Annotated in this window: 38 protein-coding genes (1 of these 38 running past the window's edge); 23 read left to right on the forward strand and 15 right to left on the reverse strand. The window is 65.1% G+C overall.

Going from position 1 to position 57,671, the window contains the following annotated elements:
- Positions 1 to 44 precede the first annotated feature (44 nt).
- Entirely contained in the window at positions 45 to 1,037 is a 993-nt protein-coding gene (locus ACWF9G_RS28755; protein ID WP_452519120.1) for an SDR family NAD(P)-dependent oxidoreductase, read from the reverse strand.
- 72 nt (positions 1,038 to 1,109) lie between these two features.
- Between ACWF9G_RS28755 and ACWF9G_RS28760 the strand changes: the two genes are divergently transcribed.
- A complete protein-coding gene (locus ACWF9G_RS28760; protein WP_452519122.1) occupies positions 1,110 to 2,444 on the forward strand; it encodes a TIGR01777 family oxidoreductase in 1,335 nt (444 codons plus the stop codon).
- A 7-nt stretch (positions 2,445 to 2,451) separates the two neighbouring features.
- Here ACWF9G_RS28760 and ACWF9G_RS28765 read toward each other — a convergent pair whose 3' ends face one another.
- From ACWF9G_RS28765 to ACWF9G_RS28785, 5 genes are all read right to left on the reverse strand, one after another.
- Positions 2,452 to 3,693, reverse strand: coding sequence for a class I SAM-dependent methyltransferase (locus ACWF9G_RS28765; RefSeq protein WP_452519124.1), 1,242 nt, complete (start codon positions 3,691 to 3,693; stop codon positions 2,452 to 2,454).
- On the reverse strand, positions 3,690 to 4,412 hold the full coding sequence (locus ACWF9G_RS28770) for a DUF1365 domain-containing protein (protein WP_452519126.1): 723 nt from the start codon (positions 4,410 to 4,412) through the stop codon (positions 3,690 to 3,692). Before ACWF9G_RS28770 ends, ACWF9G_RS28765 begins: the two co-directional genes overlap by 4 nt.
- Positions 4,409 to 5,722: an NAD(P)/FAD-dependent oxidoreductase gene (locus ACWF9G_RS28775; protein ID WP_452519127.1), complete on the reverse strand. Its 1,314-nt coding sequence runs from the start codon at positions 5,720 to 5,722 to the stop codon at positions 4,409 to 4,411. Before ACWF9G_RS28775 ends, ACWF9G_RS28770 begins: the two co-directional genes overlap by 4 nt.
- Positions 5,723 to 5,811: 89 nt before the next feature.
- Positions 5,812 to 6,654 carry a MerR family transcriptional regulator gene (locus ACWF9G_RS28780; RefSeq protein WP_452519129.1) on the reverse strand — a complete coding sequence of 281 codons (843 nt, stop codon included), beginning with the start codon at positions 6,652 to 6,654 and terminating at the stop codon, positions 5,812 to 5,814.
- Positions 6,655 to 6,689: 35 nt separating this feature from the next.
- Complete coding sequence (locus tag ACWF9G_RS28785; RefSeq protein ID WP_452519131.1) at positions 6,690 to 7,070, reverse strand: hypothetical protein; 381 nt, start codon at positions 7,068 to 7,070, stop codon at positions 6,690 to 6,692.
- A 137-nt stretch (positions 7,071 to 7,207) separates the two neighbouring features.
- Here ACWF9G_RS28785 and ACWF9G_RS28790 point away from each other — a divergent pair, with 137 nt between their 5' ends.
- On the forward strand, positions 7,208 to 7,756 hold the full coding sequence (locus ACWF9G_RS28790; protein ID WP_452519199.1) for a lipocalin family protein: 549 nt from the start codon (positions 7,208 to 7,210) through the stop codon (positions 7,754 to 7,756).
- On the forward strand, positions 7,753 to 9,075 hold the full coding sequence (locus ACWF9G_RS28795; RefSeq protein ID WP_452519133.1) for a cryptochrome/photolyase family protein: 1,323 nt from the start codon (positions 7,753 to 7,755) through the stop codon (positions 9,073 to 9,075). The genes ACWF9G_RS28790 and ACWF9G_RS28795 overlap by 4 nt, the downstream gene beginning before the upstream one ends.
- A 16-nt stretch (positions 9,076 to 9,091) precedes the next feature.
- Here the strand turns inward: ACWF9G_RS28795 and ACWF9G_RS28800 are convergent, their stop codons facing one another.
- Positions 9,092 to 9,535 (reverse strand): hypothetical protein, encoded by a 444-nt coding sequence (locus ACWF9G_RS28800; protein WP_452519135.1) that lies wholly within the window; start codon positions 9,533 to 9,535, stop codon positions 9,092 to 9,094.
- A gap of 457 nt (positions 9,536 to 9,992) precedes the next feature.
- Here ACWF9G_RS28800 and ACWF9G_RS28805 point away from each other — a divergent pair, with 457 nt between their 5' ends.
- Together ACWF9G_RS28805 and ACWF9G_RS28810 are read left to right on the forward strand one after the other, a co-directional pair.
- Positions 9,993 to 11,027, forward strand: a complete 1,035-nt coding sequence (locus ACWF9G_RS28805; protein ID WP_452519136.1) for a hypothetical protein — start codon at positions 9,993 to 9,995, stop codon at positions 11,025 to 11,027.
- Between the two features lie 129 nt (positions 11,028 to 11,156).
- Complete coding sequence (locus ACWF9G_RS28810) at positions 11,157 to 12,578, forward strand: WGR domain-containing protein (protein ID WP_452519137.1); 1,422 nt, start codon at positions 11,157 to 11,159, stop codon at positions 12,576 to 12,578.
- Between the two features lie 75 nt (positions 12,579 to 12,653).
- On the opposite strand, the gene ACWF9G_RS28815 is transcribed toward ACWF9G_RS28810, so the two are convergent.
- Positions 12,654 to 13,388 (reverse strand): glucose 1-dehydrogenase, encoded by a 735-nt coding sequence (locus tag ACWF9G_RS28815; protein WP_379307233.1) that lies wholly within the window; start codon positions 13,386 to 13,388, stop codon positions 12,654 to 12,656.
- Positions 13,389 to 13,566: 178 nt separating this feature from the next.
- Between ACWF9G_RS28815 and ACWF9G_RS28820 the strand changes: the two genes are divergently transcribed.
- Together ACWF9G_RS28820 and ACWF9G_RS28825 are read left to right on the forward strand one after the other, a co-directional pair.
- Positions 13,567 to 14,190, forward strand: a complete 624-nt coding sequence (locus tag ACWF9G_RS28820) for a TetR/AcrR family transcriptional regulator (protein WP_452519139.1) — start codon at positions 13,567 to 13,569, stop codon at positions 14,188 to 14,190.
- Positions 14,191 to 14,372: 182 nt separating this feature from the next.
- Positions 14,373 to 15,722, forward strand: coding sequence for a lipase family protein (locus ACWF9G_RS28825; protein WP_452519201.1), 1,350 nt, complete (start codon positions 14,373 to 14,375; stop codon positions 15,720 to 15,722).
- Positions 15,723 to 15,764: 42 nt separating this feature from the next.
- Here ACWF9G_RS28825 and ACWF9G_RS28830 read toward each other — a convergent pair whose 3' ends face one another.
- Positions 15,765 to 16,301, reverse strand: a complete 537-nt coding sequence (locus tag ACWF9G_RS28830) for a hypothetical protein (protein WP_379307229.1) — start codon at positions 16,299 to 16,301, stop codon at positions 15,765 to 15,767.
- Between the two features lie 289 nt (positions 16,302 to 16,590).
- On the opposite strand from ACWF9G_RS28830, the gene ACWF9G_RS28835 reads away from it, so the two are divergent.
- Both ACWF9G_RS28835 and ACWF9G_RS28840 read left to right on the forward strand, forming a co-directional pair.
- The gene (locus tag ACWF9G_RS28835) at positions 16,591 to 17,688 is read left to right on the forward strand and encodes an exo-alpha-sialidase (protein WP_452519141.1); all 1,098 of its coding nucleotides are present in this window, start codon (positions 16,591 to 16,593) and stop codon (positions 17,686 to 17,688) included.
- 3 nt (positions 17,689 to 17,691) lie between these two features.
- Positions 17,692 to 17,964: a MoaD/ThiS family protein gene (locus ACWF9G_RS28840; RefSeq protein WP_452519143.1), complete on the forward strand. Its 273-nt coding sequence runs from the start codon at positions 17,692 to 17,694 to the stop codon at positions 17,962 to 17,964.
- A gap of 471 nt (positions 17,965 to 18,435) precedes the next feature.
- Here ACWF9G_RS28840 and ACWF9G_RS28845 read toward each other — a convergent pair whose 3' ends face one another.
- On the reverse strand, positions 18,436 to 18,600 hold the full coding sequence (locus tag ACWF9G_RS28845; RefSeq protein ID WP_452519144.1) for a hypothetical protein: 165 nt from the start codon (positions 18,598 to 18,600) through the stop codon (positions 18,436 to 18,438).
- Positions 18,601 to 18,848: 248 nt separating this feature from the next.
- On the opposite strand from ACWF9G_RS28845, the gene ACWF9G_RS28850 reads away from it, so the two are divergent.
- Both ACWF9G_RS28850 and ACWF9G_RS28855 read left to right on the forward strand, forming a co-directional pair.
- Positions 18,849 to 19,064: a hypothetical protein gene (locus ACWF9G_RS28850; protein ID WP_452519146.1), complete on the forward strand. Its 216-nt coding sequence runs from the start codon at positions 18,849 to 18,851 to the stop codon at positions 19,062 to 19,064.
- Positions 19,061 to 20,311, forward strand: a complete 1,251-nt coding sequence (locus tag ACWF9G_RS28855) for a hypothetical protein (RefSeq protein ID WP_452519148.1) — start codon at positions 19,061 to 19,063, stop codon at positions 20,309 to 20,311. The genes ACWF9G_RS28850 and ACWF9G_RS28855 overlap by 4 nt, the downstream gene beginning before the upstream one ends.
- 100 nt (positions 20,312 to 20,411) lie before the next feature.
- On the opposite strand, the gene ACWF9G_RS28860 is transcribed toward ACWF9G_RS28855, so the two are convergent.
- Entirely contained in the window at positions 20,412 to 21,083 is a 672-nt protein-coding gene (locus ACWF9G_RS28860; RefSeq protein ID WP_452519150.1) for a TetR/AcrR family transcriptional regulator, read from the reverse strand.
- Between the two features lie 141 nt (positions 21,084 to 21,224).
- Between ACWF9G_RS28860 and ACWF9G_RS28865 the strand changes: the two genes are divergently transcribed.
- Entirely contained in the window at positions 21,225 to 21,440 is a 216-nt protein-coding gene (locus ACWF9G_RS28865; protein ID WP_452519152.1) for a hypothetical protein, read from the forward strand.
- Positions 21,437 to 22,687, forward strand: coding sequence for a hypothetical protein (locus tag ACWF9G_RS28870; protein WP_452519153.1), 1,251 nt, complete (start codon positions 21,437 to 21,439; stop codon positions 22,685 to 22,687). The genes ACWF9G_RS28865 and ACWF9G_RS28870 overlap by 4 nt, the downstream gene beginning before the upstream one ends.
- Positions 22,688 to 22,717: 30 nt before the next feature.
- Here the strand turns inward: ACWF9G_RS28870 and ACWF9G_RS28875 are convergent, their stop codons facing one another.
- The gene (locus ACWF9G_RS28875) at positions 22,718 to 27,877 is read right to left on the reverse strand and encodes an AAA domain-containing protein (RefSeq protein ID WP_452519155.1); all 5,160 of its coding nucleotides are present in this window, start codon (positions 27,875 to 27,877) and stop codon (positions 22,718 to 22,720) included.
- Positions 27,878 to 27,915: 38 nt separating this feature from the next.
- Positions 27,916 to 29,211 (reverse strand): protein kinase domain-containing protein, encoded by a 1,296-nt coding sequence (locus ACWF9G_RS28880; RefSeq protein ID WP_452519157.1) that lies wholly within the window; start codon positions 29,209 to 29,211, stop codon positions 27,916 to 27,918.
- A gap of 225 nt (positions 29,212 to 29,436) precedes the next feature.
- Here ACWF9G_RS28880 and ACWF9G_RS28885 point away from each other — a divergent pair, with 225 nt between their 5' ends.
- Genes ACWF9G_RS28885 through ACWF9G_RS28895 form a run of 3 tightly spaced genes read left to right on the forward strand, consistent with a single transcriptional unit; the run spans position 29,437 to position 33,921 of the window.
- Positions 29,437 to 31,440: a hypothetical protein gene (locus ACWF9G_RS28885; RefSeq protein ID WP_452519159.1), complete on the forward strand. Its 2,004-nt coding sequence runs from the start codon at positions 29,437 to 29,439 to the stop codon at positions 31,438 to 31,440.
- A gap of 47 nt (positions 31,441 to 31,487) precedes the next feature.
- Entirely contained in the window at positions 31,488 to 33,194 is a 1,707-nt protein-coding gene (locus tag ACWF9G_RS28890; RefSeq protein ID WP_452519160.1) for a DUF262 domain-containing protein, read from the forward strand.
- A 43-nt stretch (positions 33,195 to 33,237) separates the two neighbouring features.
- Positions 33,238 to 33,921, forward strand: a complete 684-nt coding sequence (locus tag ACWF9G_RS28895) for a hypothetical protein (protein ID WP_452519161.1) — start codon at positions 33,238 to 33,240, stop codon at positions 33,919 to 33,921.
- A gap of 338 nt (positions 33,922 to 34,259) precedes the next feature.
- Here ACWF9G_RS28895 and ACWF9G_RS28900 read toward each other — a convergent pair whose 3' ends face one another.
- Positions 34,260 to 35,876, reverse strand: coding sequence for a TIGR04141 family sporadically distributed protein (locus ACWF9G_RS28900; protein ID WP_452519162.1), 1,617 nt, complete (start codon positions 35,874 to 35,876; stop codon positions 34,260 to 34,262).
- Between the two features lie 838 nt (positions 35,877 to 36,714).
- Between ACWF9G_RS28900 and ACWF9G_RS28905 the strand changes: the two genes are divergently transcribed.
- The 7 genes from ACWF9G_RS28905 to ACWF9G_RS28935 are packed head-to-tail and all read left to right on the forward strand — an operon-like array spanning position 36,715 to position 56,957.
- Positions 36,715 to 38,709 (forward strand): N-6 DNA methylase, encoded by a 1,995-nt coding sequence (locus tag ACWF9G_RS28905; protein ID WP_452519163.1) that lies wholly within the window; start codon positions 36,715 to 36,717, stop codon positions 38,707 to 38,709.
- Positions 38,697 to 39,707, forward strand: coding sequence for a serine/threonine-protein kinase (locus ACWF9G_RS28910; protein ID WP_452519165.1), 1,011 nt, complete (start codon positions 38,697 to 38,699; stop codon positions 39,705 to 39,707). The genes ACWF9G_RS28905 and ACWF9G_RS28910 overlap by 13 nt, the downstream gene beginning before the upstream one ends.
- Before the next feature lie 16 nt (positions 39,708 to 39,723).
- On the forward strand, positions 39,724 to 42,501 hold the full coding sequence (locus ACWF9G_RS28915) for a helicase-related protein (RefSeq protein WP_452519167.1): 2,778 nt from the start codon (positions 39,724 to 39,726) through the stop codon (positions 42,499 to 42,501).
- A complete protein-coding gene (locus tag ACWF9G_RS28920; RefSeq protein ID WP_452519168.1) occupies positions 42,498 to 47,552 on the forward strand; it encodes an Eco57I restriction-modification methylase domain-containing protein in 5,055 nt (1,684 codons plus the stop codon). Before ACWF9G_RS28915 ends, ACWF9G_RS28920 begins: the two co-directional genes overlap by 4 nt.
- Entirely contained in the window at positions 47,549 to 53,974 is a 6,426-nt protein-coding gene (locus ACWF9G_RS28925) for a DEAD/DEAH box helicase (RefSeq protein WP_452519170.1), read from the forward strand. Before ACWF9G_RS28920 ends, ACWF9G_RS28925 begins: the two co-directional genes overlap by 4 nt.
- Entirely contained in the window at positions 53,971 to 56,076 is a 2,106-nt protein-coding gene (locus tag ACWF9G_RS28930; protein ID WP_452519172.1) for a UvrD-helicase domain-containing protein, read from the forward strand. Before ACWF9G_RS28925 ends, ACWF9G_RS28930 begins: the two co-directional genes overlap by 4 nt.
- On the forward strand, positions 56,073 to 56,957 hold the full coding sequence (locus tag ACWF9G_RS28935; protein ID WP_452519174.1) for a serine/threonine-protein kinase: 885 nt from the start codon (positions 56,073 to 56,075) through the stop codon (positions 56,955 to 56,957). Before ACWF9G_RS28930 ends, ACWF9G_RS28935 begins: the two co-directional genes overlap by 4 nt.
- A gap of 532 nt (positions 56,958 to 57,489) precedes the next feature.
- On the opposite strand, the gene ACWF9G_RS28940 is transcribed toward ACWF9G_RS28935, so the two are convergent.
- On the reverse strand, positions 57,490 to 57,671 hold the 3' end of the coding sequence (locus ACWF9G_RS28940) for an NUDIX domain-containing protein (protein ID WP_452519176.1). The gene runs 292 nt beyond the window's last position; the window shows 182 of its 474 coding nt (coding positions 293–474); the start codon falls outside the window, past its right edge; its stop codon occupies positions 57,490 to 57,492.

Here is a 57,671-nt window from a genome sequence, read left to right on the forward strand (position 1 = left end):
GGGCGGCGGCTTCCCGGAGCCGCCGCCCTTCGCCGTCGGCGCGATCAGATCGAGTCGGGAGCCCCGATCAGCGCACGGCACGCACGCCAGAGCGTGACGGCGTCGGCATCGGTGTAGCGGGTGCCGGACCGCAGGTGCAACGGGCGGATCCGGCGATCGTGCCAGAACTGGCCGGACGGCAGCGTGGTGCGGGTGGCGGCGAGCCAGACCGCCGTGTCGGCGCCTTCGGCCGGGGTCCGCAGCAAGGGCCGGGTCATCCGGCGGAACCGGGGCAGCGCGTCGGCGATACCGGGGGTGTCGACCCACCCGGGGTGCACAGCGTGCGCGCCGATCCGGTCCTCGGCCAGCTCGACGGCCAGCAGCGGGGTCAACGCGACCTGCATCCTTTTCGTGCGCGCGTACGCGGCAGCGCCCCGGTATTCGCCGCGCCGGCATTCCGGATCCTCGACCGCCAAGGGCTGGGCATACATCCCGCCCGACGACATGAGCACGACCCTGGCACCTCGTGCCGCGGCCAGCAACGGGCGGACCAGCTCGGTCAGCAGCAACGGACCCAGCACATGGGTAGCGAAGGTGAGTTCGTGTCCGGTGCTGGTCTCCCGGCGTTCCGGTGACAGCACCCCCGCGTTGTGCACGAGGACATCGATCGGCGCCTCGCCGAGCGCGGCGGCACAGCGCCGCACCGAATCGGGTTCGGCGACATCGCATTCGACCACCGTCACCGTGGCCTCGGGATGCCGTTCGCGCAGTCCGTCCGCCGCGTCCGCTCCCCGCCGCGGGTTCCGGACCGCGAGCACGACCGAGGCGCCGAGCTCGGCCAGTCCGTCGGCGATGGCCAGCCCGATCCCACTGTTGGCGCCGGTGATCACCACCCGCCGCCCCCGCATCACGTCCGCCGGTGGATCGTCGTCCGGCCAGGCACGCCGGCGCAGGGCGATACCGAGGCGGCTGTATCCGGGCAGCACTGTGCGGTCTAGGAGCGCATCGACGCGCGATGGCTCGAACTTCGCATCGTTGCTCACGTCATTAGCGGTCATTCCTCCATAGTACCGCCAGAAACGATGCATAAACGATTCATTTCGTTCGGGAGGACGGGTTACAGTCGAACTATGGGCATCGACTGTTCGACGGTTGTCTCCGCACCCCGCGACGAGGTCTTCGCCTGGTTCGCCCGGCCCGGCGCGTTCACCCGCCTGGCGCCGCCCTGGCAACCGGTCCGGCTGCTCAGCGAGTCCGACGACCTCGCCCGCGGCGCCGCCGTACTCGGCCTGCCCGGCGGCCTGCGCTGGGTCGCGCGGCACGACCCGGCCGCCTACGACCCGCCCCACCGTTTCGCCGACGCCGTCGCGATCGACGGTCTCGCCTCCACACCGGTCGGGCGCCTGCTGCCGTGGCGGCACACCCACGACTTCACCGCCGTCGACGACGCCCACACCCGCGTGGCCGACCACGTCGACACCCCGCTCCCCGCCCGCCTGCTGCGCCCGATGTTCGACTACCGCTACCGCCAGCTCGCCGACGACCTCGCCGCCCACCGGCGCGCCGCCGAGCGTGGCTTCACCTCGCGCACCATCGCGGTCAGCGGCGCGACCGGAATGGTCGGCACGGCGCTGTGCGCGTTCCTGTCGACCGGCGGTCACCACGTCGTCCGGCTCGTGCGCCACGCGCCGTCCGATCCCGCCGAACGCCGGTGGGACCCGGCCGATCCCGCACCGGACCTGCTCGACGGCATCGACGCGGTGGTGCATCTGGCCGGCGCGCCCATCGCGGGCCGGTTCACCGAGGAGCACCGCCGCGCGATCGCCGACAGCCGGATCGGCCCGACCAGGGCACTGGCCGAGACCGCGGCCCGCTGCGGCGTCGCCACCTTCGTCAGCGCCTCCGCCATCGGCTACTACGGCTACGACCGCGGCGACGAGACCCTCACCGAGACAGCCGCTCCCGGCGACGGTTTCCTCGCCGAGGTGGTCACCGGCTGGGAGGCGGCGAGCGCAGCCGCCGGTGGCCGGGTGGTGCAGATACGCACCGGCATCGTCCAATCACCCGCAGGCGGCACATTGCGCCTGCTGCGTCCCCTGTTCGCGGCGGGTCTGGGCGGCCGGATCGGCGACGGCACCCAGTGGCTGTCCTGGATCGGCCTGGACGATCTGCTCGACGTCTATCACCGTGCGCTCTGGGATGATTCGCTCGCGGGCCCGGTCAACGCGGTCGCCCCCGATCCGGTCCGCAACAGCGAATACACCGAGGTGCTTGCCCGTGTCCTGCACCGGCCCGCCCTGCTCCCGGTCCCCTCGTTCGGCCCGGCGCTGCTGCTCGGCAAGCAGGGCGCGCGGGAGCTGGCCGAGGCGAGCCAGCGGGTGTCCCCGGCCCGGCTGTCCGAGGCGGGGCACGTCTTCCGTGCCCCCGACCTCGAACAGACCCTGCGTCATCTGCTCGGCCGCTGAACCGAACTCACGCGAGGACGAACTGCCCGACATCGAGATACCCGGACCGGAAACCCGCCTCCGAGTACGCCAGATACAGCCGCCACATCCGCACGAACGTCTCGTCGAACCCCAGTGCCCCGACCTCCGCCCGCGCGCCCTCGAACCGTTCCCGCCACGCTCGCAGGGTGCGCTCGTACTGCGCGCCCATCGAGAACTCCTCGCGCACAAGCAGATCCGTCCCGCGCGCGACGGATTCCTCGATGGCTCGCACCGACGGCAGGAATCCGCCGGGGAAGATGTACTTCTGGATCCAGGTGTAGGTGTGCCGGGTGGCGAGCATGCGCTCGTGCGGCATGGTGATGGCCTGGATCGCGGCCCGGCCGCCCGGCGCGAGCACCCGGCCGATGGTTGCGAAATACGTGTCGAGGTACTCGTAGCCGACCGCCTCGATCATCTCCACCGAGACGACGGCGTCGTACGTGCCGCGCACCCTTCGGTAGTCGAGCAGGTCCACCCGCACCCGCTCCGCCAGTCCGGCCGCCGCCACCCGGGTCCGGGCCGCCGTCTGCTGTTCGGTGGACAGCGTCACGGTGTGCACCCGCGCGCCGCGCTCGGCCGCCCGGACCGCGAGTTCGCCCCAGCCGGTGCCGATTTCGAGCAGCCGGGTGCCGGATCGCACGTGCGCGCGGTCGAGCAGGCGGTCGATCTTGGCGCGCTGGGCGGTGGCGAGATCGTCGGCCGGATCGGTGAACAACGCGGCAGAGTAGGTCATGGTCTCGTCGAGGAACAGCCCGAAGAAGTCGTTGGACAGGTCGTAGTGCCGGGCGATGTTGCCGCGCGTGTTGTCCTCGGAATTGCGCTCGGCGGCTGGATGTCCGGCGACGTAGAGACGGCGCAGCCGGGCCATCGGGCGCGGTACCAGCTCGTCGATGTGGGCCGCGAGCACGGTCAGCACGCCGACGAGATCGGGCGCGTCCCAGTCACCGGCCATGTACGACTCACCGAAACCGATGAGCCCGGCGGCACCGACCCGGGCGGCGAAATCGCCGGGCCGGTGCAGTACCAGGCACGGCACCCCGGTGGGCGCGCCGACGACGGTGCCGTCGGGATAGCGCACGGCCAGCGGCAGCCGCCGGGTCAGGCGGCGGATCAGCAGGTCGACGGCCAGCGCCGACACACCCGCCCACAGGCCGAGCGGCACCGCAAGGTCCGGCCACCGGTCCCGCTCCGGCACAGCGGGATTCGCGGTGGTATCCACGGTCGTCATCGGAGCGCCTCCTCGGGCACGGCCACCGGACGCGGCACGACCGGCAGTCCCCGCGCCCAGAGCAGCACGCCCTGCCAGCGGATACGCGCGGCCACGAGCAGCGGCGGAATCGGATCGGTCAGCACGGCGCGCACGATCGCGCCGGTGGTGGCGGGCACGCACCGGCCCGCGACGGTGGCGACGAAGATCGGCCGGTCGGTCACCAGCGTGATCGATACCCGCAGCGCGGAATCCGGCTCGGGTACGCGCAGCCGGTACTCGCCCGCCACCGGGTTGAACGGCGAGACGTAGAACTCCTTGCCGACCCGGGCGTGGCCGTTCTCGTCGGGCCGCAGCAGGTAGCGGTGCGCGCCGCCATAGGTGTTGCGCACCTCGGCGATCACGCACACCGGCGCGCCGGTGCGGTCGCGGCACCAGTACAGCGTGAGCGGATCGAAGGCGTACCCGACGGATCGCGCGCCGGTCAGCATGAGCACCCGCCCGCCCCGCAGGTCGATGCCCTGGGTCGCCAGGTATCCGTCGACGGCGGCCCGCAGCGAGCCGCCGCGTTCGCCCAGGTGGTCACCCGCGTCGAAGCCCGCGAACGGGCGCAGCCACCACGGCAACCGGGGCAGCCGGTCCAGATCGACGAGCCAGCTGTGCCCGCGATAGCGGAAGGCGTGCCGGATCGGCGCCAGCCGGGTGTGCCGGATGTCGGTGCGGATCAGGCGCGCGGTCACGAGGCCGCCACCAGCTCGGGCACCGGTCCCGTCCAGCGCCCGCCCAGCCGCTCGGCGGCGCGCAGTCCCGACAGCGCGCCGTCCTCGTGGAAACCCCACCCGTGGTAGGCGCCCGCGAAAGCTGTTCGCGCGCAGCCGAGTTCCCCGGCGCGGGCGCGGGCGGCCACCGATTCCGGGGTGTAGAGCGGATGTTCGTAGGTCATCGTGTCCAGCACCGCGCCGGGATCGATCCGGTCGCCGTCGCCCAGGGTGACCAGGAAGCGCCGGTCGCCGGTGTCGTCGAGACGCTGGAGCCTGGTGAGGTCGTAGGTGACCAGGACGCGGTCGGGTTCGGCGGCGCAGGCGGGCAGGCGGTAGTTCCAGGACGCGCGAGCACCGGCGGCGCGCGGCAGCAGGCGGGAATCGGTGTGCAGGACGGTGTGATTCACCGAGTAGGGCATCGCCGAGAGGATGTCGCGTTCGGCGGCGGTCGGCTCGGCGAGCAGAGCCAGCGCCTCGTGCGGATGGGTCGCGACCACCGCGGCGTCGAACTCGTCGACGCCGTCGTCGGCGGTACGGACGGTGACCCCGTCCGGATGCCGGTGCAGCGCCCGCACCGGGGTGGCGACCTTGACCCGGTGCAGGCGTTCGGCGACCGCCGCGACGTAGGTCGCCGATCCCCCGGTGACCGTGCGCCAGGTGGGTGAGCCGAACACCGTCAGCATGCCGTGGTGGTCGAGGAAGGTGAACAGGTAGCGGGCCGGATAGCGCAGCGCGGTGCGTGGATCGCAGGACCAGACCGCCGCGATGAGCGGCGCCAGGAAGTGGGTGCGGAAGTAGGCGGAGAATCCGGCGTCCGCCAGGAACTCGGCCACCGTGCGTTCGGTCGCCGCGGCCGTGGCGAGTTCGGCGCGGGCCAGGCGGTGGAATCGCGGCACCTCGGCGAGCAGCCGCAGATATCGCCCCCGGACCAGCTGCCCGGGACGCGGGAACAGTCCCGGCAGCCCGCGCGCTCCGGCGTATTCGAGCCCGCAGCCGTCGCAGCGCACCGACAGGCTCATGTCGGTCTCTCCGGTGGCGATGCCGAGTTCGCCGAACAGCCGCCGCAGCGTCGGGTAGGTGCGGTCGTTGTGCACGATGAATCCGGTGTCAACGCCGAGGGTTTCACCGTTGCCCGCGACCACGCGGTGCGTGTCGGCGTGCCCGCCGAGGCGGCCCTGTGCCTCGTAGAGCGTGACCTCGGCCGAGCGGGCGAGCACCCAGGCGGCGGTCAGCCCGGCGACTCCGCTGCCGATCACCGCGACCCGTCGATGCCCGTTCGATGCGTTCATGCGATTCCTCCGGTCGTCCCCGGACTACGGGTGGTCTATCCACCCGAATTGAATCAATTATGCATCGTTTGGTGCGCGGCGGCCAGCCGTCAGCGCAATGCCTCGACGGCACCGTCGAGCGAGGCGATCCGCGCGACCGCGGGCGGCAGCAGCGCCGCGTCCCAGCCGGGGCCGCCGACGCAGACCCGCGCGCCCGCGTCGAGACCGGCCAGCACGGCCGAGGTCAGCGCGGTCGATTCCCGCTGCGACCACAGCAGCAGCGAGGTCGGGCCCGCGGGCCGGGCCAGCGCGCCGACCAGCGCGACGGTCGGCACATCGGCGCCCAGCATCCGGGCGCCCACCCCCTGCTCGGCCAGCGCCGCGCGCAGCACTTCCAGCGGAAGCGAGTGGGTCTCACCGCCGGTACAGGCGAGGACGACGGTCCGATCGGCGACCACCGGCGCGGTCAGCACCCGCTGCATCACCGCCGCGATCGACCACGACAGCAGGTGCTCGACATCGATGCAGTTCTCCCCCACGCCCTGGCGCGCCACGATGTCGGCGAAGGCGGGACGGCACAGCTCGTCCCAGGTCCGGATCACACCGTAGGCGCGCACGTGCGCCTCGACCAGGCCGACCGAAGTCGAGGAGTCCAGTGCGAAGGCGGCGTCGAGCAGCTCGGCGCGGTTGCCCGCCAGCACCGCGGGCCCCCGCGCGGCCGCCGCGGCGCCCGCCGGGCTCGCGCCGTCGCGGATCAGCGTCAGCATGCGTTCGAGCAGGGCGATATCGGCTTCGGTGTAGAGCCGATGCCGACCGGGACGGTCTTGCGCGGGCCCGATGGCGTAGCGGCGATTCCAGCTGCGCAGGGTGGCCGTCGGGATGCCGAGACGGTCCGCGACCGCGCGCACCGTGTACCCGGCCGCGTCGGAGACAGGGGCGGAACCGGCGGACATCGCTCCATTCTGACCGACGCCGCCCCGCCCGCGTGTCACGGCCGGGTGGCGGCGGGTCGCCACGGCCACGCCAGTGCCGTGCTCCCCACCCCGATCAGGCCCCAGACCAGCGGCACCGCGATCGCGGTGCGGCGCAGACGTGGATCGACCGCCGTGCCGAGGACCACCGCGTCGGTGAGGTCGGCGGCGATGCGCACCCCCGCCGCGGCCCGCGCGACGCGGGCATCCGGCGCGAGCACCATGGCCGCGCCGGAGATCGCGTCCCGGCAACCGACCATGCGGGCCAGCGCCCTGCTGCCCGGCCGGTCGACCTCCCAACCGCACGGCCGCAGCAGCACCTCGGGGCGGGCGGCCACACTCACGCCATAGGCGGCGGTCGCCAGACCGAGCAGACGGAACGGCCACTCCCGTTTCATCGAGAACTCCTCTCACCTGATGAATCGATTATGCATCGTTTATTGGTAGTCTGTCAGTACCAACGATCCGAGGAGTTCTCGTGCGTATCGCCCGTTCCTCCGTTCCGCTCCGCCTGCCGCTGCTCGCCTGCGCGGCGATGGCCGCCGTGGCGCTGGTCCCGGCCGCCGCCTCCGCCGCGCCCCCAGCGCCCGTCCCGTCGCTCGACGTCGAGCGATATCTGGGCGTCTGGCATCAACTGGCCGCGATCCCGGCCCCGTTCAACCTCGACTGCGCCGGCGACACCACCGCCACCTACACCCTCGACGACGCCGGTGACGTCGGCGTCTACAACCGCTGCCGCACCTGGTCGGGCGGCACCAACGAGATCCGGGGCACCGCGACGGTGACCGATCCCGTCACCAGCGCCCAGCTGCACGTCTCCTTCCCCGGCGTGCCCGGCCAGGATCAGCGCACCGGCGCCCCCAACTACATCGTCACCGCCCTCGGTCCTGACTACTCGTGGGCGGTCGTCACCGACCCCAGCCGCCTGTCCGGCTTCGTCCTGTCCCGCGCCCCCGCCGTCGACGCCGCCACCTGGAACGACATCGACGCCGCGATCGTGGCCACAGGCCAGAACACCTGCGTCTACCTGACGACCCCGACCGCGGGCGGCCGCTCCGACATCACCCCGGTGTGCGCCCGATGAGCGTCTCGATCGCGCTGTTCACCCGCGACCTGCGCACCGCCGACAACCCGGTCCTCACCGCCGCCCACCGCGAGAGCGACGCCGTGATCCCGGTCTTCGTCGTCGACGACCGCATCGTCCCTGACCGCTGTCCGCCCAATCGCGCCGTCTTCCTCGCCGCCGCGCTGGCCGAACTCGACGAGCGCCTGCGCGGCATCGGCGGCCGGCTCGTGGTGCGCCGCGGCGAGGTGACCGACGAAGTCGCCCGGCTCGTCGACGAAACAGGCGCGTGCGCGGTGCATCTCGCCGAGGACGTCAGCGCCTTCGCCACCCGCCGCGAACAGGCCCTGCGCGACCGCCTCGCCGGAACAGGCTGCGCGGTGCGCACCCACAGCGCGGTCGTCACCGCGGCCGACCCCGCCGTCCTGACCCCCGCCACCGGCCGCGACCACTACGCCGTGTTCACTCCCTACTTCCGCCGCTGGGTCGACGCCCACCAGCGCCACCCACTCGGCACTCCGCGCAGCCTGTCGGTTCCCGACGTGGCGAGCGAACCCCTGCCGGCACCCGGGGACCTGTCGACCGGCGAGCCGTCCCCGAACTGCCCGCGAGGCGGCGAGATCAGCGGCCGGGCCCTGCTGCGCAAGTGGCTCGCGGGCCCGATCGAGGACTACGCCGACCGCAACGACGACCTCGCCGCCGACGCCACCTCCCATCTCTCGCCGCACCTGCACTTCGGCTGCCTGTCCCCCGTCGAGATCGTGCATCGCACCGACCTGTCCGACGCGGGCGGCCACGCCTTCGCCCGCCAGCTCGCCTGGCGCGACTTCCACCACCAGCTGCTGTCGGCCCGCCCCGACACCGCCTGGACCAGCTACCGTCCCGGCCCGTTCGCCGTGCGCACCGACCCCGACGCCGTCACCGCTTGGAAGGAAGGCCGCACCGGCTACCCGCTCATCGACGCCGCCATGCGCCAGCTCGTCACCGACGGCTGGCTCCCCGGCCGCGCCCGCCTGATCACCGCCTCCTTCTTCGCCAAATCCCTACGCCTGGACTGGCGCATCGGCGCGGCCCACTTCCTGCACTGGCTCGTCGACGCCGACCTCGCCAACAACCAGCTCAACTGGCAATGGGCCGCGGGCACAGGCACCGACACCCGCCCCAACCGCGTCCTCAACCCCCTCCGCCAAGCCGACCGCTACGACCCCGACGGCACCTACACCCGCACCTGGCTCCCCGAACTGGCCCACCTCGACGGCCCCACCATCCACCGCCCCTGGCGCGCCGCCATTCCCCACTCCACCTATCCCCCACCACTTCTCGACGTCCCGGGCATGTGACACCCAGGCGGGCACCTCAATCGCTCACCGAATCCGGGTCGGCCGCCACGAACTGAGCGGCGGTGGGCGACAGCTTCATCCCGAACGGATCGTATTTGTCGAGCACATCCTCGGGGACCCCACTTTCTTCCCGCGTCGCGTTCTCGTACGCCCGCACCGCCTTGCTCCAGCGTTCGAATGCCGCCTGACGCGACGATCCGACCGCGTCCCCGATCTGCGCCCAGGTGGCACCGGAAATCCGGGCAGCCGCTACCGCCGCACTGAGATCCGCGACGTTGGCGCGGTGCCGAATTCGAAGCTTGGTCAGTTCCAGCAACTCCGCAGCTCTTCGGGTCGAGGCGAGATCGACCGCCGCCGTCTCGGCGATCAGCGCACGAGCCAATCGATCGCATTGGGCGATGAGAAGAAGATTCAACTCGGATGCCGCCTTTGCAATCCTCTCGTCGGAGGGCTCCACCACGACAAACCTCCCGTCGCATGACAGATCTGCAGCGCGTCAAGAAATCCTTGACGCAGCTAACCCTACCGCGATTGATGGGAGCGCGATTTACATTCCCCACACCCTTGACAGGTCATCCGCTGAGGAAGGCCCCCGCAGTCACCGGCCACAAGCCGAGGCGAGAATGTGACATTGATTACAGACCGCAGGGGAACTTTGATCTTGAACTAGATGATCTTCGCAACCTTCGCCGCGCGCGACCTGCGCTTCGGGCACCCAGCGAGGATGCTCGCATCGAACCCGATCTGGAACACACTAGTTATTGACTCGTGATCTTGTCGGGATGGCGCGCTACAGTTCTGGACTGCGGCGTTGCGACCAGCACACGGTTCTTCCCCGAGAGAATTCGGCACGAAGACGATGACCGTGTTCCGCCCCGGCCAGGGGGCGGAACACGGGTAGGGCAGTTCGCGGCGGCGTGCTCGGTGTTCAGCTATCCACGACGAAGTACTGCCGTGTCGACGATATCGGTTGGGCTGTGTTCGATCAATCGAACACGTGTGGTATCGGCTCCGCGGTAGTGCCTCGTGGTGATCTCTCGACAGAAAGGTCTACCCCGGTGCATCACGACGATGCAGGCCGTACCACCACCGAATCCGCCATCTGCTCGGAACCCTTTCGCGCGGAATTGCTTTCGCTCGTTCTCGACGCCGTCACCGGTCCCGCCGAACTCGTTTTCGCGGTGCGGCTGCTCCACGACAGCTCGCCCACCACCCCTGCCGAGATCGCCGCGGCTTCGGGGATACCCTTCGCGTCGATCCAGCTGCTGCTCGGCGGCGGAGAGATGTCGCTGTCGAAACGCGAGTTGCTCCAACTGGTCCGCGCCATGGGTGTCTCGGACGACGAGCCATGGGAGCGGGCATGGCGTCAGGCAGCCAGACGTCGTGCGACTCCGACGGTGTTCGTTCCGGCGTCTCCGCTGACCGTCGCGCATGTCGTACGGGATACCGGGGCGGAGTCCGCCGCCTACGCTCCCAGCGAGAGCGGGAGGTTCTTGGAGCAGTTCCGATACCAAGCGTTGTCCCAGTCCAGCAAAACGTTCCACGTGGCTTTGTATTTCACCATCGCCACGGCCGTGATGATGCTGGCCAGCGCCGCTGTCACGCTGTATGGCGTGCAGTCGGGTGCACCCGATGCCACCACCTCAGCGGCGATATCGGCCATCAGCCTGCTGCTGACGACATTCGGCGGAGTCGTGACCGCATGGGCGAGTCAGGCCCGCACACACCTGACTCGACAGGCCGAGCGGGTCGAGCAGTCCATCCGGGCCGACCGTGCCTTCCTGCACGCCCGGACCCTGCTGACCAGAGTCGAGGATCCCGAGCTTCGGGATGAACTGAGCAAAGCCGCGATCGTCTTCGCATTGGGGCAGTCCGCGACGGCAACGTCGAGCGGAACACCGATGGATCCGCTGGAACCCGCTCGACACCCCGCGCCTGGCCAGCGCCGCTGATTTCCGCCAGTCGGTGCGGACCCCCGCGACCTGCGTGAATGCGCGGGCTATCGCGGGGTTCTCCGCAATGTCGGTGTGCCTTGCTACTTTTCGCTCGTTCGACACACCGCACGAGCTCAGCGAGGATCCATGACGACCGCCGAAACCACCTACCTGGAACTGTCCGACGACACCGGTTCCTCGCACAAGTTCTACGAGGTGATCGTCACCGGCACCCAGGTGAACATCCGCTTCGGCCGGATCGGCGAACAGGGTCAGTCCAAGGCGAGCTCGTTCGCCACGGCGGAGAAGGCGAAGTCGGCCGCGCAGAAGAAGATCGGTGAGAAGGTCCGCAAGGGCTACGCGCCCGCCGTGATGGGTGCGCGCCAGCGCCGCGCGGTGACCCGCCGCGTGATCACCAGCCAGCGCTCGACCGCCAAGAGCGCACCGGTCCTGTGGCGCTTCGACTCCGGCGCCGCCGCGTTCGGCATCTTCGTCGACGAGCAGCGCTGCTGGGTCGGCAACGAGAACGGCGAGGTCTACACCCTCACCCCCGAGGGCGTGGTGACCAACCGCTACCAGCTGCCCGACGGCGTGAAATGCCTGGTGGCCGACGACTTCTGGATCTACGCGGGCTGCGACGACGGCCGCGTCTACGACCTGTCGGGCAAAGTCCCGCGTGCCGCCTACGACGTCTCGGCCACCGACGTCTACTGGCTCGACATCCACGACGGCATCCTCGCCGCCTCCGACGCCGCGGGCGGCCTGACCGTCATCGACCACGAGGAGGAATCCCTGTGGTCGGCCCGCAGCACCGGCTCATCCGGCTGGATGGTGCGCCTCGACCCCACCGGCGTCTACCACGGCCATAGCAACGGCGTCACCAAGTACCACCTGGAAACCGGTGCCACCCAATGGCATTCGCCCACCCACGGCTCGGTCCTGTTCGGCTGGCAGGAGACCTCCGACGTCTACGCGGGCACCGGAGCCAACCGCGTCGAGGAGATCACCAAGCAGGGCGTCACCACCCGCGCCTACCAGTGCGACGCCGCCGTCTTCTCCTGCGCCGCCTCCCCCGACGGCCGCTACGTCTTCGCCGGCGACTCGCACTCCTCGGTCTACTGCTTCGACGCCACCGGCACCCGCCTGTGGAAACTGGCCACCGGCTGCGGCTCGGCCTACTCCATGCAGTACCACGACGAGAAGCTGTACCTGGTCACCACCTCCGGCGCGCTGGCCTGCCTCGATGTGAGCGAATCCGCCGTCCGCGACGCCGACCAGGGCGTGCTCCCCAGCACCGTCTCGGTCAAGGCGCCCGAGATCTCCGCCGTCACCGCCTCCAGCACCGTCGAGGTCACCACCGACGCGGGCAGCGGCATCGTCGTCGAATGCGTCGAACACGGCGGCTCCCTGCGCGTGCACGTCGTCAGCCCCGGCTACGAGCGTGGCTGGAACGTCCAGTTCCCCCGCGACATCCGCCAGGCGGGCACCCGCTATGTCGTCGACGCCGTCACCGAATCGGCCCGCGGCGGCTTCTACCGTGTCCGCGGCGACATCCGCCGCCTGACCTGACCGAGCCTTCCCGCACGAGGGCGGTAAACGTCGCGGAGGATGGGAGCGAGCCGTCCCATCCTCACGCCCGACCGCTCAGAAACTCTTGTGCGGCACCCCGACGGTGAGCCCGCCGTCGACGACGAATTCAGCGCCCGTCGAATACGACGACTCGTCCGAGGCCAGGTAGGCGACCAGCGCCGACACCTCGTCGGGTTCGGCCGCCCGCTTCACCGGAATCTGCAGGAAGTCCGCCGGAATCCCCTCGGTCATCGGCGTACTGATCAGGCCGGGATGCACCGAGTTCACCCGGATCCCCTGCGCGGCGAGCTCCAGCGCCGCCGACTTGGTGAGACCACGCACCGCGAATTTCGTTGCGGTGTAACCATGCAACCCCGGGCTGCCGCGCATGCCCTCGACCGAGGAGATGTTCACGATCGAGCCACCGTCGGTCATCGCGGGCACCGCGGCCTGCATGCCGAGGAACGTTCCGGTCAGGTTGATGTCGATGATCCGCTGCCACTCCTCCAGCGCGAAGTCGACCAGCAGATTCCCGTTGACGATCCCCGCGTTGTTCACCAGCACGTGCAGCCCACCGAACGTCTCGACCGCCGCCGCGACGACCGCGGCCCACTGCTCGGGCTCGCGCACATCCAGATGCTGGTAGATCGCGGCGTCCCCGAGTTCCTTGGCGACGACAGCCCCTTCGTCGTCGAGCACGTCACCCAGCACCACCGACGCGCCCTCGGCGACGAACCGGCGCGCGTGCGCAGCCCCCATCCCCCGCGCTCCACCGCTGATCACCGCGACCTTGCCCGCCAACCGTCCCATGTTCACATTCCTCTCACCAGAACTGAGCCACTCTCACCGTAGGAGCGTGGCCCCGTTCCGCGTGGGGATATGCCTAAATGAACGGTCGACTCTCACGAAAGCCGACGAATCCACCCGATCTGGCCTGGTGATCACCCGCCCAGGATGCGTCGCCCGCCGGTTTACTATCCTGACGGCGGTGACGGTCCCCAGTTCTTCCCGCTCGAGCAGCCGCGTCGACGACCGGCGAGCCCAGCGGCGCGACCGATTCCTGCTCGCCGGACTCGCCGTCTTCGGCGAAGCCGGCTACCGCAACAGCTCCATCACCAGCATCTGCAAGGCCGCCGGACTCGCCCGCGCCCAGTTCTACGAGCACTTCGCGAACCGCGAAGAACTGCTGCTCGCGGTATACGACGCGGTGCAGATCGACGCGCGCCAGGCCGTCGCCGCCGCGGTCGCCGACACCGCCGCCGACGATTTCGTCACCCGCGCGCGGGCCGCGATGCGCGCCTACGCGGAGTCGGTCGGCTCCGATGTCCATCGCGCGCGCGTCTCCTTCGTCGAATGTGTCGGCGTGAGTGACGATTTCGAGCGTCACCGGATCGAGCAGCGCGAGGTCTGGGCCGATTTCTTCGCCACGGAACTGCGGCTCGCGCTCGGCAAGGACTTCACCCCCGTCGGCGGGTATCGCACGGCGGCAACAGGATTCATCGGCGCGCTGATGGCGCTGGTGCACCAGTGGAGCAGCACCGAGCCCCGCACCGGTTTCGACGATCTCGTCGAAGTCCTCACCCGCTTCCTGGTCGCCCTTACCCTGCCCTGACTCCCACCGGGCTATTTGCCGAACCGCCCCGGCGCGCTGTAACGTGCGGCACAATTTAGACGATGGCGTCTAAATCTTGATCGAAGGGGTGCCGCGTGCTCCGTACGCGAAACAGATCCGACTACAGAGGACGGGCAAGCTTGCTCCGCCGCCTCACCACAGCGGGCGGAGCCACGCTCGGCATGCTGCTGATCCTCAGCGGCACACCGGCATTCGCCGATCCTTACGACGGCCCGGTGCAGCCCGCACCACCGTTCCTCAGCTCACCGGCGATCCCGGAGTTCGACGGGTTCTACCGCCCGCCCGCCGAACTCGTCGCGGCCAAGCAGCCCGGCGAGATCATCGCCGCGCGCGAAGTGCGGGTCGCGAACTTCTCCCTACTGCCGGTCAACGTCGACGCCTGGCAGGTGTCCTTCCGCTCCAACAACAGCTACGACCAGTCGATCCCGGCCGTCGCGACCGTGTTGAAGCCACGCGGTGAGGTCGCCCCGGGCACCCGGAATCTGCTCTCGTACCACATGGCCGAGGATTCGACCGGCCAGTACTGCGCGTCGTCCTACGCGGTGCAGCAGTGGTCGATTCCCGGCCAGATCACCGGCCAGGCGGTGGCGCCGATCTCCTTCCTGGAGGTGCAGGTCGCGCTCCAGCAGGGCTGGGCGGTCGTCATCCCCGATCATCAGGGACCGAACTCCGCGTTCGCGCACGGACCGCTCGCCGGGCGCATCGCCCTCGACGGCATCCGCGCGGCGGAGAACTTCACCCCGCTCGGACTCGACGGCGCGGCGACGCGGGTCGGCATGATGGGCTACTCGGGCGGGTCCGTCCCGACCATGCACGCCGCGGAACTCGCCGCCAGCTACGCACCCGAACTGAACCTCGTGGGAGCGGCCTCCGGCGGCACCGATGCCGACCTCGGCGCCCTGGTCGACCTCGCCAACAACAACGCGGGCTCGGGCGTCGTGTTCGGCGGCATCATCGGACTCGCCCACGAGGAACCCGAATTCAACGCCTTCCTCCGCCGCACCGGCACCCCACTCGCCCAGACGCTGCTCGACGCGAAAGACCGCATGTGCGTCACCTACCAGGCACTCTCATTGCCGTTCATGAACATCAAGGGCCTGCTCAATACCCCCGGCGACCCACTCGACGCCCCCGAGGCGAAGAAGGTTCTCGACCGCACCCGCATGGGCAAGACCACCCCCACCATGCCCGTCTACCTCTACCAAGCCAACATGGACTGGCTGGTTCCGGTCGGCCCGGTCAACACGTTGTACGGCACCTACTGCCAGGACCCCGCCGCCCGGATCACCTACACCCGCGACCATCTCAGCGAGCACCTCTCGCTGGAACCGATCGCCGTGCCCAGCGTGATGATGTGGATGCGCGACCGCTTCGCCGGCGTTCCCGTCCCCTCCGGGTGCACGCTCAACGATGTCGGCTCGATGACCCTCGATCAGCGAACCTGGCCCGAATGGGTATCGATCGTCGGCGAGACCCTCGCCGGGCTGTTCGGAGCGCCGATCGGCAACTGAGGCGACCGCTGCCGCGCCGCAGGCCGTTCGGGCCCGCGGCGATCAGCAGGTGAGGTTCGCCGCGCCGTACGAGGAGAACGACACGTGCACGTGGTCGTAGTGGTTCTGGGTCGGGTCGCCCCGGTCCTCCATGAACGACCAGCCGCTGCCGTCGTTGTAGCGCTGCTGCCAGATCACATAGGTGACACCGAAGCGCGCCTTGTTGGCCAGGATGAACGCAGCCATCGCATCTCCCTGCGCCGGATTCGACGTCATGAGATCGAGAGCGAGTCCCGCACCGTGATCACCGTCATAACGCCCGTGCGCGCCACCGATGTCGGACAGGCCGAACATCTTCTGGATCATGTGACTGACCTGCGCGACGTGCGGCTGCGTGCCCTTGAACTCCGTCGCGCACAGGTATTTCAGCTTCCCCGCCGACAGCGCCGCGAGCTCGTCGTCGACAGCAACGGGTTCCGGCGCGATCGTCGGCTCGTCGTGTGGCAACTGGGGCAGCGTGTCGATCTCGATCGCGGAGGGCGTGTGCGGCTGAACCGCCGCGACCTGTTCCACATCGGCAGTGGCGGGCCGTAACGCCATCCACAGCATTCCGGGAACCGTCGCCGCGAGGCTGCACACAGCCAGAGACGTACGCCCAGTGGGAGGCGCAGGGGTGCGATGTTGACCAGGCACTTTATCGATCACCAGCTACTGTCGAGAACAAAGTCACCATTACATTACGAAATGGTCGCGGAAAAGTCACGCTCGTGCACCGGGTTGCGCACGATCGGACCAGTATCCCTTACCGACCGCGATTTCGCGGCCCTAACGTCGCCGCGGAGTACGCTCTTTTTCATCCGCGTACGGTGCGACGGCCCGGAGGTCGGCAATGGACGTACTTCTCGGAATCGGAACCCGCAAAGGGTTGTTCCTGGCCCGCAGCACAGACGGCCGGGCGAGCTGGACCGTGCGTCCGCCGCAGTTCCCGATCGCCGATGTCAAAGCCTTGGCGATCGACACCAGACGGCCCACCCCGCGCCTGCTCGTCGGCGTCCTGAACAGCCACTTCGGCCCGACGCTGGTAGCCAGCGACGACCTGGGCGACACCTGGACCGAGCCCGACGACGCCCCACTGGCCTTCCCCGACAACACCGACGCCGCATTGCAAGGTGTCTGGCAGATCACACCGGCGACCGACGCCGAACCGGATGTCGTGTACGCGGGCGTCGAACCGTCCGCCCTGTTCCGTTCCACCGACGGCGGAAGAACTTTCACGCTGGTCAGAGGCCTGTGGGACCATCCACACCGCCCGAAGTGGGAGCCGGGCGGCGGCGGTTTGGCCCTGCACACCGTCCTCCCGCACCCCACCGACACCCAGCGCCTCGCCGTCGCCATGTCGACCGGCGGCGTCTACCAGACCTCCGACGGCGGAGCGTCGTGGCACCCGACCAACCACGGCGTCACCGCAGACTTCCTACCCGGCGAACTCCCCGACTGGGGCCAGTGCGTGCACAAGGTCGCCCGCGACGCCGAAACCCCCAGCACCCTCTACCTCCAGAATCACGGCGGCGTATTCCGCAGCACCGACGACGGCACCACCTGGCAATCGATCGACGCCGACCTGCCTCCCTCCAACTTCGGCTTCCCGATCGTCGCCCACCCCCACCGCCCCGGCGTCATCTACACCTTCCCCCTCGTCGCCGACATGGACCGCTTCCGCTTCCCCCCGGACGCCACCTGCGCGGTCTACCGCAGCGACGACGGCGGCCAGACCTGGTCAGCCAAAACCGAAGGCCTCCCGACAGTCCCATTCTGGGCCGCCGTCATGCGCGACGCCATGACCGCCGACAACGCCGACCCGACTGGCATCTACTTCGGCACCCGCAACGGCGAGGTCTACTGCAGCCCCGACGAAGGCGACCACTGGCACCTCGTCGCCGACAAACTCCCCGACGTCCTGTGCGTCCGCGCCGCCGTCATCGGATAACCCATGGCCCGCGTCCTCCTCCCCTCCGCCCTACGCCCGTACGTCAACGGCGCCAAGGAATTCGACATCGACGCCCCCACCCTCCGCGACGCACTGGACACCCTCCGCGACCGCTCCCCCGCCCTGGAACGCCGCCTCCGCGACGAACGCGGCACCCTCCGCCGCTACGTCAACTTCTATATCGACGGCAACGAATGCCGCACGCTGGACGGCGTGAACACCCCACTGACCGCGACCACCGAACTGATGATCATCCCCGCGGTCGCCGGCGGATAGATCGTCGCCGGCGTCAGAGCAGCTGACCGAATCCCCTCCGAGGGAGTCAAACGGGCAGCCAGCTCGGCCACCACGGTGGCACATTCCCTGGCGGGCACACCGGGATCCGAGCAGGCTGGCCGGGATCATGCAGCCAGAGCATCATGAACCATAGAAGCCCCAATGAGCCGAGCAAGCAGACCACGACGGCCAGGACAATCCGGAGTACTCCAGGGACCGCACCCCGGAAGCGTCGACTGATCGTCAGCGTTGCGCCCCACCAGAGAGCGACCACGACAATGTTCGGAACCAAGAGCAACAGCAAGGTGAGACCCTCACCAGCTCCGGCAACCCCGCAGTCACGCCACGACCGTGAGACCGTGTCGTTGATCGTTATGGATGTAATCCCGCCTGCGACAAGGCCGATCACGGCATAGACCACGATGACGCGGGCAGACGGCCACGGTCGGTCAGTCGTGACGCTCTGCCGCGTCACAACCCGTACTTGCGCACGAACTCCTCGGTCACATCAACCGCGGGAACCCCCAGATCCGCGGCCCGCGTCTCGACCGTCGTCTCCTCGATGAATTCCGCAGGCTCCGGCGGAAGTTCCCTCCACCGCGCCCGCGGATCGATTCCCTCATTCTGCTCGGACATCACAACTCCCCTCGTCCCCATCCAGCGTAGCTGTCACCGTCACGGAACGGATCGGCGTGATCGACACGATTACAGGCGGCACCTCCCGGCATGGTGTGCCGGGTTCGCCGACAACTCCGCCGTACAGTTCCTCACCGAGAAGATCGTCGATCTGGACTACGACGGCGCGGCTGGCCGCGAGGCGGTGAGCAGCACCCACGACTATCGTGTAATCGTCACTGCCACAACACTATCGAAGGAGCACGTCGGTGCCGGATCGACTCGACCCGCTGACCGCCACCCTCGGAGGCCCCCCTCCGGCGGAGTTCGCGACGCTCGACATCGACGACCTCACCCGCCTCGACGACTTCGTCGAAACCGCCCTGGCAGCACGGAAAGCGGCCATGGACGACGCACTGGGAGCCGGGATGCACCTGATCCCGCGCCTCGCCCGCCCCGCGGTGCGCAAGGTGCTGGGACTGTGAGCAGCATGCGGCACACCGTGGCCGAGATCGCGAAGCTGGCCCGGGTACTCGGCGTCGCCCCCGCCGAGCTGGAATTCCTCACAACGCAATCACCTTCGGCGATCAAAGCATTCCGGGACCAGATCAGCGACGAGATGTCGGGCCGGGACGTCCTGCGCCTGCAACGAGTCGCCGCAGCGGTAAAGCTGGTCCCGAAGCCGGTCGCCGCGCTGGTCGCGGAGAAGGCATTGGGCCCGGCCCTGACCGCGGCGGTCGCCGGCGCGGTCGAGCCCGCCCGCGCGGTGGCGATCGCCGAATCCCTGTCCCCGAAGTTCCTGGCCGACGCGACCGTCCTGCTCGACCCGAAGCGAGCGGCGGAAGTGATCGCCCGCGTCCCCGACGCGATGGCGGCCGAGGTGGCCCGGGAACTGATCGAACGCGGCGACTACCTCACCATGGGCCGCCTGGCCGGGTCCATGCCCGACTCGGTCCTGTGGGCGGCCCTGCCCCAAGCCGCCGACCGCGACGTCCTCCAGGTCGGCCTCCACTTGGAGGACAGCTCCCAGGCCGAGCGCCTGCTGAGCATGGTCACCGACCGGGTGCCGGGCATGGTTACCGCCATGTACGCCGAAGAGAAGTGGGCCGACGCGATCTCACTCCTCGACATCATCGGCCCCCAGGAACGCGCCCGCATGGCCGATATCGTCGCCGAACAGGACGACGAGGTCCTCGACGGCCTCCTGACCGCCGTCACCCACCTCGACGCCTGGGACGCCCTGCTCCCCGTCGCGGCGGGCATGGCCATCACCGGCCTCCAGCGCCTGGCCCAGCGCCCGGTCATGCACGACCCCGCCACCCTCGAACGAGTCTCCGACATCTCCCTCACGCAGGGCCTGTGGCTGGACCTCCTTCCCCTGGTCCGCCACCTCGACCTCGACCAACAGCGCTGCATCGCGAAACGCGTACTCGCCGAGGGCGACAACTCACTCCGCGACCTGATCATCCTGGCCAGCCCCGAAGCCCCCACCATGCTCCCGCTCGCCCTCGCGGTCGACGGCGAACCCCGAGCCCGCGTCCTGACCCTCCTCGACGGTATGACCGAACTCGGCTCCCTCATCGACCTCCTCGGCAGCGGCGACCACACCGCCTGGGAAACCCTGGTCGCCATCACCGACGAACTCCCCGACCGCCTCCGCAAACTCCTCGTCGTCCAGGCCCGCACCTGCGGACTCGACGAGGTCGCGTCGGCGTTGTCGAGCGAGACCTAGACGTTCTCCTGTAGTCGAGCCGCTGCTGCCGGAATTCAGCCGGCGGCAGCACGCTCGGGTCGTTGTCCGAGCCCGAGGCAGGCCCGTTTCAACCAAACCGCTACTCCGGGTCAGCGTTCAACGCCGCCAACGTGACGAAGATCGGCACGTCCGGCGCGGCCTCCACACCACGCCCCCGCAAAAACGCGTCGATCATCCCCCACACCAATTCCCCGACCCTGCGGACGAATTCACTCGATTCCGGTTCGGGATCGGTCAGCCATAGATCGGTGAGCGCGATCATCACCCCGACGATCGCCCGAGCCAGATACTCGATCCCCTCGGCATCGAGCGGAATCGAATCCGCCACCGCACGCGCCCTTTTCGTGAACCGGTCCGCGACCGCGCTACCGAGGTCGTACTGCCCGGTCGCACCGTCCCCGCTCGTTCCGGCATGCGCCTGCGCCAGGAACCGGAACACATTCGGGTGGTCGAGAATACCGACGGCGTAATCGCCGAGCGCCCGCGCGATCGCCTCACCCGGTGGCTGGAGCAGCAAGGTCAGGTCGGTGCCGGTCGCGGCGAAGGCGGTGCCGGCGAAGCGGTTGCCGATGGCCGTGTAGAGGTCACTCTTGTCGGTGAACTGGCGATACAGGCGGGGCTTGGTGATGCCCGCCTCGGCGGCGAAGGCGTCCATGCTGACCCGCGGCCCATCCCGATCGAGCACCCGGATCGCGGCGTCGACGATGGCATCCCGGGTCACCGGCGGGGGACGGCGGCTCGGTCTCTTCACCCCTGACACCGTACACGTACCGCAAGTACGAATCCTCACACCGACCAATCACCGCGCTTTACATTCCCGTACCGAACCGGCAGTATCGCAAAACGTACCGGCAGTACGTTCTGCCGGACGCCGCACCGAAGGAGACGGTCCGTGCCGGATGCCCTGGCCCAACTCACCGCGACGCTCGGCGCCCCGCCGCCGCCGGAGTTCGCCGAGCTCACCCCCGACGAGCTGGCCCGCCTCGACGCCTACGTCCGCGCCGCCCTCGACAACCGCCGCGCCGCCCTCGACGACGCCGTCAACTCCGGCATGCGCCTGATCCCCCGCCTCGCCCGCCCCGCCGTGAAGAAGGTGCTCGGACTGTGACCACGACCCACCACAGCACCGCCGAACTCGCCAAGCTCGCCCGCGTGCTCGACCGCCCCGACCCCACCGACCTCACCTTCCTCGCCGACCTCCCACCCGCCGCCCTGCGCCAGTTCCGCGACCAGATCACCGGCACCATCGCCGACCGCGAATCCCACCGCATGCATCGCATCGGCTCCGCCGCCAAACTCATCCCCGCCCCGATCGCCGCCAAAATCACCGAAGCCGCCTTCGGCCCCGTCCTGGCCGCCGCGATCGCCGGCTCGGTAGACCCCTCCCGCGCCGTCGCCATCGCCAGCGCCCTCTCCCCCACCTTCCTCGCCGACGCCACCGTCACCCTCGACCCCCGCCGCGCCACCGCCCTCATCGCCGAGGTCCCCGACCGCATGGCCGCCGCCACCGCCCGCGAACTCATCGCCCGCGGCGACTACCTCACCATGGGCCGCCTAGCCGGCGCCGTCCCCGACCAGGTCCTACGCGCCGCCCTCCCCCACGCCGCCGACATCGACCTCCTCCACGTCGGCTACTACCTCGAAGACACCGACGCCGCCGACCGCCTCCTCACCATCGTCACCGACCGCGTCCCCGGCATGCTCCGCGCCACCGCCGCCGAAAACCAATGGCCCGAAGCCATCGCCCTCCTAGACCTCCTAGGCCCCACCGAACGCTCCCACCTGGGCAACGTCGTCGCCGCCCAGGACCCCGAAATCCTCGACGCCCTCCTGACCGCCGTCACCGACCTCGACGCCTGGGACACCCTCCTCCCCGTCGCCGCAGGCATGGAACCCACTGCCCTGCAACGCCTTGCCGAACGCCCGATCATGCAGAACCCCGCCGTCCTCACCGGCATCGCCGACCTCGCCCTCACCCAGGACCTCTGGCCCGCCCTGCTCCCTCTCGCCGAGCACCTCACCCCCACCCAGCTCCAGATCGTCGCCGCCCGGATCGCCGCCGAGCCCGACGACGCGCTCATCGCGCTCATCGCGGCCACCGATGCCGGCTCCACCACCACCCTGATCCGCATCGTCCTCCACCAAGACCCCGCCGCCAGAGCCCACTTCCTGACCCTCCTCGCCGACTCCGACGACCTAGAGTCCCTGGTCACCTCGTTCACCACCCCCGACCCGGGGATCTGGAAGTCTGTGGCAGCCCTCAACTCCGAACTCCCACCCCGCCTCCGCACCCTCCTCGCGCTCCAGGCAGCCCACTGCGGGCACAGTGACATCGCCGAGGCCCTGTCGACCTGACCCACCGAAGAATCGCAGCCGGTTCGGATTTCACGGACGATCGCGGCCCAGCGAGTGCGCCAAACCGACAACCCGCTCGAGTGCTGCGATGGCGTTGTTGGTCAGTCGCGACTGTCCGAAGGCTTTGATCACCGCGCGGAACAAGTCGTTCTGGTTTGTCCAACCGACCGTCTGACCGTGGTCCGCCATCACCTCAGCCAGCTCGCGGGGTGGGATCTGCTCGATGAGGCGCGGACCCCGCACTCTCCATTGCGACACACGTTGGTCGGGCCCACGGTAGGACATCAGACCCGGGTCCCCCAGATCGAGCGGATCGTCGACGAGCAATCGACCGTGTGCAACCGCGGCGTGGAGTGCGCGATCAATCGCACTCTTGACGTTGTCGCGCTCTCGCGTCTTCGCCGCGCTGACGTAGGCCGCCCGCAAGCGAAGACCGGTAACCGGTCCTTCAACGGCGACGATGCTGCACAGATCAGCGACGATCGTGACGTGCGAAGCCGAGGTCGGGCTTTCCAGCACGCCTGTGAACTCAGAGTATTCGCACATAGTGCCCGCCGTCGGCTCCCCCGGTTCGACAGCTTCCGACGCGGATCGTGGGGGCTTCAACCATCGTGCCGGATCCGTCAGATCGTCCGAGTTCACGTCAGGCGCTGCAGCGATCGACTCGATCGGAGACGGCGATTGTGGCCTTTCCCAATCGAATTCGTCGAGCAGACTTGTCGGTGGTGGCAATGCTTCGACGGCCGCACCCTCGGTATCTGCTTCAGCAATTCGGTCCTGAATGGGATCTTCCCCGAGCGGTAGAATCCCACAACTGTCAAGAACCTCGCACAGCGAATCCAGGCACCCTTCCGGGTCGACAATGAACTCGGCCTGCCGGATCCGATGGATCGGCCATCCGCATCGTTCCAGATCGCGCTGCAACGCCAGTTCAGCACGGTAGGCATCGGCGCCATGCCAGCGATCGCTGTCGCACTGCACAGCGAGCTGTCCGCCCCGGCCGGTCACCACGATGTCCAGATCGCAAGCGGTCTCCGTGTGATGGGCGGTGACCTGGTAGCCCCTGTCGACAAGCCCGTTGTAAACCTGCTGTTCGAACAGCGACTCGAAGGGGTTGACCAGTGTGTCGTCGCTGAATCGTTCTGCGGGAGAGTCCGATTCCTCGGCACCTGCCTCGACGGTCAGGAAGTAGTCCAGCAGCCGGAATCGCATATCCTCACTGTTGGCGAGGTGCTGGGTGGTCACCGAATGGAACAACCACACCTGATCGCGAGCACGGGAGACCGCGACGTTGTAGCGCTGCACGGTGGCGTCCTGTGTTTGCGCCGTCAGCCTGCCGCCTTCGCGAGGTGCGGCGACCAGCGACAGGAAGATCACATCGCGCTCAGCGCCCTGGAAATCGGCGGCATCTCCGCAATGCAGGTGTCGTGCCTCGAGTTCCTCGGGCGGCACCACGTCGATCAGCTTGCGCCAGATAACCTTTGCCTGTTCCGAGCTGAGCAGCGAGATGACACCGAACGACTTGCCGTCATACGCGGGGTCGGCCACACAGGCAGCGATCTGTTCGACGATCCGGTCGGCTTCGACCTCGTTGACCTTGGGCCGAATCTCCTGTCCACCTTCGACATACACCGTGCGAACCGGTGGCAGCCGATCGCTGCCGAACCGGCGCACCGGTGTCAGCGACACGCCTTCGGGCTCGTAGGCGATCTTGTTGGAGAACCCGATGATCTCCGGAACACACCGTCGGTGCTCGACGAGCGTCAACTTCTTCGGAAATCGCATCACCGCCTCGTCGAACAGGCTGCGCTTGGGCAGCTTCCAGGTGTCGATGTAGCGATCGCCGGCGAGGTACTGCTTGCTGAGGCTGTTGAGCTCGCCTTCGTTCACACCGACCGCCGACGGCGAAACCTGCTTGTCGTCACCGATCACGACGATCCGCGGTGCGAGATATTGGAGAAGCACCGCGGCGACACCGGCCTGCGATGCCTCGTCGACGACGACCACATCGAACATGTCCGGCTTGATCTCGAACTGCTCGACCACGCGATAGATCGGCATGATCCACACCGGCACCGCGGGCCTGCACTCCGCCAGCGCCCGCTGCAGGCCGACCAGCTTGCGTGCCGCATGCTGGCCGGTGCCCTTACCCCGATCCTTGACCAATTGCGAGTACTGCAGCAGGTCGGCCCGCGCCTTGTTGGTGAGCCTGTCCACCGCGCGGTCCCATGCTCTGGTGGTAGCAAGGATCGTCGCCTGCACCCGCAGCTGCTCCTCGACACCGTCCAGACGGCGGCACAGATCGTTGACCTCGCCCACGTTGTGGCTGGTCAGCCACTTGCCCATGGCATTCCACTGCCACGCTGCCTGGAACTCGGCGAACCTGCCGGTCCACTCAGGATTGTCCGGATCTGCGGTCACGGCGGCGTGCAGGTCGGCTTGCCCGGCGACCCTGGCGTCGAGTTCACGGCGACGCGCAAATGCGTGGCGGAGCCGGTGCAGCTGGGTGAGTCGCTCGCCGGCCAGCCGGTACGCGGCGACATCACGCTCACGGACTGCGGCGGCCAATTCGTGCAGGTTATCGGTCGCCCGAGGGTCGCGGCACCAAGTGTCGAGTTGCTCGGCGAGGCGAGCCAGCGGCACACCGGTCTGCTGCCACGCGAGCTCGGCCTCGACGGCGGCGAACGCTTCGAGCAGGTGTGCCACTTCGTCCGGCTTCGCCCAGTTGGGAACCGCAACCCCGATGTCCCGCAATGCGTTGCCGGTTGCGGCCAGCCGATCACCGTAACCGAGAATCCGACCGAGCAAGATCCGCGCCGCACGATGCGCGGCGACGCGGTCACGCAAGGTTCCGGCCACGGGGATCGGCATCGGCCAGGTGGCATCGAGCTGGCCGAGGAGACGTCGGCAGTTCTGGGTTTCCAGGAACGCGGTCAGCTGTTCGACCTTGGTCGGCATCCGACCGTCGACCCGGACATGCTCGAACAATGGCTGCGCGTCTTTGACGACTCGCGGAGTGAGGAATCCCAGCTTCGGGCTACCGTCGGTTTTGACCTCGAATTTGCCGCCCTGCTCGATATGCCTGCGCAGGTTTTCCGCCAGCGCGAGCAGCGGTGCGAGATCGACATCGGCCACCTGGATGTCGGTGAATCCGATCGTCGCGAGCGCCGCATCGATCTGCGGGATGAGTGCGTCGACGGTCTGCGCACACCCCTGCCACCTGTGCTGTTGACCGGCTCGGATCGCTTCGGCGGCCGCACGCATCCAGGCATCTGGTCGACCGGCGAAATCCTTGGCTTTGCTGTCCATCTCCGCCACCGCGCGACCGAGTTCGGCACGCGCCTGCGGCGAGAGCGCCGTCAGCTGACCGACAGCATGTGTTCCACGGAGGTGCGAGTACGAATCCCGCCGTTCACCGGCTTCCCGTTCTCGCGCATGCCATTGCGCGAAGACGTCCGCGGTGGGCAGGTCGGCAGCCGCGACCAGGTCCGGTGCCGCAGCTTCGGGGTCGGCAAGATCAGAGTCTCGAAGTAGTGCGAGCCATTCGGTCAGCTCGTCCGCCGAGAATGGGCATTGCTCCTCCGCACCCGGTGCGAGCAGTCCTGTAGTCCAGTCGAATTCGTTTCGGCCCGCACACCACTGTGTTGCGATGTCGGCGACAGTGCCGGTCTGCCCACCGATCCGATGTTCGGTGATGTCCCGTTCCCGCAAACTGAGCAGTTCCCGATGCAGACTGCCACGAATGCGGCGCAGTTCTTCGATCTTCGCCTCGGTGGCGGCTGCCGTGCGCCTCGAGCGAACCGGATCATGGTCGGCGGCAGCCTGATTGATCCGGTTCACCGATGTTTTCAGTTCTTCGAGCTCTGTGCGGGAGTCACCGACGACGGTCACGCACAGCGGTTTGATCTCGTCGGGCAACCGGTGCCGCACCTCGTGCAACGCCCGGTCGGTATGCGCGGTGATCAGGACCCGTTTGCCCTGCGCGAGCAAGTGGGTGATGAGCGCAGCCGCAGTGTGGGTCTTGCCCGTGCCGGGCGGACCCTGGACGAGGGTATGCGCATGGTTGTCGACGTGGTCGAGGATCCGCAGCTGAACGTCGTTGAGCTGCAACGGGAGAAACTTGTCGGGACCGTCGTGGACGATCGCGCCTGCGTCCTCACATCCGGTCACGACCGGCTCATGATCGGGATCGACCAGGTTCACCATGCCCGCGGGCAATGATCCGGTATTCCTGATGTTGTCGGCGACGGCCCGCAGTGCGTTCACCATGCCTCGGTTGCTGCGTTTGCGCAGCACGATCGCGGGCGCGTAGTAGGCGATCGGACTCGAGGTCGTGGCCGCGGGCGAGAGATCGTCACGGTATTCGGCGTCGGGATTGATGCAGTTGACGAACATCCTGACCAGGGCCGCGATGTCGTCCCGGTCGAAGGCGTCCACGTCACCGGTTCTGGCCTGTTCCTCGGCCCGTTGCAGATCACCAGGCGCCGACATCTGGCCTGCCTCGACGATGTCCTGCAGCTCCGGGGTGTAGCCGGTGCTCGCCGGGTCCAGCGCGACCGATAGCGCACCGTATCCGGAGTCGAACCGCACCGCCACCGGCACCGTGAGCACGTGCCGACGAACCGATCCGACCGCGCTGCCATGCCAAGTGAGCAGACCCAGCGCGAAGACGATCTCGAAGGTCTCCCGCTCGCCCTCGTAGCGGGTATAGACCTCGTACAGAGTCTGATACAGCGTGAGCACGGCGTGCTTGAGTCGCGCCACCGGCGCCCACTCCCGCCACTGCGGCAGCCACTGCGCGTAAGCCGTGGCGACGTCCGGGTGGTCGGCGAGTTCGAGTTCCGTTCCGTCGGTATCGAACCGACGCGACTCGAGATCGGGCTCGGCGTCAGGATTGTCGGAAGGCCCGGCCAGCCAGTCACGCAGGATCCGCGGCGGCGCCGGAACAGGCGGAACCTGTGTCTTCTCGACAATGAGGAACGGCGCACCCGGCTCGGCCGGCTGATAGGTGACGGCGGGATCGGCCGGGAGATCGGCCACCCAGATGACCTCACCGTCACGCTGATAGGTGGCGATGTCTTTGATCCGGCTCACCCGCAGCTGCTGGGCATGGGCCAGGAAGTCGAACAGCCGTGCACCACGACCGGCCAGATCAGCGGGAATCTGCTCCCCGTTCGCGGTGTCGATCACCCGAATCCTCCAATGACAGTAGTGAGCAACCGATGTGCTCAGCGAACATGGATGCCGTCGATCTGGGTCGCCAGCTCGATGACGCGAGGGTCCTGCGCACCGAATCGCACCGACATCTGCTGGTGCAACCGCTTGAGCCGATTCAGCGCGGCCTTCGGATTCCCGAGGCGCAGTTGGCAGATGGCCAGGCGCTGGACGCAGTACATCGCCTGCTCGTCATACGGCCCGTTCGCGGCCGTGAGTTCTTCGGCGCACGTTCGATACAGCTCGGCCGCCATCGCGAATTCACCGGCGTCGAAGTGCCGGTCGGCGCTGCTGCGCCGGTCGTCGCCGAACCCCTGCACGGTGGGCGCGGTGCGTGGCTCGGTGAAGGCGACATCGGCCGGTGGCGCGATCAGAGTGCGAGCGGTTCGGTAGCTCGGTGGCGTCACCAGCGCTTGTGCATACAGTCGTGCCGGGCTGGTCGGCTCCCGGACATCGTCGAGCTCGTCGAGCCCGCCGACATGCCGCTGCAGGGTGCTGTGCACGGCCGTCGCGTCGCGCGGCCGGTGCCGCGGATCCTTGGAGAGCATGTCCGACAACAGTGCGACGACATCACGCGGAACATCGCGGCGCAGCGTCGAGACCTCGGGTGGCACCAATTCGATCTGCTTGCGCCACAACAAGAACGGCGTGCTCCCCGTGATCACCTGCGCACCGGTGAGCAACTCGTAGAGCACCAGGCCCAGCGAGTACAGGTCGGTCTGCGCCACGACCGGATCGCCATTGATCTGTTCCGGCGCCATGTACGCGGGCGTCCCGAGGGTATTGCCGGTGGAGGTGAGCCGCGAGACATCACTGTCCAGCAGCACTGCCAACCCGAAGTCGAGGACCTTCACCGTCCCGTCCGGACACAGCATCACGTTGGACGGCTTCAGATCACGATGGAAGATGGACTGCTGGTGTGCTGCCGCCAGCACCGCCGCCACCTGCGCGCCGATCGAGGCAACCACCCCGACCGGCAGCATGCTGCGGTACCCGGCGATCCGATCCAGCGACACACCGTGCACGAAATCCATCACCAGATACGGCCGTTCGGGCGGACCCGGTTCGATCCCCGCATCGTGGATCGCAGGCAGCCCGGGATGCACCAAGCGGGCCATCAGCCGCGCTTCCCGGATGAACCGCTGGGTCCACTGCGGATCCGTATCCAGGTCCGGCCGGGTGAGCTTCACCGCGATGGGGCGTTCGAGGTGGCGGTCGTATCCGGCGAACACCTGACCCATACCGCCGGCGCCGATCTGGCTGGTCAGCTGATACCGACCACCGACAACCTGCGGTTGCAGCGCCACCATCACCCCTCCGTGCCTCTCGGTCGAAGGAACAAAATACCGGATGAAAGGAAGGCAGGTGCCGCGGGCGGCGATATGTTTACCCAGACCGGGTGTCAGCCAAACCATTCGGTCGGTGTCACGCCATCACAGCACGCGGCGCACATCGTTTGACATAGTTTTCAGCCGCTTTTAGAGTTGCCGGGGCTGGACCCACCAGCCGACTGCAGCAAGATAGGTGACAGCGACATGGCCAACGGGGGCGTGGACCTTTCCAAGACTGATTCCTTGTCCTTGCGTGACCGGTCCATACCACTTCCTACCAGCGCCGATGGCTACCGAAAGGTGCTGCTGCTCGGCACCACCGGTGCAGGCAAGACGACAGTCGTGCGCCAGCTGCTCGGCACCAACCCGACGACGGAGAAGTTCCCCTCGACCTCCACCGCGAAAACCACGGTCGCCGACATGGAGGTGATCGTCAGCGATGAGCCCACATTCCGCGCCGCGGTGACCTTTGCGCCACGTGACGTCATCGAGGGGCACCTCCAGGAGAACGTCGTCGAGGCCGCCCTGTCCGCCTATGCGGGTAAGGACGACGCCGTCGTTGGCCGCAAGCTGCTCGACCACGTGAACCAGCGATTCCGGTTCAGCTACGCCCTCGGCCGAATCCAGGCCGTTTCGGCCGACGATGTCATCGACGACGAAGACGAGGACGACGATGACGACGACCTGGACCCCGACGATTTCGGCCAGATCGACGAGGCGGCCACCGCGCGCGCCTTGAAGTCCGCTGTCCAGTCGATCCGGCTGATGGCCGAGGAGTACGCCCTCGAGACCGCCTACACGGTGCCCGCCGACGAAGTCGCGAAACATATCGAACGCAACGCCGATTCCGACCTCCCGCGCAACCCGCGCTTCACCCAGATCGTGAACATGCTCCGCACCGAGCTGATGCAGCGGTTCGAGGCCATCGACATCGGCGAACTGCGCTACGACTCCCGCGACTGGCCCATCCTGTGGACCCTGCAGAGCACCGACCGCGCCGAATTCCTCACCACCATCACCCGTTTCACCGGCAACAACGCCAAACTCTTCGGCCGTCTCCTCACCCCGCTGGTGAGCGCGGTCCGCGTCAGCGGCCCGTTCGTCCCCAAGTGGGCCGACACCCGCCCGCGGCTGGTCCTCATCGACGGCGAAGGCCTCGGCCACGCGAAATCCCATGCCTCGCCCCTGTCGACCCGCATCTCCCGCCAACTCGACCAGGTCGACGCCGTCCTGCTAGTCGACAACGCTCAGCAGCCCATGCAGGCCGCCGCTGCCGCCGCCCTGAAAAGCGTTGCCATCTCCGGCCACTCGGCGAAACTGCACTTCCTGTTCACCCATTTCGACCAGGTCAAGGGCGACAACCTCGACACATTCACCGAGCGCGAGGAACATGTCCGCCAGTCACTGCACAACGTCTTGAGCCAGCTCCGTGCCGAGGGCCGCCAGGTCAACCCCGCCCTCGAGTCGGCGGAACGCGTTCTGCAACTGCGCCTCGAGCACGGCGCGTTCTTCGTGGGCGGCATCCACAAGCAGCTCAAGCCGACCAACAACGCAGGCCGCCGCACCATCGAGGAACTCAACAAACTGCTGGCGCACATCGCCGATCCCGAGATCGCGAACCGGGCAGGCGAGTCCCGCCCGGTGTACCGCAAAGCCGAACTGTTCGAAGGCATCTCACAGGCCGTTGTCGAATTCCGCGACAAGTGGCAAGCCCTCCTCAAACTCAAATCGCACGCCTCGGTCTTCCCCGAACACGGCAGTCGCATCAAGGCGCTGGCCCGCCGTGTCGCAAACCGGTGGGACAACAACGAATACGACAACCTCAAGCCGGTCGCCGAACTCCGCGAGTCCCTGAACGAGCAGGTCTGGAACGTCGTCCAGAACCCGCAGCGGTGGCTGGGTGCGCGACCTACCACCGAGGAACGCCAGGTCCTGATCGACAATTTCATGATCGCCGTCACGAGCCGCCTCACCGACCTGGTGGAGAGCCGCATCGTCGAGGAACCGCATGCGGAATGGGTAGAGGCCTACGCGTTGTCCGGCAACGGCTCCGTCGCCCGCCGTGCCCAGGCGCTCGACGTCCGCATACTGGAACGCGGCGCGCCGATGCCGGTAACGGGACGGGCGCTGGAATCGAATGCGCTTCTGACAGCGGTGGCACGCCTGATCGATGCGGCCGCAGCCGAACAGGGCGTCGTGTTCGAGTAGACGGCACCTCGTCGGTGTTCGGTGGAAAGCCAACAAAGGAGAACTGAGTGGTCGCGGCCCAGGAAACCAGTCTGCAGCGGATTCTCGAGGGGAGCTCGCAGTACCTTGTTCCGCTGTACCAGCGGCCCTATGGGTGGGGTGATGAACAGCTGCAGGAGCTGTGGAATGACGTCATCCAACTCGCCGAGGACCGTCTCGACGAGCCCCGGGCGACCCACTTCATCGGCTCGGTGGTGCTTGCCCCGGCGCCCGCGAGCGTCGCCGGTACGGTGACTCAGTTCCTGGTCGTCGACGGTCAGCAACGCCTGACCACCTTGACGTTGTTGCTCGCTGCGATCCGTGACTTCCTGCGGGAAGTGGATGGTTCGACCAGCCGCGACAGCGACCGAATCCACCACCAACTTCTGACAAATCAGTACAACGACGACCCCGACCGTCTCAAACTCCTGCCGACACAGGTCGACCGCCCCGCGTACACCGCGGTGATCGATGGCCGACCGCTCTCTGATCACGACGGCCGGGTCGTCAACGCCTACCGGTTCTTCCGCGCTCGCCTGAGTGCCATGACCGACGCAGACGACATGCCCTTCGGGCTGTCGCAGCTCGTTGATGCTGTAGTTTCGGGCTTGTCGGTCGTTTCGATCAGCGCTCACGCCAGCGACAATGTGCACCGGATCTTCCAGTCGCTCAACAACACCGGCCTCATGCTCACTCAGGGCGACTTGCTCCGCAACTACCTGTTCATGCGTCTGCCTGAGCGTAGCGAGGAGGTGTACCGCACACAGTGGCTGCCTTTGCAAGAATCACTAGGCAACGAACGCATCGAAACTCTTTTCTGGATCGATATCCTGCACAAACGACCGAAGTTGAAGCAGGGTCAGACCTTCGCCGCGCAGCAGGCCAGACTCGAGAAGTTGACGACCGAAGCGCAGATCGTGGCCGAGGTTGAACGGATCGCTCGCCTCGGCAGGCTCTACCGGTTGATCCTAGAGCCGGAGCTCGAGTCTGATCCCCAGGTGCGACTGCGGCTTTCCCGCCTCGCTGAATGGGACTCGAACACCCCCGCGCCGCTAGTTTTGCACCTACTGGTGCTACGCGATCAGGGCAAGGCATCCGACGAGCAGCTCGCGACGGCACTCCTTTACATCGAAGCCCTCCTGGTGCGCCGGTTCCTGACCGGTCGTACCACCATGAACCTGAATCGGTTGTTCGCCGAGGCGGTGCCCCAACTCGATACTTCAGTTCCCGTGGATGCGGCTCTCCGTATGTACTTTTCGGTCGGCCGCAAGCACTATGCGACCGACAAGCAGCTCATCGAGGGAATCTCGAGCATGCCGTTGTACCTGAACGGCCGGGCGGCCCAGCGCAAGGTCCTGATGACGTGGATCGAGAATCTCTTCGCCACCAAGGAGCCCGTGGCCCCGGCATCGCTCACAATCGAACATGTCATGCCCCAGACACTCTCAGTCCAGTGGCGCGCTCAGTTGAGCACCGAATTCGGCGATGACAAAGTCGACGCCCTCCATGAGCGCTACGTCCACACGCTGGGGAACCTCACACTGACTGGCTACAATGAGTCGCTGAGCAACCACGAATTCGCCCGCAAGCGTGAGACCCTGCGTGCCAGCAGCATACGAATGAATCAGGAGATCGCCGCACACGAATCCTGGGGGCCAGGACAGATCGAGAAGCGCGGCCTCAGCCTGGCCGAGCGGATCATCAAGTTCTGGCCTGGGCCGGTCGACGAATCCTAGGTTTCCTGAAAACCCGCTTTGAATGAAGCTACGGAGAGTTCTGGTGGTGTCATCGATCCTCGTCCTCAGCGGGTGCGCCGCGGGGCAGGACGAAGCGATCGCTCGACACTCCGCGATTTCGAGCACTTCGCCACCGCCTCCGGCCGCCCCGATCGACGAGGACCGAAATCACTGGTGCGAACCTGCCCAGGCACAGTGGGATGAACGGTTGGGGCCGACCGTCGACTTCGAGGAAACCCCGACGGAACTGACCATCCACTACACCGCGACCAACAACCGACCGAGCCCTGTCTACGCGATCAACCGAATCCAGCAGGACACAGATTCGGCTGCACCTCGCGAGAGGCATTTCGTCGTGCCACGTTCCGACGGTGTCGTGGAGATCAGCCAGCGAAAATTCATCTACCGATCGCCGAACTGCATCGTGCCGAGGTCGATGCCGCGACCACCACCACTCGCGTCCCGAATCGAACCGGGATCAACGCTCAGCGACACCGTCCACGTGCAGCTACCGCTGCGAGTACAGCACCCAGAAGGACCCTCTGCGACCGAATATTTGCCATCTCTTGCCAGGCCGCCGTATTCGGTGTCGTTCTGTCTGGGTTTCTCGTCAACCGCCGGTCCCGATCCCGTCGAGGTCGACGGCGAAGCCCTATACGGTGAGTTGGCCGCAGGGCCGGAGACCGTGGCATGCAGCACTCCGCTCCAACTCCTACGGCCACGGTGACATCCCGGAGAAGCCGCGTGAGTTGCTGGAAGCGAAGGAATCAGCTTCTCCAGACCGGCCGAGCCGCCTCGGCGCAACGTCTGATCTCGGACGAGACTGGAATAACCCCAGGTTGCCACCCATACCTCTGGATCAAACCGGTGCGTTGACGTCATATTAGGTCGTCCGACCGCGAATATAACTGTGTTGGAGCAGTGCTCGCGGCCCGCTGGCGCCACCCTGGCGCGTTCTCAGCACCATCGGCGGTGCGGAAGTGATCACCCGATCGAGCGCGGCGCGGCTTGGTTCGTCATTTCATCGTCGGGCCAAGAACACGCAGTGAGGTCTGGCGTCTCCACTCAATCGTGCGGAATGCCGACCACCTCGACAGCGACACCGTAATAGCGGATAAGCGAGTCGGCCATGTTGACGATCGCGACCTTCGCAAGCGGGTAGAGGTTCGCGGGCGTGAGCTCCTTACGCTTGAGTTTGATCGCCAGGATAACCTTCGTAGGCATGAAGTCTGGCGGCACAGTGATCTGGCCGCCGCTCTCTGCCTCCACCAGCGCGGCGAATTTCTTCCTAGCCTCCGCTTGCAGGCAAAGGGCTTCAGTTGATGACTGCACCTGATTCACCAGATGGCTCAGCGGCGCAGCTCCGTCAGATGCCTTGACATGAACGAGCACCAGCGAGCCTGTGAACCCATCACAAGCCTCGAATCCGTTGCCAGCATGCACACTCGTCTTGATGAGCTTCGTGTCAAGGCTCACGTACGGTGTACCGGGCATTCTTCCCGCAACCGCCTTATTATAGCGACTTTCACTTTCTCCGTTCGGCCAGGGCGGCAGCGCCAATTCCGGCTTGTCCGGGATGAGCTCCTGAATACGCGTACTGATCGAGTCGAAATAGGTGGCGCCGCACTGGTGCCACCGCCCCTCTCTCAAGAAGTAGATCTGAGAGCCTATCGACGCCGACGCCTCAATCCAGCGGATAGCCACACAGCCAGGTCCTGCGCCTCTCCCAAACCACGCTGCGATTTCGCCGTCGCGCAAAGCTTGCACCGGATCGTCAAGATCACGGCACATCGCCCGCAAAACGGTGATGTCCAGCTCGTCGATAACCGAACTCTGCCCAGCGATTTGGACGACATACCCGTCCACCTCCTGTCGAACGTCGAACATATCCACCGGCATTGCGCAGGCAATATCCATTGCCGATCCGCCTCGCAGTCCATCCGCGAGCATGCCGTCCAGCTTCGACGAGACCACGGCGTCAGATACCGGCTCGATGGCCGCCACTGCCTCGAAGTCCTCCTGCACTTCCCGATTCGCAATGTCGTTCAGCCGGCGGAGCACGGCGAGGAACTGCGACTGGTCCACAGGCATCGGCAACCTGAGCCCGTCAGCGCCGCTCATCGATACCTGCGCGCGGTGATCGAGGCCAAGGTCAGCAGCCTCAAGCAATCCACCCAGGCGTTTCACCAGCTCGGTCCTTTCGTGAACCCCAACGCCGCCAATCGAAACACCGGTCGGGGTATAGGTATCGTCCTGTCTGGTAGTGAGGCTGAGCCTCTTACGACTTACCTCACGAACCCGCGCCGGATCGACCGCCCGCAACGCACACCTCAGGCCGAAGTCGGCTTCTTTCAACCGAGCAGGAATGTAGTGGAAACCCTGTCCGTACCCTATCGCGAAGACATTGTCGTCCACTGAAAGCACAAGCACTGCGGCGCCGTCGGAACGGTCCAAACGAATGTCGCGGCCCGTCAACGCCGACAGTTCTGCGCACCATCCAGCGGTCTCAGGAGGAAACTGCCGGGTAAACACCAGCACAGGTCTGCCAGCGAACTCGATCTCGTCGACATCGAAATCCTCGGCTCCGAGCTTGTCGGCGGTCATCGCGTCGAGCATCGCGTCAGTCGTGGGCGATACGTTAACCAAGCGGTAAACCGTCACGCGGCGGACTTTTGCAGGCATTGGTTCCTCCTGAGGTAAATCGCATTGAACATGAATCGCCAGCCGCGGGGCTGCCGTCGAATCACCCATGCAGTTGCCCGGTTCAAGCTGGAGAAATTAGTGACAGATCTACAGCCGAGCAGCACGCGAGACGATGATCTCGTCGACCGATGCTGCCTCACGCAGGGCGATCTCGGTGTAGTCGTGGAATTAAGTGCACTCCGCCGCGAATCACATCGGCAACCGCGACGGTTAGGAACAAAATTGAGGTCTGGTGCGACCAGTTTCGTTTGGCCGTACGGGTAGCCCGCCGCACCGGGCGTACGGTGCAGCTGATAGTGAAGAGGTTCGTTTGCCAGACATCCTCACCGTCGCCAATCTCGTGGAGCACCGTCCATTCATTGTCGGTCTACAGCTCGTCAGCGAAGCGGAAAAGACGGTCGATCTGAACGAAGAGGGTTGCAGTCAGCTGAGCCATAGCACATCGCCTTCACAACCTTCAATGTCAGCTCCACTTGGTCAACCGTCGGCTGGAATTCAGGCTTCGGCGCCCTCTGCCGTGGCGCGAGCGACCGCTGAGGCTGCGGGCACGCTTCCCGAGATCGCAGACTCTCCGATCGTGAGACCCACAACCCGACGGTCAGCATTCCCGTATGACCACGTAGACCGATCGACGTCGCCTGTTCCGATCGGAGCGTTGGCCCGGATCCCGACTACTTGCTCATTCCTACCCCTTCAATACCTGCACGAGTCGACATCGATTCGCCGCCCCCTTGGTCGAACCGTAACCATACGTGAATGCGTTGTCAACTCTCATACTGAGATTGACTTTGTCATCCACCCGGCTACGATCACACTCATGCAGAGCAAGGGCTCACAAGATGGACAGCCACTGGTAACCGCCGCGGACGTCTCCCGCTACGCGGGAGTGACCCGCGCAACGGTGAGCAATTGGCGTCGACGTCATCCCGACTTCCCCGCGATGACGGGTGGCACGGAAGCCCGACCACTTTTCGATTTCAGCGAAGTCAAGGCCTGGTTGAAAGCGCACGACTACAGCTCGGCCGAGTCACCGCTGTCCGAGCTGCGCGCCTTGGTTCAAACCGAAGTTCGCCCTGAGGAGGTAGCGCCAGCACTGACAGCGGTTCGGGTGGAGGCCGGACAACTCACCGTTCCCGGCCAGGCCCAGCAGCTGACGGAAGAGTTATCCGTCGCCCTCCGTGCCGTCGCCGCTGCAGAGGGCCCACTGAAGGTTCTGGAAGTACTGGCCGAGCGGGCAACACAGGGCTCTCTCGAGTCCGGCCAGTACTGGACGCCGCAACCCCTCGCCGCATTGATGGCTCGGTTGCTCGTCACGCCCGGCGCCGACTATCCGAAAAGCGTCTTCGACCCAGCCTGTGGCAGGGGTGGGCTGCTGATCGAGGCCGCGAGACTGGGCGCGTCCGACCTGCACGGCCAAGATGCCATGCCGGTACAAGCCGAATTGGCACGACTCTCGTTGGCCCTGGAGACTGGGACAGAGCACCGATTTCACACCGGCGATAGTCTGCGGGCAGACGGCTTCCCCAATCTTGAGGCTGACGCAGTCCTTTGTAATCCGCCTGTAGGGCAACGCGACTGGGGAGCAGATGAGCTCGCCTTCGATTCCCGATGGGTATACGGAGAACCACTCAAGGTTGACTCGGAACTGGCCTGGTTACAGCACGGCCTGGCTCACCTGCGCCCTGGTGGAACGGCCGTGTTCATGCTGCCACCCGCTGTGGCGTCACGCACATCAGGACGCCGTATCCGGGCAGCGCTGTTACGGACGGGCGCCCTACGCGCGGTGGTCGCACTGCCCAACGGGACCGTTCCGTGGACGCCGATCGCGCTGCAACTATGGGTGCTGCGTCGGCCTGTCGGGGGAGCGGCGATATCGGACCGCGTGTTGTTTGTCGAGCCCACCCCCGAGCCCTTCGACCAATTCGCGGATCGCGTTGTGTCATCGTGGCGGGCATTCGACGTCAGCCCTCACTCGTTCATAGCCCTTCCGGACGTTACCGCATCGGTTCCGGTAGTCACGCTGCTCGACGATCTCGTTGACCTCAGCCCTTCCCGTCACACTCGTGTCCCGCCGGATCCGCAAACCTTGGCGATCCAGGTTGACGAACTTCTTGCAGCGCTGTCGGAGCAGGCAGACGCCGTCCGCGCGGATATCGATCCGCTACGCGGCTGGACCACCGCGCAACCGAGGCAGTGGCGCAGCAGTACGCTGTCAGACCTGGCGCATGGCGGTTCCCTGAAGATTCTGCGTACAGTGCCGCGATCGAAGGACAGCGTGGAAACGGCAGGCAACCCAACGCAACCGGTCTTGAGCGCCCAGGATATTGTTATCGGCGAACGTGCGACGACACCGGCAAGCGAGCTAGCCACCACGTCGAGTCTAGTTTCGATCGCGATCGGCGACGTTTTGCTCCCCCAAGCCCGCACGCAGCGAGGATGCCCACTGATCCGTGTCGCTGATGCCCGGGATGCTGGAGCAGCGGCTGGCCCCGCCGTTCTCGTGCTCCGCCCGAACCTCGAACGCCTCGATCCGTGGTTCCTGGCTGGCTTCGCCACCTGGACCGACTCGGTTGGGCCATCGTCGGGTTCCACCATCCGTACCGAAACCAACCGCATTCGGATACCTTTACTTCCGCTGCCTGAGCAGCGGGGGTACGGCGCAGCTTTCCGACGGATCAACGAACTGCGCGAAGCAGCTCGCCAGACGGCAGAGTCTGCGAACGCACTTGGGGGGCTACTCGCTGCCGGCTTGGCCGGCGGGTCGGTGAACCCACCTATTGATGATGAGGGGAGCATCCGGTGGACAGACTGACGAAAAGCGATCCGACACGGCTGGGATCGGTAGCACTCCGAGGCCGACTCGGCCAAGGCGGCATGGGCGTTGTCTACTACGGCATCACCGACGACCAGGAACCTGTCGCCGTCAAGGTGATTCTCGGCGGCCTGCTGGGCCGCGCCGAGATCCGGGAACGATTCGCGCGCGAGGTGGAAGCACTGCGATCAGTCCAGAGCCCCCACGTCGCCACGCTACTTGCAGCGTCGGAGGCTGACGATATACAGCCATGGGTCGCCATCGAATACATTCCCGGCCTCACACTCAAGGACTACATCCAGGCGCAGGGGACTCTCACCGAGGTCCAGGCCGCAACTCTCGGCCTGCTAGTGGCGAAGGCGCTCAATGACATTCACACCGTCGGCCTGCTGCATCGCGACCTGAAGCCAGGCAATATTCTAATGGGTCCGGAGGGCCCCAAAATCATCGACCTAGGGCTGGTGGCATACGCGGATGGGCCCTCCGATCTCACCAACACCGGCAGTACTTTGGGCAGCGCAGCGTGCATGGCCCCTGAGCAGGTGAATTCACCGAAGGAGCTTAGTTTCGCCACCGATGTGTACGGGCTCGGCGCAACCCTGTTGTATGCGCTGACCAGGCACTTCCCATTCCACGAGGCGACGACTCCGATGCAGTTGTTCAAGATCTCCAACTCGGCCTCGGTTCCGGATCTGACGGGGATCCCGTATTCGTTTGAACGTTTACTGCGGCGCATGCTGGCCTTCGATCCAGAAAGTCGACCTACCGTCGCCGACCTGTCCGAACGGTTCGAGCAGCTGATCGGCAACCAGATACCGACGGCGATCCGCAACCTTGCCGTCGCTACGTACGTACGCCAGGACTCCGATCCAGAAGAGATCGCTCCGCCGCGGCGCCCGGCCCGCAAGGATCTATCCGTGGTCGCGCCGCCAGGATCGGTGATTCATCAGCTCGCCGAGCGCTTACGCGAGAGCTACGCCGCCACCGCCCGTTTCTGAACCAGAAGGACTTTCAGTGGTCGAGACCGCCTATCCCCCAGGCGCCCGTATCGAAGTGCGCGATGCAGAGTGGATCGTCCGCACGTGCGCGCCGATCACGCACTACGGCGAAGTCACCTACCGCGTCACTGCCATCGGCGCCTCCGAGTTCGTCCGCGACGAGGAGGCCGTGTTCTTCACGGAACTCGACGACGTGAGCCTGCTCGAGCCCGAGAACACCATCCTCGAACTCGACTTGTCGCCTCGGTTCGCGAAGAGCCGGCTGTTCTTGGAAGCAGTACTACGCCGCACTCCGCTGCCGCAGACCGAGAAGGGCCTCGCCCTCGCCGACCGGTTCTTGCTCGATCCGTTGATCTATCAGCAGCGGCCGGCGGTGAAAGCGCTAGAGGCACTGCGCCCCCGCATTCTCCTTGCAGACGTCGTTGGCCTGGGTAAGACCCTGGAAATCGGACTAATTCTCGCCGAGTTGATCCGCCGCGGCCGCGGCGAACGCATTTTGGTGGTCACCCCGCAGCAGGTGCTGGAGCAGTTCCAGCATGAGCTCTGGACGCGATTCGCTATCCCGCTGATCCGCTTGGACTCGGTCGGCATCGAGCGCGTCCAACGCGAGATTCCCGCCGGACGTAACCCATTCACCTATTACAAGCGGATCATCGTCTCCATCGATACTCTCAAGAACGAGGGCAAGTACGGCCAGCACCTGGAGAAGATGCAGTGGGACGCCGTAGTCATCGACGAATCGCACAATCTGATTGGCGAGACCAGTCTCCGCAACAAGCTTGCCAGGCTGCTCGCGCGCCAAACCGATGCTCTGCTGCTCGCCAGCGCCACCCCACACAACGGCAATGTCGAGTCCTTCGCTGAGCTGATCCGCATGCTCGACCCGGCCGCGATCGCCGACACCTCGAAGTATGAGGCCAGCGACATCGAACACCTCTACATTCGGCGAACGAAGACCAACGCCGAGGTCCGCAACCAGATCGGCAGCAGGTGGCCTGAGCGCGGCCCCTCGGTGCCGATCCGGTGTCAGGCGACGCCCGCTGAGGAGAAGATCTTCGCCGAGTTGACCGAAGTGTGGCTGGCTGGTGACGCACGGCAAGGTGGCCCCGTAGTCGGCACAGCAAATCGGCTGTTCCCGTTCACGCTGTTGAAGTCGTTCCTGTCCTCACACAGGGCGTTGGCCAAGACTGTCTCGAACCGACTGACGAATGCCAAGGAAAAGCTGGAGATCGACGCGCTGAAGACGTTGCAGCAGCTGACAGCTGAGATGTCTGACGATGACTCGGCCAAGCTCGCTGAGTTGGTGCGCGAGTTGCGCGAGATCGGCGTTGGGCCAAAAGAGGCGACCAGGGTGGTCGTGTTCTCCGAAAGCGTCGAGACTGTCAACTGGCTGCACGAACTGCTCCCCAAAGCCCTTGGCCTACCTTCCGCGGCTGTGGACAAACTGCTCGGCAACGGCATGTCCGACCAGAATCAGCAGGACATAATCGAACGATTCGGGTTGTCCGACAGCGCTGTTCGAGTGTTGGTAACCACCGATGTCACTTCCGAAGGCGTCAACCTGCACAGGCAGTGCCACCACCTGATCCATTACGACGTGCCATGGAGCCTCATCCGCATCGAACAGCGCAATGGCCGCATCGACCGCTACGGACAGAAGCATCAGCCACAGTTCCGCGCGGTGATCCTCAGTTCGCAGGTCGAGGGCGCCAAGGACGACCGCGCTGTGGCCGAGAAGCTTCTGGCCAAAGAAGCGAACGCGCACCGCGTTCTCGGCACGGCAGAGGCGGTCACCGGCGAATATCGTGCTGAACGCGAGGAACGGCGCCTGGTCCAGGATTTGATGGAGGGAAAGTCGGTCGACGAGTCGCTCGAGAATCAACCGGACGACGACGTGCTTGCCGACCTTCTCGGTTCGGTCGGGGTGGATGGGCAGGATGCAGACCCGGCAAAAGCCGACGTGCCGCACCTGTTCGAGGGCACCAAGTCCTTCGTCATGGAGGCCATCGATGCGCTCGGGCTACTCGCCGACCTAGAAGACGATGGCGCGATGATGGCATTCACGCCACCTTCCGATCTAGTGCATCGTTTGTCCGCGCTACCGGCTGACTACCTCCGGATGCACCAGGTTCGGGAGCGAATGAAGGTCACCTTCGACCGAAAGCTGGCCCAGCGCAAGCTGAATGAAGCCCGCGACACCAAGACCATGTGGCCCGACATTGCGTACCTGTCAGACTTGCATCCATTGGTGGACTGGATTACGGACAAGGTATTAGTCGAGCTGGGCCGGCAGAAGGCGCCGGTGATCGTCGCCGACGTCGCCGAACCGGTCTTCCTGATCCAGGGCATCTACTCCAACAAGCTCGGTCAACCGACAGTCGTCGAGTGGATGGCGGTTGTTGGCGAGAGCGTAGCGCTGGAGCCGATGACGGATGTGCTAGCGACCGCGAAGGTCGGCCCGGACATGACCAATACCGGCCGGTCCCTCGATCTCGCCTCGTTGCAGGCCCATGTCCCGAACGCGGTCGCAGCCGCCCGCGACCACCTGGAGAGCCGGCGCAGCGAGTACGACACGGAAGTCGTCGCGCCACTAAACGACTACCGAGGCAGGCTCCACACCTGGGAACAGCTTGCACTCGACGGCCTGCCAACCACTCAGCGGGGCCGCCGGGAGCAGGACATCGACGACACCGTCGAGCGCCAGCGGCGCCTGCTCGACGGCATGCAGACCACCGGTGCACCCTTGCTGCGGGTGTTGGCCGTCCTCGTTCCGGAGCAGGAGGCAGCACAGTGAGGCTCGACTCAATCGTCAACCGTGGTGAATATTTCTCGGCCCACTATCTCGCCGAGGTGTTGCCGAAGGAGTTGAAGAAGGTCGGCCAGTTGGCACGATGGACCGAGCAGGAGAAGCTGCACCGGCGGGCACCAGCGGCCGCAGCTGACGCTATTGGAACCGATGATGCGCCGGGGCCAAACGAGTTCGCTGAACCTCATCAGTCTGCTATGCCTACACCACGGCAGGGCCTCCGGGCACTTGGAAAGTCATACTTCGCAAACCGGCCGTACTTCGCAGATATCAATACTCGGCGCATCGCCGGAGAATCACTGACCGCAGAGTCCTCGGAGTGGCACAAGAAGCTCCATGCGCTTCACGGCGATGTGCTGTGCGCCTTGGGTTTCGACGCACAACCGCGAGAGCTGACAGTTGAACGCGCTGGCGGCGAGTTCAACGTCAACGTTGCGTACGCCGACGAACACCTGGTAGCTATCGAATGCGGCTGGGCAGTTGATGTGGACGCAGCACTCGCGGATGACCAAGCTGGCAAGCTTCTCTCCCCAGTCTCCTTGTCAGCCCGAGAGGAGCTCACCTCTGGCACGAAACTCGCGAAATGGCTATTCGCTGGCAACAAGCCGCCCCGGTATGTGCTACTCCTCGCGGGCGGCGTAGTAATCCTCGCCGACCGCGCCACCTGGGGAGAAGGCCGCTACCTCGGGGTGAGCCTCGATGTCGCGCTGGGACGCAACGACATCGATGAACTGTCGGTGATCGGTGCTCTATTGGGAGCGGACTCGCTGCTCCCGCCCGCTGAAGGCGGCTCCGAGCCCCTGGCTGAGCTACTCGCCAGCTCCCGCAACCATGCAGTCGGGGTATCGAAGGAGCTGCGAGAGGGGCTCAAACAGTCGGTCGAGTTGATCGCCAACGAAGTGCTCGACCGACTGCGCGCACAAGGCATCCGCCCCGAGGAGATCCGCGACCCCGCGGAACTCGCGAAGGAACTCGGCCGCGAAGCCCTGCGTTACCTGTACCGAATCCTGTTTCTGCTCTATGCCGAGGCGCGACCCGAACTCGGCATCCTGCCCACCGATGACCAGGACTACTCCCGCGGCTATGGCCTCGCGCGTCTGGGCGACCTGGTCGTCCGCGACCTCAGCAGTGAGGAGGCGCGCAGCAGCTTCCACCTGTACGAATCTCTGGATCTACTGTTCCGCCTTGTTAACAAGGGCCACCGGCCCCGAACGAGCGATGAGGTGTATGAGGACGAAGGTCTGCGCTTCGAGCCGATGCGCTCGGACTTGTTCGGGCCCGAAGCCATCGAGCTCATCAGTAAGGATCTGCTGCTCGACGACGACGGTCGCACTGTCGACACCCGGTTGACCAACGACTGCCTATATCAGGTGCTGCGGAAATTGATGCTTGCCAAAGGTGGGCGGAACCAGCGGGGTGGCTTCATCTCGTACGCGCAGTTGGGTATCAACCAGTTGGGCGCGGTGTACGAAGGCCTGATGTCCTATACAGGATTCATCGCCACCGAGGACCTCCTCGAGGTCGCAACGAACGGTGATCCAAAAGGCGGCTCCTGGCTGATCCCTGCTTCGAAGGAGGGCGAATACTCCACGGACGTGTTCGTCCACCGCATGTCTGAGGACGGCACTAAAACCGAAGAGTACATGCGGTATTCGCTCGGTTCCTTCGTCTACCGACTGGCCGGGCGCGACCGGGAAACCAGTGCCTCCTACTACACACCGGAATCGCTGACTAGCGTTACCGTGCAGCTGGCGCTGCAGCACCGTCTCGATCAGAACGGGACGACTACGACGGCACAGGAGATTCTGAGCTGGAAGATCTGTGAACCAGCGCTCGGATCGGGAGCTTTCCTCAATGAGGCCATCAACCAAGTGGCCGTGGAGTACCTGAAGCGCCGACAGCGCGAGCTCGGGCTAGACATAAATCCGGAAAATTACGAGCTTGAGCTCCAGAAGGCGAAGGCCTACATAGCATTGCACAACTCGTACGGGGTCGACCTCAACGAGACGGCCGTCGAGCTGGCTGAGGTATCGCTGTGGCTGAATGTGATGCACCCCGGGCTCCAGGCGCCGTGGTTTGGTTTACATCTGCGGCGCGGCAACTCGCTGATCGGGGCCGGACGAAAGGTTTATAGCGCAGCCCAGCTGACCAGGGGGGAATGGCTGGGGATTCAACCCACGGACTTGCCGTTCCCAGCTGGGCGCGCGCCAGCCGGGAACATCCACCACTTCCTTGTACCCGCGGATGGTTGGGGTGCTGTTGTGGGCAACAAGGACGCGAGAGCCCTCGCGAAAGCTCTAGTGCCGGAACAGGTCAAACAGCTGAGCGACTGGCGCAGGGGGATGAAAAAGAAGGTCTCCGACGTTAAGGCGGGCGGGCGCAAGCTGACCCAGATCCAGCGGCTCCAGGCTCTCTCCGGTCGCGTCGAATATCTCTGGGACCTGGTCGTTCAGCGGCTGACGATCTCCGAGCAGGAGATCGGTAGAAAGATAGACGTCTGGGGAGCGGACTGGATCCGCCAGCCCGAGCAGGCTGTCCCCAAAGAGAAGGTGTATCAGGACCTTACCGCGCCCGGTACCCCCTATTGGCGGCTGAAGAAGGTGATGGATGCCTGGTGCGCGTTGTGGTTTTGGCCGTTGGACAAGGCCGGGTTGCTCGATGGAACAGACGCAACCTATACCCGCGAACACGGCACCGACACTCAGCTGCCGTCGGCGACGGTAGAGTCGTCGGCGACCCTGAATTCAACCGGATTCGAGCAGGTCTACATTACCGAGTCATTGTTCAGCCTCGGCGATGAGCAACTCGACTTGGCGGACTACGCTCAGTCGCAGGTGAAATCCGCTAGGAAGCCTCAGCAGCCGCGCCGATCAAAGATCGAGCCGGTCCGCAACGTCATCCCTCTTAAAAATCTAGACGACTGGCTAGATTTCGCAGAATCAACGCTTGGACGGGCGGACGTGCCCGCGGACTCGCTTGTGACAAACTTTGTGAGTTTGTCTGATCTCGAGGAGTACGAGGACGAGCTACCGACTTGGATGGGGATGGACCCGTGGCCAAAGTTGGAAGTGAGGTTTCCGTGGCTCTGGAACGTACGCAATATTGCCGAGAACGAAGGGTTTTTTCACTGGGATTTGCAGCTAGCCCAGATATTCAACGATGGAGGTTTCGATCTCCAAGTAGGCAATCCCCCCTGGGTTCGACCTGACTGGAAAGAAGACGCTATTCTAGCGGAGTGGGAGCCTTGGTTCAAGCTAACAGGAAAATCGGGAACTCCTGCATGGCGCGATAGAAAGCTATCCACGCTTGCGCCCGATCCATGCAGATCCTCGTACTTTGAGGAACTAGCTAACAACAGTGGAGTAGTCGAGTTCCTCGGAAGCGCAATGACGTATCCCATACTCAATGGCACTCGACCTGATTTCTACCGGGCATTCATGTGCCAGACATGGTCGAATACTGCCCATTCCGGCATTGCTGGCCTCATCCATCCAGACACACATTTCGGTGGTGTTAAAGATGGGACACTCCGAGCCGCCACATACCCAAGGTTGCGGCTACACGGAAATTTCGTAAATGCAGCAAACTGGGCGTTCGACATCGGTCGAACGCGAGAATTTGGAGTACACATCTATGGCGAGAAACAGGAAATTTCTTTTGACCACCTGAGTCAGATGTATGATGCCCGAACACTGGTAGATTCATTCTCCCACAGCGGCGAAGGGGAAACGCCGGGCCAAAAGTACCGTGGCGATTGGGATCGCCGACCGCATCGTGACCGAATAATTCGGGTGAATGAGGAAATTCTGACCGAATGGGGACGCATTGGTGGCATGGAAGGTGTTCCCGCCAACCAGGTCCCCTTACTTTTCCTAGTTTCAGTCCGCGAGCAGGCTGCTATCACCGCTCTCGGCAGGTACCCCGAGCGCCTTCGTTCGAAAAGCCCTCAAATCAGTGCAGGCTATAACGAGACGACCGCACAGAACGACGGCCAAATTAAACAGATGGTCGGCCGACCCGAATCCCTCGACGAAGTAATTCTGCAGGGTTCACATTTCAGCATTGCTACTCCATTTGCAAAAGAGCCGAATGACCCCTTCAATAACTCGAAAGACTGGATTTCATGGAACCATAGAACACTACCAGAAGACGCGGCACCCCGGACACTATACATGCGCACGAGCACTCGCGACACGCTCCGGAGCACCCGGTTCTATCGACTTGCTTGGCGCAAGATGATCGACCCCAAGAGCACGGAACGATCACTTTTTGCTGCGTTAATACCACCAGGCCCTGCCCACATACACGGCGTATATACTTTGACGCTGCCAAACGATCTGGAAACTCTGTTAGCCGCTGGATTCTGGGCGGCATTACCACTCGACTATCTAGTTCGCCTGGCCGGTAAACAGAATCTGCAAGATGCCGAAGCCCAGGCAATGCCCGCTGGCACACTCGACCATCCCCTCGCCCCCGCATTGCTATTTAGGATGCTGCGCATGAACTGTATGACAGAGGCGTATGCTCCTCTTTGGGAAAGGGCCTACGACCCTGCCTGGCGGAACGAAAAATGGGCCGCTGCGTGGCCTGAACTCCAACGACTTAGCGATGTCGATGAACACTGGGATTACAGTACGCCATTTCGCAGCGAACGTGAGCGTAGGGCCGCGTTGGTCGAAGCCGATGCGCTTGTAGCAGCTTGGCTCGGCATGGACGCCGATCATCTAGTCGCGATCTACCGGGGGCGCTATCCAATTCTAGTAGACCGAGAATTCAGAATGTGGTTTGACAATAACGGTCGCAGGATAGCCGAAGATCCGTACGCATTTGGCTACAATCAAACCAAAGAGCACTTCCAACAACTAATGGCCCATCTGGACCCGGAGATCAAAGGCCCTGCTCCAGATGGCTACGCCGCACCTTTTCATAAAGCTGATCGCGAGTCTGAATACCGCCAAGCCCACGCGGTATTTGTTGGCCGCCTCCGCGAGGCGAACTGGCCGGCCCCGCATGAACAGAACGAGGGCAGGACCGAATGAAACCGACTCTCGCAGCCGAGGAACTCCGTAGGAGCCTCACCCAATACCTCACCACGACCTTCGCGCTGGCCGAGCCAACCGTTAGGGATTCCCTGGAGCGCTTCCTCGAACATCCCCAGCAGGGCATCTTCCGGGGACCGTACCTTCGTATCCGCACCAAATTCCGCAAGGTCGACGAGAAATCCTGGCGAAATCCGCTCAGCTGGACCCCTTCCGGCTTCATCCCGCACGTGCATCAGGCCCAGGCTTGGGAGCGCTTGAGTACCAAAGGCAAGCAGGCGCAGCCGTCGCTAATCACCACCGGCACCGGTTCGGGTAAGACGGAGTCGTTCCTGATCCCGGTCCTGGACCACTGCCGACGCGAGCGCGGCAAAGGCAATCCCGGCGTGAAAGCCGTGTTTCTGTACCCGATGAACGCGTTGGCTACGGACCAAGCGCGTCGCCTCAACGACTACCTCACCCAGACCGGCATGGAGCAGGTGACCGCCGGGCTCTATATCGGTGACACCCCAGAGGTCAGCTATCCGAAGGTGATGACCAGCCGGTCAGAGATTCGACGCAATCCACCGGACATCCTCGTCACCAACTACAAGATGCTTGACCTTCTGATGCAACGTGCCGATGATTTGCCGCTGTGGGAAGACGCACGGATCGCCTACGTAGTAGTGGACGAGTTCCACACCTACGACGGCGCGCAGGCAACCGATGTCGCAATGCTGTTGCGCCGCATGGCTGCTGCCACCGGACATTCGCGTCCCAGGGCGCCAATGGGTGACATTTGCCCAGTCGCCACGTCCGCGACCCTCGGCGAAGGCAGTAATCGCAAGGCGATCCTCAAAGTAGCCGAGGAGGTTTTCGGGGTCCCTTTTTCACCCGAATCAGTGATCGGCGAGAACCGTCTCACCGTCGACGAGTTTGTGGATGACCTGGATGTGGAACTACCGCTTCCCAGCCCTGATCAGCTGTGGAGCTGCCCCGACCCGTCGCGGTATCCCGCGGCAATGGACGAGATCGCCGGAATCGTCACCGGGAACACCATGCTCAGACCGCCCGAGCTCGGCAAGCTCCTACGCAAGCACATCCTGACCCACGCAGTACTTCAGGTGCTAAATGACCCGCCGTCGAAGAGCGCGCCTCGGACCATGACCGAGATCCTTGAACTTTTACCTAAACGCGGTGCATATACCTGGGGAGCCGCGATCCGCGACAACCCTCGCAAAGCTGCGGTCGCACTGGCTAGGTTTATCGCGCTCCTGTCGGTGGCCCACGACCCCGACAACCCAGGCCAACCATTGTTCCTCATCGAAACCCACATGTGGGCCCGGGCGGTGTCCCGGTTGACGCGCATCGTCGACCCCGTGCCAGCATTCGCCTGGGAGGGCGAGCCTCCCGTACGCGATGCCGATTCACTCACCGATCAGCACGGGCAAGAGCGCCTGCCCGCCGTGTACTGCCGCCACTGCGGGCGGTCCGGCTGGGCTGCCTATTCGCCTGAACGTGACCCCGCAGAACTAATCGTCAACCCAGACAAGATCTATCGCGCCAACGTCAGCTCCGAGCACAAGCGGGTTCGACCCCTAATCCAGGCAACTCGCCAGGAAGTCCACGCAGGGGTTCGCGGCCTCCTGGTACTCGAAAACGAGCGCGTGCGGCCGGCAGACCCGCAAACAACCATCGCCGAACAGAACGTCTATGTTCTCGGCGATGTCAGCACCACCCCCGAGTCGAACCGGAACGCTGAGAAGGACCGGTGCCCGGCCTGCGGGATGGACGAAGGTATCCGCTTCCTCGGCGCCGGCCTGGCCAGCCTCGCATCGGTGGCGATCACCCAGCTGTTCTCGCGCGACCAACTTGAACTCAACCAACGAAAGACCTTGCTGTTCAACGACTCCGTGCAGGACGCTGCGCATCGTGCCGGCTTCGTCGCTAACCGCTCCTATGCGTTCTCGTTGCGCCGCCTGATCACCAGCCGCCTCGACCCTGACACACCGATTTTGCTCAATGACCTCATCGCCGAGTTGGTCACAGCGGCAACAGAAGCTGAAGCACTCGCCGCGGTCGTACCTCCCGACCTCCATGACATGCCAGAGATCGACGATATCTTGGCCGGCGAGACCAGCGGGTCCCCGAAGGCATGGAAGCTCATCGGTGAGCGGCTCGCCTTTCAAACCATCTTGGAATTCGGGCTCCGATCTCGACAAGGCCGGACTCTCGAACTAACAGGAACCGCCGCAGCGGAGGTCATCCTCAACCACCCGGATGTAGTCGCAGACCTCGCGCGCGATATCCACATGACTCTGTCTGCCGGGCACATCGAACGCCAGTCTCCGCAGCGATACCTCACACTCGTCCGCGGCCTGCTCGAGCGAATGCGTTACCGCGGTGCGATAAGGCATCTCTGGCTGGATGGTTGGATCGACAACGCCGGCTCCAAACGATTCGGCACCATCTGGGGAAACCGCCCAGACGGCATGCCGGCGTTCCCACAGTCAAGGAATGGCCGTCCTGGTCTCCCTGCGCCGACGTTCGTTCGCGATCGCCCGAAGCAGCGCTCCGAGTTCGACGGGATTGAGTCGGACCAGAGCTGGATGCAGGATTGGGCTATGCGGTGCTTACAGCTGGCAAAAGGTCAGGCGGGAGAATATCTTTCGAGGCTGCTCCCGCTGCTGGCTGACGAGCATGTGATCTCTAAGCGGATCGCTGCCGACGGGTCGACCCAGGTGTATGGGCTTCAGCCCGGGCACATCAGCGTTCGCTATCTTGACGACCACCTTGTCGTCGAGGCGGGCATCGGTTGTGACCGGTGCTCGTGGCAGCAAACGGTGCACCCAGAGCAGCCCGGAGAGTGGTTCGGCCAGCCCTGCCCCCGATATCGTTGCGGAGGAACACTTTCCGTCCGCGATCTAGGCGATCGCAACGACTACTACCGAGACCTCTATGTGGGTGCTCCGTTCCGGGTGGTGACGGCAGAACACACCAGCGCACTCACACGCCCGCAGCGGGAACAAGTAGAGCAGAGCTTCAAAGACGGTAGGCGCTATAGCGACCCAAACGTGCTGTCCTGCACGCCTACGCTGGAATTGGGTATCGACATCGGCGAGCTCTCGGCGGTCGTGCTCGCGTCACTGCCACCAGGGCCTGCAAATTACATCCAGCGAGTCGGCCGCGCAGGCCGCAAGACTGGCAACGCGTTTCTAATTACACTGGTCGGTCGGCGACCACGTGATCTCTACTTCCTAGATGAGCCGCTGTCCATGATCGACGGCGACATCGTCCCGCCTGGCAGCTATCTGTCGGCAGTGGAGATCCTTCAGCGGCAGTACTTCGCTCACCTGGTAGACCTTGCCGCCCGTGGCCGGCTGACAGGTGTATTGCCTCTTCCACGCCGCGCTTCGGCACTATTCGGCGAGACAGGCTGGCTAACAACTTTTGTGCCCGCCGCATTGGCATCCACCGCAATCGAGCAGTTCCTAGACCTGTTCGGCGATAAAATCGATGCCAATGCCGCCGACCATCTGCGCGCATTCGCCGTCAGTGGACTCGCTGACTCAGTCCGTCACGCAGCCAGCGAGTGGGATGAGCGACTGACCGATCTGCGCGACCGGCTGCGGCTCATCGATACCGCGCTCGAGACCTCGCAGGACGACGCCGACAATCAGGCTGTCAAACGGTCAATGCGAGGCGAGAGAAGAGGAATTACCAGGCGCATCAACGAGATTGGCAGGCAAAGTGCCCAGGGCGCGCTCGTCGAACTCGGTCTACTGCCCAACTACTCCCTTATTGACTCGGCGACTGCCCTCGAAGGAACTCTCACTTGGGACGAGGTGGCACCTGACGGGACCCGCACCTATCACAGCGAGGTACGCGAATATAGACGTCCGGCGCGGACAGCCCTCACCGAACTCGCTCCTGGCAACACGTTCTACATGCGCGGCTACCAACATCGGATCAGCGGCCTTGATATCGGCACCGCGAACCGACCTGCCTGGCAGCATTGGCGGGTGTGCCCCGAGTGCGGATACGTACGCACCTTTCAAGCCGAGGCCGACACCTCGCCATGCCCTCGCTGCACCACCCGCAATATCGGCGAAGTCGGTGCGCTACATAAGGTGCTGGTACCGACCCGAGTAACAGCCCACGACCGCCGCGATGACGCGCGCATCCGCGACGACCAAGATGACCGGCTCCGCAACTACTACGAAACCGTCACTGCGGTCGACATCGATCCCACGGACATAGAAGAAGGATCGTGGCGCCACAAAGAGGCCGTGTTCGGCGTCGACTTCACCAGACGCGCAGTGGTACGCAGCCTCAACCTTGGCACCAGCCGCTACGACCGGCCCGCCAATGACAGTATCGCTGGCGAAAACGTCCGGCTCAACCCGTTCTTCAGCTGTCCGACCTGTGGCGGCACCACTGTCGATGGGCTGCCCGCGTCAACATCGAACGGCATGACAACCCCGTCGATCTGGGATCCATCACGTCAGCACCACCGGCCATGGTGCACGCACAGACGCACCGCTCAGGACGCCGATTATCTAAAGCTGATTCTGGCCCACGAGCTTGAGACGGAGGCGCTACGCATTCTGCTGCCGATCGCCACGCTGATGGCCGAGGAGCGGACCGCGACATTCCACACTGCGCTCATGGCCGGAGTTGCACGCCGTTATGGCGGCGACCCCTCCCACCTTCAAATCGTCACTGCCACCATGCCCGACCAGGAAACCGGCCGCCGCCGCCGATTCTTGGTATTGCACGACACCCTGCCAGGAGGTACCGGATACCTGCACAGGCTCGCTAAGGCCGAGGACTTCAAGAAGGTATTGGTCGCCGCCCGCAAGGTGGTGGCCGATTGCCCCTGCCAAGACGCGATCCCACCTAAAGCTGCATGCCACAGATGTCTACTCGCCCATATTCCCACGGACAAACCGGACTGGTACGGCAAGGTTCGTCGTCTCGAAGCCGTCGAAATGCTCGACGGATTACTCGACAACTGGGCATACACGCCCGTCACCGCCACCGATGAAATCTCGCTATGGGATCAGGTCGAAAGCGAGCTGGAAGTCAGGTTCCTCGACGGGGTCTCGAAGTGGGCGTCCCGCAACCAGCACGCAACGCTGGCACGCGGAGATTTAATTGGTGGGAAGCGCACTGCTGACCTTCGCATCGAGAGTCCCAGCGGCCAGGTTGTGCACTGGAAAATGCTGCTGCAGAACACTATCCGTGGCACGCGCCCAGATGTGGTGTTCCGTCTGATGGACGACAAGCCACAGGAAGTCGCCGTCTACCTTGATGGCTACGAGTTCCACGCTTCTTCAAGACACAACCGCATCGCCGACGATGCACGTAAGAGGGCAACGCTGCGCGCACACCGAGGGCTGGTCTTTCAGTTGACCTGGACCGACATGGCCAACTGGGAAGAGCGTGGGTTCGATTCTGACAACGGAAAGGATCCATTGAATGCGCCGTACCAGGGCAATGCCCAAAGTGCCGCCCGGGCGCTCTACAGCCAGGCGACTGGTCGCAACCCGGACGAGCTCGTCACGACCATGTGGACAAACCCGGTCGATACGTTGCTCGCGTTCCTCGCCGAACCGGATCCGAAGCTGTGGCTGACTAGAGCCGAAGCCGTCGTCGGCGGAGCAATGAAGACCGCGACCGAACCACCGAGCACCTCTGACTCGTCCGGGGTCCCCGAACGGGTGCTTGCCGCTCTGAAGGGCCTGCCATTGCCCTCCTCGCAGCGCGCCGGAAAGATCGCGACTGTTGCCGGCAACTCGGTGACGATCGTTGTAGATCAGCAGGGCGCCCGCGCTTGGAGCGCTTTCACCGTGCTCGACGACCGCGACGCGACCGTCCAAACCAACGCCGACGCTCACAAACAGCGTTGGGCGAATTGGCTGTACTGGGGAAATCTGGTGCAGTTCCTCGATTTCGGTGGCGGTGACAGTGCCCAGTTGGCCCTGACCTCGCTCGACGAGTTCGATGCTGCCGAACTAGCCGCAGCCGGAGGCAGTGGCATGTTGACGATGCTTAGTCTCCACCCGCTTGATCACGACCTCGTTGACGACACCCTGCCGCCGCCACCGCGACCCGAGGCTGTGCCGGAACCAGTGGTCGACACAGGTCCCGTGCCACACGGGTGGAAAGACAAGCTCGACATGCTCGATCCGGACGAGCCCGGCCTCGCCAAACTGGCGCACGAACTGGCTGCGCTCGCGGTGCCAACCCCGACGGTCGGTCATGAACTCGGCGATCAAGCGTGGCAAGCGGAATTAGCCTGGCCCACAGCCAAACTCGCAGTGGTTCTCGCGGCCGATGCCGATGCCCGCGACGCATACACTCAGGCAGGCTGGCAAGCTCGACCTGCGACCGCCTGGACTTCCGGCGAACTCGCTGATCTGATCGGAGGAACCCGATGACCGCCGCTAACCTGCGCATGCTCGACAAGGCATACGACGAGGTACTCAAGCTCCCACGAGCGGTAAAGGGCGCGATCTACGACTTTCAGCACAAGTTCAAGGACAACCCGGACTCTCCTGGTCTGCAGCTCAAACAGTTGCAGGGCAACTCCAAGTTGTTCTCTGCGCGGGTAAACCAGGACTATCGGGCGCTACTTCTGCACGCGGGCGGCAAGGACTGGATCATCGTCACCGTCAAGTCCCGTCAGGAGGTATACGACAACCTCGACCGGTATGCCTACCAGATCAACCCGGTCAGCGGCGGCATCGAATTCGTCGACCTGGTGACAGCCGCAGCCTCCGTGCCCACAGAACCTCAACCAACCGCGTCGGCGCCTGTGCTGCCGGCCCCGCTGTTCGGCCAGTACACCGACCAGACGCTGCTCGAACTGGGCGTGAGTGCGCCGCTGCTCACCCTGATTGCCAAGATCACCAACGAAGAGGAGCTGCAGGCGCTAATAACCGTCGCCCCTCAACTCACTGGTGAGGTGCTACTCGAGCTATTCGCTGGCAAGACGCCCGAGGAGGTCATGGACCAAATCACCGTCCCGGTCGCAGCCGACGAAGCCATCGACGCCGACGACTATCAGGCCGCACTGGAGCGCCCAGCGACTGTGACCACAGAAGATGGTGCGCTGCAGGCGATCCTGGAAGAAGGCGATTTCGGGCGGTGGAAAGTGTTCCTGCATCCCACCCAGCGGGCGATTGTCGAGCGCAATTACAGCGGCCCTGCCCGAGTCAGCGGCGGACCCGGCACTGGCAAGACGATTGTCGCGTTGCATCGCGTACATCGGCTGGCGAACGGCCCACAATCCGATATGCACAAGGACATCCTGCTCACCACGTTCAACACGAACCTTGCTGCCGATCTGCGCCAACGCCTGATCGACCTAGCTGGACCCGAAGTCCTCGACCGTGTCGAGATCCTCACCATCGACAAGCTCGCTGTGAAAATCGCGACCAGTATCCCCGGTGGTGAGCGGCGCCAATGGATCTTCGACACCAAGGCTGTCGAAATGTGGCAACAAATCCTCGACGAACAGGGCTACCAGCAATGGGACGCCCAGTTCCTCTATGACGAATGGACGCAAGTCATCCTGGGGCAAGGACTGGCTACCCGCGCCGATTACTTCAAGGCGCGCCGGGCCGGCCGGGGGCAACGCATCAGCCGCGAATCGCGCGCGGCGATCTGGGGCCTGGTCGAAAGATATGTGAAGCGGCTGGACGAGCAGGGGCGGTGGACGCTGCCGCAGGTAACCGAGCGAGCCGCAGCACTTGCGGCGAATACGGCCAGCGAATGGCATGCCCGATACCGGCACGTCGTGGTCGACGAAGCGCAAGACCTCAGTCCGGCGCACTGGCGCATGCTCCGCTCGTTGGCGGCTAAGGGCGCCGACGATCTTTTCCTGGCTGGCGATGCCCACCAACGCATCTACGGACAGCACGTCTCGCTCGGGCAACTCGGAATCAATATCCGCGGTCGGTCGGCAAAACTAACCTTGAGCTACCGAACTACCCATCAGATCCTCAGTGCTGCCGCAGCGGTGCTTGGTGAGGAAGAGTGGGATGACCTCGATGAGGGCAACGACAACCTTAGCGGCTACCGGTCTGTACTGCGCGGAAGTGAGCCTGATTGGCGCGCGTACCCCCTATGGGACGCCGAGCTCGACGGTATCGCCGAGCAGATTGTCGTGTGGGGCGGCGGATCCATCGCGGTCGCCGTGCCGGAACGCTGGATGACCGAAGCGGTCGCGAAACGGCTAGTCAGCGCGAACATTCACGCTACCGTGATCGGCCCTGACGGACCTCGCGACGTCGACGCAACTGTCCACATCGGCACGATGCACCGGTTCAAAGGTCTGGAATACCAGCGTATGATCCTTGCCGGCGTCTCCGACGGTTCACTGCCATCCACACGAGTACTCGAGCTGAAAGGTAGTGATCCTGCGCGCTATCGTGTGGACATGAAGCGCGCCCGCTCGCTACTATTCGTCGCTGCCACCCGGGCCCGTGACAGTCTCGTCATCAGCTGGAACGGAAGGAAGAGCAGATTCCTGCCGTGAAGCTCCTGGCCGACCGCTACCAAATCACCTCGCCCGTCGGGCGAGGTGGCATGGCCGAGGTGTGGAGCGGCATCGACATCCGCCTCAACCGGGAGATCGCGATCAAGGTCATCGCGTCGGACATCGCCAGCGATTCTGACACCCGCCGCAGGTTCCTCCGCGAGGCGCGTATAACCGCCAGGTTGCGCCACCCAGGGGTGCCTGCCGTATACGACTTCGGCGGCGACGACGAACTGTACATGGTCATGGAGCTAGTGCCCGGCCATACTGTCGGCACGCTCCTCGGTGAGCAGGGAGGTCTCCATGTCGGCTGGGCTGCATCGATTGCGGCCCAGGTTTGTGCCGTTCTGGAGGCCGCTCATCGAGAACAGCTGATTCACCGCGACCTCAAGCCCGAGAACCTCGTCCTGTGCCCGAACGGAATGATCAAGGTCATCGATTTCGGAATCGCGGCTTCGTTGACCCTCGGCGACTACTCCGTAATCACCAAATGGGGCGACATCCCGATGTCTCTCCACTACTCGGCTCCGGAACTCATGGACGGTGAGCCTGCTAGCAAGGCCACCGACCTCTATTCCGTCGGAGTCCTCTTGTACGAACTATTGACCGCGGCAAGGCCCTTCGACCATGGCAGCCCGCTCGATGGCTTCCTGCGCGATCGGGTCGCACTCCCTGACCTACCGGGCGTCCCACCTGATCTGAAGAAGCTCACGCATCGACTGTTGGCGGTGGATCCCACCGAGCGTCCGCTTGACGCCCTGACAGTACTCAAGGCCCTGACACCGTGGATACGGGACCTTCCACCCCTACCTCCGTGGTTTGCTCGCGGCATACTCGAAGATCCGGTGCGACTCTACCTAGCTGCGCTCCCCACTGAATGAGGCCTATCGTCAGACTTAGGATCCTGTTGGTACAGCACCGACTCATATCGGTGCAATCGTCCACTGGACAGGTGATCGGGCCACACCGCAGCGCGAGCCCGGCCGACAGGTCACATCAGTGCAGTGCAGCCGTTTCCAACCGTCCAATCCGAGTTCAATTATTCGCATGATCAACTGGCACAATTAAATTCGGTTCGAAACGATCGGCTGGCCAACCGTAGCGACACAAGCAGTAGACGCTACGATGTACGCGCGGGCACGCTCGTTGCGCAATCCGCCAACCCATGCGACTCGAAATCGTCGGCCACGTTCCTATAACCGCGAGAGCTAAATGCGAGTTCCGCTCGGCCGGGGTTCAGCTGGACTTCGGGCGGCTTCTTAGAGGGTGGCCAGCGCCGGGCATCGAACTTCACTGCATCGAGTCCTGCAGTGCACTAGGGCGATTCGGGCTGCGATATCGTACGCACTGGCCCAGTGGGAGACTGGCGGCGGCATGGTCGATCCGTACTGCCGTAGCCCGGTGCACGGGCTGCTATCCGAGATACGGTACGCCCCGCTGCTCGGCGAAGTGTCCGAGCCGCAGCCGGACCGTGGGATGCACAGGCAATACCGACAACTCCTCCTGGCTGAGAAATCGAACCGCAGTCGACTCGCTACTGACGCGTAGCTCACCACCGGTCACACGACCGTAGTAGGTGACCGCGAACTCCTGCC

It is taken from the genome of Nocardia sp. NPDC055029 (genome assembly GCF_053608525.1).

What these genes read in the sequence shown, in the direction of transcription:
- ACWF9G_RS28755 (WP_452519120.1), bottom strand. Translation starts at nt 1,037, where the DNA reads ATGACCGCTAATGACGTGAGCAACGATGCGAAGTTCGAGCCATCGCGC.
- ACWF9G_RS28760 (WP_452519122.1), top strand. Translation starts at nt 1,110, where the DNA reads ATGGGCATCGACTGTTCGACGGTTGTCTCCGCACCCCGCGACGAGGTC.
- ACWF9G_RS28765 (WP_452519124.1), bottom strand. Translation starts at nt 3,693, where the DNA reads ATGACGACCGTGGATACCACCGCGAATCCCGCTGTGCCGGAGCGGGAC.
- ACWF9G_RS28775 (WP_452519127.1), bottom strand. Translation starts at nt 5,722, where the DNA reads ATGAACGCATCGAACGGGCATCGACGGGTCGCGGTGATCGGCAGCGGA.
- ACWF9G_RS28780 (WP_452519129.1), bottom strand. Translation starts at nt 6,654, where the DNA reads ATGTCCGCCGGTTCCGCCCCTGTCTCCGACGCGGCCGGGTACACGGTG.
- ACWF9G_RS28785 (WP_452519131.1), bottom strand. Translation starts at nt 7,070, where the DNA reads ATGAAACGGGAGTGGCCGTTCCGTCTGCTCGGTCTGGCGACCGCCGCC.
- ACWF9G_RS28790 (WP_452519199.1), top strand. Translation starts at nt 7,208, where the DNA reads ATGGCCGCCGTGGCGCTGGTCCCGGCCGCCGCCTCCGCCGCGCCCCCA.
- ACWF9G_RS28795 (WP_452519133.1), top strand. Translation starts at nt 7,753, where the DNA reads ATGAGCGTCTCGATCGCGCTGTTCACCCGCGACCTGCGCACCGCCGAC.
- ACWF9G_RS28810 (WP_452519137.1), top strand. Translation starts at nt 11,157, where the DNA reads ATGACGACCGCCGAAACCACCTACCTGGAACTGTCCGACGACACCGGT.
- ACWF9G_RS28815 (WP_379307233.1), bottom strand. Translation starts at nt 13,388, where the DNA reads ATGGGACGGTTGGCGGGCAAGGTCGCGGTGATCAGCGGTGGAGCGCGG.
- ACWF9G_RS28825 (WP_452519201.1), top strand. Translation starts at nt 14,373, where the DNA reads ATGCTGCTGATCCTCAGCGGCACACCGGCATTCGCCGATCCTTACGAC.
- ACWF9G_RS28830 (WP_379307229.1), bottom strand. Translation starts at nt 16,301, where the DNA reads ATGGCGTTACGGCCCGCCACTGCCGATGTGGAACAGGTCGCGGCGGTT.
- ACWF9G_RS28835 (WP_452519141.1), top strand. Translation starts at nt 16,591, where the DNA reads ATGGACGTACTTCTCGGAATCGGAACCCGCAAAGGGTTGTTCCTGGCC.
- ACWF9G_RS28840 (WP_452519143.1), top strand. Translation starts at nt 17,692, where the DNA reads ATGGCCCGCGTCCTCCTCCCCTCCGCCCTACGCCCGTACGTCAACGGC.
- ACWF9G_RS28845 (WP_452519144.1), bottom strand. Translation starts at nt 18,600, where the DNA reads ATGTCCGAGCAGAATGAGGGAATCGATCCGCGGGCGCGGTGGAGGGAA.
- ACWF9G_RS28880 (WP_452519157.1), bottom strand. Translation starts at nt 29,211, where the DNA reads ATGGTGGCGCTGCAACCGCAGGTTGTCGGTGGTCGGTATCAGCTGACC.
- ACWF9G_RS28885 (WP_452519159.1), top strand. Translation starts at nt 29,437, where the DNA reads ATGGCCAACGGGGGCGTGGACCTTTCCAAGACTGATTCCTTGTCCTTG.
- ACWF9G_RS28900 (WP_452519162.1), bottom strand. Translation starts at nt 35,876, where the DNA reads ATGCCTGCAAAAGTCCGCCGCGTGACGGTTTACCGCTTGGTTAACGTA.
- ACWF9G_RS28905 (WP_452519163.1), top strand. Translation starts at nt 36,715, where the DNA reads ATGCAGAGCAAGGGCTCACAAGATGGACAGCCACTGGTAACCGCCGCG.
- ACWF9G_RS28925 (WP_452519170.1), top strand. Translation starts at nt 47,549, where the DNA reads ATGAAACCGACTCTCGCAGCCGAGGAACTCCGTAGGAGCCTCACCCAA.
- ACWF9G_RS28930 (WP_452519172.1), top strand. Translation starts at nt 53,971, where the DNA reads ATGACCGCCGCTAACCTGCGCATGCTCGACAAGGCATACGACGAGGTA.